This window comes from Acinetobacter sp. 778_lipA, from assembly GCF_058242985.1.
Genome location: NZ_JBZAYT010000001.1, coordinates 1 through 57671 on the forward strand (window position 1 = coordinate 1; position 57671 = coordinate 57671).

Consider the following 57671-nt stretch of genomic DNA (forward strand, 5'->3'; position numbering starts at 1 on the left):
CTCGCGCCTAGTATCGTCTAAAAAACACACCTAGTCGCAAACGTAGACGAATTGTCAACAGACCCTTCATTAAACAACGGCGAATATTTAACAAGTTAGAGAAATCTTATGAAACAACATCAATATCATGTGACTGTTCAACATCTTGCAGATGCGCAAGGTCATCCATCAACTTATGATGAAAATATCGAATTTAATGTGGGTAATCACGATGATATTTTCCAAATTGTAGAGCGCTTAAACGCTGCTGAGTTTTTTGATGAAGAAACCACCAAAGCGTTTGCTGTAGGACTAAAACTCTTTTTAGAAGTTATAATTACCCATCGCGATCATGTGCTATTTCAAGACTTTGAACCAGCAGTTAAACAATTTATGAAAAACTTAAAGCAGAACGTCAAGAAAAATGCGTGATTTAAAACCAGAAACCAAGATCGAGAATAGAGGCCATCAACATAAACCTGCCATGATTTTTGCTGGAATTCCTAAATTACCAGCAAAATATGCCGCGTGGATTATGCCATTCATACTTTCAGCTTTAATGAGTGCCACCATTTCCATGATTAACTTATGGAAGAATGTAGGTTGGTTTGATGGATTTTTTACAAAATGGTTTAGCGTCTGGCTATTTTCATGGATGATTGCCTTTCCCACAGTATTAATTTTTTTACCTCTGGTTCGCCGTTTCACAGGATTATTTGTGGATCTTAATCCACCACCTTCTGCTTAATTCGATCAAGACTTGAACATGTCATGGTGCGACTACGAGTCTATAAACATTCCAACGTGAATATTCAATTTGGTAAAGTATTGTTTCCAAATTTTGTGATCAGAAAATGCATAACAAAAACCAAACTATTATTGTCCTATTGATAGTATTCAGCGTATTAAGATAGCTATAGGCCAATGTATATAAAACCGATAAGCTAAATAAAATGAAATTGTAGAAGTTGAAATAACGTCCTGAGCTGATGGACAAATTTAGGATAACAACATGACCAATACCAACTATACCGAGATTTCTAACTCTGACGATTGTGAAAAATACGTGAATCAGTTTATTCAAGATTTTCCAATTCGTTCAGCAGAAATAGGCAAAGGCACCGTCATTAAACGTGCATTACCAAGCCGTCAAAAACGCATGATTGGCGCATGGTGCTTTTTAGATCACGCTGGCCCAGTGGTATTTCCTCAGGGAGATGGATTGGATGTCGGACCGCATCCACATATTGGATTACAGACTTTCACTTGGATGATCGAAGGGACGATGATGCATACAGACAGCATCGGCTCTAAACAATTGATTCGTCCTAAACAAGTGAATCTGATGACTGCGGGTTATGGAATTTCCCATACAGAAGTTGCTCCCGATACTGAAACCAGAATGCATGCTGCACAGCTTTGGATTGCATTGCCTGATGATAAGATCAATATGGCACCGCAGTTTGATCATTATCCAGAATTACCAGTTGTCGAGCAGGATCATATTGAATTTACAGTTTTAGTCGGTGAATTCATGAATATCAAATCTCCTGTCAAAGTGCATACAGAATTAGTGGGGATCGATTTTTTTGCAAAAGAATCAACCAAGACACGTATTCCACTGAATCCTCATTTTGAATATGGATTTATGGCATTAGAAGGTGAAGCAACCGTCAATGGTCATGATTTAAATAGTGACAATATGGTAGTGATTGAACCTGGAATTTCTCAGATTGAGGTTGAACTACCAAAAGGCTCGCGTTTACTGTTGATAGGTGGTGAACCTTTTGAGTCGCCTATTTTACTGTGGTGGAATCTTGTGGGCAGAACACAGGAAGAACTAAAAACAGCAACAGAACAATGGGCAAATCAGGATGCCCGTTTTGGAACGATCCCTGATTATGATGGTCCACGTTTAGAAGCACCAGCATTCCCAGACAAGATGCGAGCATCGAAGTGATGTGCTGCATTGTGCATTGTAATATGGATTCAAACTAAATAATTTGCGTTAAAGGTGTATTTGACCAGCCTTTAGCGCAAGTGTTGCGTTTACAAATTTTATTTAAACTGGCATTCACTAAAAATTTAAAGATTAAAGGAAAATAAAATGGCAATTATTGCAAATGCAAAGGTAAAAACCTATCCAGAACCATGGTCAGGTGAGGTGGTGAGTGGAAAACATCAACTGATTACCGACAAACCAGAATCATTCGGTGGGCAAGACAAGGGCTTAGCGCCTTATGATTTTATTTGTTCAGGTTTAATTTCTTGTACCATGATTACTTTGCGTATGTATGCTCAACACAAAGGGCTTGATTTGGGTGAGTTTACAGTTGAAGCTGATTTTAATGCCAATAAAGAGGGGAAAGAATGGGTCGAGCGTCGCTTGTCTTTTGCGACTCCGTTGTCTGAAGCGGTGCATCAAAAAGTGTTAGACATTTGCCAAAAAACCCCAGTGACCAAGACTTTATTGCGTAGTGTGGAAATCAATACCACGATTATCTAAAAAACGGCTATGTAAAAGATATTTTGTATAAAAACAAAATATCTTTTTTTCTATCAGTAAGATTATGCAATTTTTTATTGATTATTTACAGGTGTTTACATAAATCTTGTTATAGAATTTATTTTGATTCAACGCTTTAAACTCTAAGTCGTCAAAGGAATAAAAAGCTGCCCCCGTTTCACCATCATGGCTCAACGTAATGTCATCAAATTTTTTCACTAATGTGCTGTTTGAGGTTTTTCCTATAAAGTAATCAGCGCCCCGAATGGCGATAGTTTTTCCTGTGCAATCCACAATAAGTTGTTTAATAACAGATTGATATGTTACACCTTGCTCATCTTTTATAGGATGGGCATATTTTTCATAGATAACAGCTTGCTTAAACGAATCACGAATTTTTTGATGTGCATTTACATCAATAAAGGACTCTCCCTTATTCTCAAGAGCTCCCAGTAACATAAGCTTGGGTTGATATGCATATAGATTTGAACAAATAAAGAAGAAAATTAATGGGGTAAGTGACTTCATTTTTATTCTCAGAATAACCAATATTGAAGCTAGAGTATAAACAAAGTTGATAAAAAAATGATTTAAATACAGTAATAGAATTGTTGAAAAGTTGAGATCAATTTATAGTCGAAGAATAAAAACTGAGGCAATACAATGATTACATTACATCACCTTGATCAATCTCGTTCACTCCGTATTATTTGGGCTTTAGAGGAGCTAGGGCTTGAATATCAGATTAAGTACTATAAACGCTTACCTACTTTTGCTGCACCCCCTGAGTTAAAAGCAGTTCATCCGCTTGGAAAGTCACCTGTATTGACCGATGGTGACCTGACCATTGCAGAGTCTGCTGTGATTTTAGATTATCTTCAGGCGACCTATGATACAAAAAATCAGTTTAAGCCTCAGAATCCTAAAGACTTAATGCAATATAACTACTGGATGCATTATGCCGAAGGTTCTTTAATGCCTTATCTTGTTATGACATTGGTGATGACCAATATGCCAAAACATGTTCCTTTTTTAATTCGTCCTATTGCAAAGAAAATTTCAGAAGGTGTCCGTGGTGGCTTTAGCAATCCTCGTTTAAAAGAACATGCAGCCTTTTTGGAAGATTATTTTAGTCAACATGACTATGCCGCAGGTGAGTTTTCTTTTGCCGACATTCAAATGAGTTTTCCTGTGATTGCCATGCAACAACGAACCAAAAATAAAACTCCTCGACTGGCTGCGTATGCTGAACGAATTCAGCAGCGTCCTGCTTTTCAACGCGCTAAACTAAAGAGTGATGATTAAATTTTGTATATCAAGGGGATGGCTGAATGCATTTAATTTTTTTACCAGGCGCATCGGGAAGTACAGCGTTTTGGCAACCTGTTATACAGCAGCTTTCAGCCGAACATCAAAAAACAGTGATGGCCTATCCAAGTTTTGCTGGGTATCCAGAGCATCCGTATATTCATAGTTTTGACGATTTACAGGGTTATATTCTCGACCAAATTCAACAGCCCTGCATTGTGATTGCTCAATCTATGGGAGGTATTTTTGCAGTTCAAGCAGCATTACAAAAACCTGAATTGATCAACGCTTTGGTTTTGGTTGCAAGCTCTGGTGGAATTGATTTAAGCCCCTTTCAGGTTGCCGATTGGCGAGGGGATTATCAGCAAACATTTGCAGTGCCCAATTGGTTTGTCAATCATCAAGCCCATTTAGATGATTTATTATATAAAATAGCGTGCCCAGTCCTGTTGCTGTGGGGCGATGCAGATCCCATTAGCCCTGTGGGCGTGGGTAAATATTTGCATGAAAAAATCCAGCATTCCAGATTGCATATCATTGAACAAGGGGAACATGATTTGGCCAATGTACACGCAAATCAAGTGGCCAGATTAATTCACGATTTTATTTCTGATATAAAGTAAAAGATTTAAGCTGAAGTCGCACATGTCTTTTTCATTTATGTTTACCATAATGACAATTGTGCTTCATCTTGCTGATCTGTCAGTTGATACAAACCGACTCCGATTAAACGGAATTGGAAATGCTCAGGAATTTGCATTTCGCTTAATAATATTTGAATGACCTGAACCATTTCTTGTTGTGATTGAAGTGCGGTTTTAAAACTTTTACTGTGCTGTAAAACCTGAAAATTCTTGAGTTTTAACTTCACGGTGACACCGCGAGCCTGCATGTGTTTTTTTTCTAAACTGAGCCAAACACGTTCAATTAAATTGTCCCAATAGATTGAGCACTGTTCAAGGCTGAGATCATCATCAAATGTGGTTTCTTTGGAAATTTGCTGACGTTGTCGTTCAGCTTGTACTGGACGATCATCAATACCTTGGGCATATAAAAACAACTGTCTGCCATATTTGCCAAAATGATGGATCAGTATATTTTCTTCAATTTTTTGTAAATCCCCCAAAGTCTCTAAGTTTAAGCTTTTCAGTTTTTCCTGAGTGACTTTACCAACACCGGGAATTTTTTTCAGGGGTAAATCATGGATAAAATGTTGAACTTGGGTCGGTTTAATGATGCAAATGCCATTGGGTTTATTCCAGTCCGAGGCAATTTTGGCAAGAAATTTATTCGGTGCTACGCCAGCCGAAGCCGTAAGCCCTGTTTGTTGAAAAATATCAGCTCGAATTCGTTCCGCCACTTCAGTTGCACTGGGAATATTTTGTAAATTTTCAGTGACATCTAAATAAGCTTCATCTAAAGATAAAGGTTCGATCAGCGCAGTGTATTTCTGAAAAATTTCATGAATTTTTATAGAAACATCGCGATATTTTTCAAAGTTCGGTTCAATCACATAGACCTGAGGACAACGTTTTTTTGCCTGTGACATCGACATGGCAGAGCGTAACCCAAACTGACGCGCTGGGTAGGATGCAGCAGCAATCACAGCCCGAGGATGATGTGATGAAATCACTACAGGCAAGTGCTTTAATTCAGGACGGTCGAGTAGCTCTACAGATGCATAGAATGCATCCATGTCAATATGGATGATTTTTCTCATGAATTACACAGTGTTGAAACGCTGTGTGATTATTCTAACCGATCTTGATTTGTTTCTATTGATGAATTTAAATTTTGTAAAGAATATGCGACAGCTTATGTCATGAAAGATCTTGATTGCGCTTAATTCAACTTATTTTTCTGTAAAAACTGCTGCCATTGTTCTGCATCACCATAAAATACATTTAAATCGACATTTTTTTCGATGCCTTGAATTTTGCCTTGGTTGCTCTGTTGCCAAAATGTCCATGCACGTTGGTCTTTTAAATCAGGCTTATCTTTATATTCACGAATCCAAATCGGTGTATCTTTAAACTCACCTGTGAGTACCATGTTGTAAAAGATTTTAGAGGTATAAAAAATCGGTTGTTTACCGTAATGCTTTTGCAATTGATCATGCATACTTTTGATGTGTTTGATTAATTGTTCTTTGGTATAGGTGTTTATACAACTGCTGTCATATTCCAAGTCCATCACAGGGGGCAAGGCATTACTTTTATTTGGCACCGTTTTAATAAAATTCTGTGCTTGAATGTCACCATCACGACATAAACGAAAGAAGTGATAAGCCCCCACGCGCATACCACGTTCACGTGCTTCTAACCAATACTGCTGAAATTTATCATCTTGATAATCGCCACCTTCAGTGGCTTTGAGATAGACAAACTGATAGTGCTGGGGAGAGATTTTTTTCCAATCAATATCACCTTGATGATGTGATACATCGAAACCTTTAATCGGATAGGCTTCAGCCAAGGCAGTATTATTATGAACAAAAAACAAAGTCCCGAATATGACGCAGCAGAAAAGTGCGATCGCTAAAACTGAGCTATTGCGAGTGATTTTTTGCTGTTTGTGTTTTTTCGCAGCGTATTTTGACATGGTTTTTTTAAATATCCAGATGGATCAGTTTAACGTGCTTTGGTTCTAAAAAACGATGGCTGAATAAAAATTGCAACACTTAAATTTGCGCATCTTTGGGAATTTGAAAGAATATCAACGCCGTAATGATGTTAATCGCACCTAAGCAAATCAGAGTATAGTGAAATGCTTGTGTTATATGTGCTTCACTAAAATAGCCTGTAAATGCATTGAGTAAAGTACCTGCCAAAGCAATCCCAATACTCATTGATAACATCATAATCATCGATAAAAAGCTATTCCCACTACTGGCGTCCTGTTGTGGGAGATCTTTAAGCGTAAGGGTATTCATGGTCACAAACTGTAATGAGTTGAGTACACCAAAAATAAAGAAATGCACTACACCTAACCATGTCGGAGTATCTGCTGTATGTAAGGCAAAACTGGCAATACATGCACCGATCAATAAGGTATTAACCAGTAGAAATGGACGATAACCAGTACGTTGTAGAATCGGGCGAATGATGGGTTTAGAAAATAATGAACCAAGTACAATTGGGGTCATCATTACCCCAGTCATAAAAGGTTCCATTTTAAAGGCGACTTGAAGCATCAGTGGCAAAATAAAAGGAACCGCATTTCCACCAAAGCGCGCAAAGAAATTACCGAGTACACCGATGGTATAGATTTTATTTTTAAACAGTCGACTACGAAACAATGCATTTTTATGGGTATGGGCATGATAGGCATAGACCAATGCTGAGATTATCCCTGCGAAAAGTAAGCCTAAGCTCAGGCTTCTGGAGATTTCATTGCTAGCAATATTTTCAATCCCTAAAGCCATTCCCACCATTGCGATTGCCAATAGGATAAAGCCACTGAAATCAAAGGATTTTACCGATGCTTCATTTACATTGGGCATGGCTTTAAAGGTGACAAAAGTGCCTAAAATACCGATGGGTAAATTAATCAGAAAAATCCAGTGCCAAGACGCATATTCGACCAACCAACCGCCTAAGATCGGGCCCATTAATGGACCGAGTAAGCCTGCTAAGCTCATCAAACTCATTGCAGAAAGAAACTGCTCACGAGGGATGATTTTTAACATGGCGAGTCGCCCGACTGGAACCAGTAATGCGCCACCGATACCTTGAATAACTCGAAATACAATAAGCAGATTGAAGTCATTGGACAGTGCACAGCCCAATGAGGCAGCGGTAAAAATCACGATCGCTGCAAAAAAGATATTTCGTACCCCAAAGCGATCTGCCAACCAACCACTTAAAGGAATACATGCAGCAACTGCCAAGACATAGCTAATCACGATGCCATGCATTTTTAATGGATTTTCTTGCAGGCTTTCTGCCATCGCAGGCAAAGCGGTATTGATAATCGTGGTATCTAAGCCTTGCATGAAAAAGCCGATCGAAACTAAAAAAACCAATAAATAGAATTTAGGTTGGAGTTTACTGTGCGATGGCGTAGTCGTCATAGAACTTAAATAATCCCATTTTGTGAATATTTTAAAACAATCATCTGACTAAATCTGTATGAAATCGTTGCTTTATATTGAATCAGGCGCAATATCCAATTGAATGTTCAAGAAATTGCCATAAAACTGTAATCTGCTTGTCATGGAACTTACACCCGTGATGAATACATTAAGCCAAATTAAACAAAAAATGGGCTGTTTATGAACATAAAAGTTTCAGCATTGTGTTTAGCAATGCTTTCTGTGGGTTTAGTGGCATGTAATGATGATCATAAAACAACAGCGCCAACGGTTGAAGAAAGCACACCTGAAAGCATTAATTTAAGCTTACTGGGGCGTTATGAAACGGGTATTTTTGCTGAAAGTGCAGCAGAGATTCCCGCATATGATGCAACAACAAAACGGGTATTTGTGGTCAATGCCAAAAAGGGTTTGGTTGATGTGTTAGATGTGTCTAAACCAGAAACGCCTGTGCATATTGGTGAGCTTTCGGCTCGTGAAGCTTTAGCTGATTCTGAAGTAAATTCAGTTGCGATTAGAAATGGCATTGTGGCACTTGCTGTTCAAGCCAAACAAAAAACAGATAAAGGTATTGTGGCTTTTTTTAATGCCAAAGATTTGAAATTGATTAGTCAAGTCGAAGTTGGTGCTTTACCTGATATGCTGACATTTAGTCCAGATGGTAAAACTGTTTTGGTGGCAAATGAGGCGGAACCGAATGATGACTATAGTATCGATCCTGAAGGTTCAATCAGCATTATTGATATTAGCAATATTCAACGACCAACCGCTAGCCTTGCCGATTTTAAAGCGTTTAATGATAAAAAAGCCGATTTGATTAAATCGGGTGTACGCATTTTTGGTCCTAAAGCGACGGTGGCTCAAGATCTAGAGCCTGAATACATCACCATCAGCAATGATGGGAAAACCGCTTGGGTGACCTTACAAGAAAATAATGCCATTGCCAAAATTGATATCGTTGCTAAAAAAGTGACTGATATTTTTCCATTAGGTTATAAAGATCATGGGCTTGCTCACAATGCACTAGATGTCAGTGATAAAGATGGAAAAATTAACATCCAAACTTGGCCAGGTTTGGTGGGGATGTATCAACCTGATTCAATTGCCCATTATCAAGCCAATGGGGCGAGTTATTTAGTCACCGCCAATGAAGGTGATTCACGTGAATGGCTAAAAGACTCAAAAGCGTACTATGCAGGAGATCAAAGCCAAGGTTTTGTTGAAGCAATTCGAATGAAACACCTGTTTAATGTCAAAGGTTTCAATAACAAAGGTGATTATCCAGCACACTTAGTCAATCTTGCAACAGGTGTAAAAGGTGCCAAACTAGATGCAACGGTTTTTGCCTATTGTGGTGCAACAGCGACTGATCCAAGCATGTGCCGTGATGATACACAATTAGGACGTTTAAACATTGCTTGGAATATGGGTTATCAAACCAACACGGATGGCTCACCAAAATTGGATGCCAATGGATTATTGACCTATAGCAAACTTTATAGCTATGGCGCGCGTTCTTTCAGTATATGGGATGCACAAGGCAAGTTAGTTTGGGATTCAGGCAGTGAGTTTGAGCGTAAAGTTGCTGAGCTATTTCCAAATTATTTTAATAGTGATCATGAAGCGGTGGCTTTTGATGACCGAAGTGACAATAAAGGGCCTGAGCCTGAAGGTTTAGCGCTGGGTACGATTGGCAAAAAAACCTTTGCCTTTATCGGCTTAGAGCGCCAAAGTGGGATTATGGTTTATGATATTAGTAATCCACAAAAGCCTGTGTTTATACAGTATTTTAATAATCGTACCTTTAAACAGGATCAGGTTTATAAAGATGCCAAAGGTCAGCCAATCTTAAACAAGGATGGCAAACAGATTCTGATTGAGAAAAGTGATTTAGGTCCTGAAGGACTGACGTTTGTCTCTGCCAAAGATTCACCAAATGCAAAGCCTATGTTGATTGTAGGCAATGAAGTCAGTGGCAGTACAGCAATTTATCAGATTAACTTAAAATAGCGGTTTAATGTATCCTGTTGCGAGTGAAAGAGTGCTTTGGCACTCTTTTTTATTGAGGCTATCCCTCAGTTTTATAAGGGATAGTTGTAGATGTGATACATGAAGTAGATTAATTATTCACCTTATATACATCGGAAATTTTCAATAAAATTGTATTACTGATCTAAGCCTAACCATTGTCTTTGATGATAAGCGCTATCCCAGAACAACCATTCTAATTCAGCGCCTTTGGTATAGGCTTTATGCATTTTCTCAAGGGTATCTGCATCGCAATGTTCTGCAATACGGTCAATCGTTGCTAAAACATTTTTAACTGCTTGGTTAAACTCTTCACCCGAATAGGTATCGATCCATGCTTGATATGGATTATTGGCAATAGATTTACTCACAATATCTTTTCCAACTTCTGCATAAATCCAGAAGCAAGGCAGTAACGAAGCCAAAACCACAGGATAGCTTTCAGACCAAGCCGTCGCAGTTAAAAAAGTCGTGTAGTGATGGCAGGCAAGGGTAAGGGGGGTATTCTCAAAGTCAGCTTTGCTAATCCCAAAATCTTTCATAAATCCATCGTGTAGGCTACGTTCTACAACAATCGCTTCTTTCGCACCTTGGGTAAATTGGATGATATCGTCAGCATCAAATGCTTTTGCACCACAGACAGCCAATGCACGACCATATGCCACCAGATAATGCGCATCCTGAATCACATAATGACAAAAAGCTTCCTTGTTTAATGAGCCTGTCGCAAGTTCTTGGTTAAATGGAAGCGCTAAAGTTTTGTTATATAAAGCAAGATTACGTTGCCAAACGTCTTGAGAAAAAGACATGTCATTTTCCTATGCAATGATTCAAGTTATAAAATGATTTCAGTTTGCAAGACTATAACAACTCTATATTGCTTTAGGTATTTGAATGCAGAAAATTCGGCTGTATTTGCATAAAAATATGACAAAGAACTTTGGATAAATGTGAAAAAGTCGTCATAATGTGCACATTAAAAACGCGATTTTTATTTCAGTTTTCTGATTCAAAAACTATTCTCCGTAGGTCGAATTCCCATGATGAAACATTTTGGTTTCTCAATATTTTTTACGATCGTGTGTTTGGCAATCTCTGCATATTGGGGCTTTACCCATGGTCCAAATGCAGGCGTGCAAGCCATGCTCTCTGCACTGACCATTACGGCAATTCTTGCTGTTATGGAAGTGTCTCTGTCTTTTGACAATGCTGTTGTAAATGCATCTGTACTGCGTAATTGGGATCATTTCTGGAAAATGATCTTTTTAACCGTTGGTATTTTGATTGCTGTGTTTGGTATGCGACTGGTATTTCCGGTTGTGATTGTTGCAGTCACAGCGGATATGGGCATGTTTGATGTTGTGAAAATGGCATTAAATGATCCAATTCAATACTCAGAAAAATTATTGGCACATCATGCTGAAATCGCCGCTTTTGGTGGTTCATTCTTGTTGTTGGTATTTTTAAACTTTTTCTTGGATGAAGGTAAAGATACCCATTGGTTTAAATGGATTGAAAAGCGTTTAGCCAACTTAGCCAATGTACCCGCAATGTCGGTATTCCTTGCTCTAGTTGCATTGCTGATTATGGCTGCAAATGTAGATGAAGCGAAACGCCTTGTGGTCACAATGGCAGGTATTTGGGGCATCGTGATTTATATCGGTGTACAAGTACTCAGTCATCTACTAGGTGGTGAGCCAGAAGTAGATGAAGACGGCAATGCTGTGGGTCATGATGCCAATGGTGCACCTACAGGTGTCATCAAAGCTGGTATTGGTGGCTTTATTTACCTAGAAGTCTTAGATGCATCGTTTAGTTTTGACGGCGTAATCGGTGCATTTGCAATTACCTCTGATGTTGTCATTATTATGCTCGGTTTAGCTATTGGTGCGATGTTTGTTCGTTCAATGACAATCTACTTGGTCGATAAAGGTACACTTGATGCCTATATCTACCTTGAGCATGGTGCGCATTATGCCATTGGCGCTTTGGCATTTATCATGATTGCAAGTGGTACAGGTTTACATGTACCTGAAGTAGTCACTGGTTTGATTGGTGTTGCATTTATTGTTTGGGCAGTCATTGCATCAATTCAATATAACAAGCGAATTGAACAACAGAGTTAATCCTTTTTTAAGAAAAGAGATTACAATACAAGAGCACTTTAACAGTGCTCTTTTTTATGCTCAATGTTTCCACAAAGTTGCCACAATATGCGATGATGTGTTTGATAATTAGCTCGCCAGTTTTGATAAGCCAGTAGATATGATGAATCCTTTAGAACGCCGCTCGACCTTTGCATTAAGTAGTATTTTTGCTTTACGCATGTTGGGGTTGTTCATGATTATCCCTGTGTTTGCGGTGGTTGGTCAGTCCTATCAGTATGCAACACCTGCTTTGATCGGTTTAGCGGTCGGTGTCTATGGCCTCAGCCAAGCACTTCTGCAAATTCCTTTTAGCTTATGGGCAGATCGTTTTAGTCGTAAACCTTTGATTATTTTTGGCTTACTGCTGTTTGCTTTGGGTGGTGCTGTTGCGGCAATGTCTGAAACCATTTATGGGGTCATTATTGGCCGTGCGATTGCTGGAGCTGGCGCTGTATCTGCGGTTGTTATGGCTTTGCTGGCTGATGTCACCCGTGAAGAGAATCGAACCAAAGCCATGGCTGTGATGGGCATGAGTATCGGTTTGTCTTTTGTTGTGGCTTTTAGTTTAGGACCTTGGCTCACCAGTTTGGTGGGGATTTCAGGGCTATTCTGGGTAACAACAATTATGGGGTTATTGGCAATTCTCATGTTGTTTATGGTGCCTAAAACCACCCGTCATCATAAAAACTTTAAACAAGGTTATCTGCATCAGCTCAAACAAGTCTTAAAAATGGGCGATCTGAATCGTCTGCATGTTTCAGTTTTTGCGTTGCACTTATTGCTTACCGCAATGTTTGTTTATGTGCCTTCTCAATTGATCAATTTTGCTGGGATCCCTTTGGCGCAACATGGCATTGTTTACTTGCCTTTGTTGGTCATCAGTCTGTTCTTTGCATTTCCGAGCATTATTCTGGCTGAAAAATACCGTAAAATGCGCAGCATTTTTCTAACGGCAATTGCGGGAATTATAGCAGGATTAGTCATTCTGATCTTTGGTTATGAATCCAAATATGTCTTGTTGTTAGGCCTTGGATTGTTCTTTATTGCCTTTAATGTCATGGAAGCATTACTCCCATCATGGCTGTCTAAAGCAGCGCCGATTCAATCCAAAGCAACAGCGATGGGCGTCAATGCAAGTGCTCAATTTTTAGGGGCTTTTTTTGGTGGCACACTCGGTGGACAATTAATTTTGCTCAATAATACAACAATGGGTTGGAGTGTCTTATCAGCTATTGCTATACTTTGGTTGCTCATTAGTTTTGGGCTAGCTCAACCACGATATTTAACATCAATCGTATTACGATTGCCTGAGGATAAACAAACCGATAATTGGACTTCTCAGTTGTTGTCAATTCGTGGTATTGAGGAAGTTGTGGTTATGTCTGACCAGCAAGTTGCGTATATAAAAGTTGATAAACAGCAAATTGATGATGCTGCGCGACAACATTTAACGCAGTTGTTTGGGAAAGAGGTAGCCATTTAAACATAACTCTTATAAAGTAAAACATAGAATCGAATAGGAAGATAACATCTAATGCGTGGTGTAAATAAAGTTATTTTAGTTGGTACTTTAGGTCGTGATCCTGAGACTAAAACTTTCCCAAATGGGGGTTCTCTCACTCAATTTTCAATTGCGACAAGTGAATCTTGGACAGACAAAAATTCCGGTGAAAGAAAAGAACAAACGGAATGGCATCGTATTGTATTGCACAACCGTTTAGGTGAGATTGCACAGCAGTATTTACGTAAAGGTTCAAAAGTTTATATTGAAGGTTCTTTACGTACCCGTCAGTGGACGGATCAAAATGGTCAAGAGCGCTATACCACTGAAATTCGTGGCGAACAAATGCAGATGCTTGATAACAACCGTCAACAAGGTGAAGGCGCTGCTGCTGACAATGGTGGTTATAACCAACCACGTTTCAATAACAACCAGCAAGGTGGTTTTAACAACAACCAAGGCGGTGGCGGTTATGCGAATCAAGGTAATCAAGGCGGTGGTTACGGCAATGCCAATCCACAAGGTGGCTATGGCAATGGCGGAAACAATGTAAACCAAGGTTTTCAATCGCCTAAACCTGCAGCTGCACCATCAGCACCTACTGCTGCCCCTGCGGATTTAGATGATGACTTACCGTTTTAATTGATAAAAACGGTCAAGCTTGATCAAAAACCCTTTGTGAAAACAAAGGGTTTTTTATGAACTTCATGATTTGGTTTTAGACAATCACTTTTTTGCTGAAACCCACATGGTAATCACGGCTTTAAATACCAGATCATTGTGCGTGTCTTTAACCTCCACATTGACCAAATAATCACTGCCTTGATTCCACTGAAAATTGCTTTCAACAGGCGTGGCAATCGCAATTAAATCAGTTTCAGCCTTCTTTAAATATTCAACCGTCATCCCTTTGGGAATCCAACGATGCGTGGAAGGCACAGTTACGTCGGTCATGGTTCCGCCAGCAAGTTCAGCCATATTACACATGGCAATTGCATGGACTGTACCAATATGATTGAGTACAGCACGGTGTTTTTTGATTTTAATTTCAGCATAATTCGCTTCGAGTCGTTCAAAAACAGGTGAGATACTGCTGAAATAAGGCGCTTTTAAGCACAATAATTTTGAAAATGTCCATTTGCCAGCGGGCTTATTTTTAAATCTATTCCACAGTTTTAGGGTTTGGCTCATTGTTGTATTCCTTATTTAGTTTACAGAATATTATTCTAATACAGAATTAAATTCTGTTATTGGCTCGACAGACGATTTGAATCGCGTAAAATGTCATATAGAAAATGCTTAAATAAAACCAAAGGCTGTACATGAATAATCAAAGTTTGTTGGAACGTCGTTATAGTGGACGTCGTGCAGAATTAAAACGTGTGATTTTAACGGAAGCATTAGCCTGTTTTTTAGAATATGGGATTGAAACAACAACAATAGAAATGATCCGTGAACGTGCGCAAACCAGTGTGGGAGCGATTTATCACCATTTTAAAAATAAAGAAGGTTTAGTGGCAGCCCTGTATATTTTAGCCATAGAAGACCAAGCAGAACGCCGTGATCAAGCATTATTGTCTGCACAAAGTCTACAGCAGGGTATCCAAGTGATGACAGCAAGTTATATAGACTGGGTCATGGACTATCCTGATTTCGCCAGATTTTTATATACTGCCAATTTTAGTATTTCTAAAAGTTCTCAGCGGGATCAGCTAAAACAGCAGAATCATTTACGTAATCAGCACTTACTGGCTTGGATGAAACAGCAACCCGATTATGGGGTGATCAAGAACATTCCCCATGAATTATTATTGTCATTTATGGTTGGATCGACAGAAAGTTATTGTCGGGCATGGTTGTCAGGTAAAGTGAAAGCCACGCCAAAAGTTTACCAAGCAGCATTGGCACATGCGGCTTGGTGCAGTTTAGAAAGCGTATATCAGCAACAACAAGGCTGAATAATCAAGCTTGTTGAATTACGATGCTATGATTAAAAAATTCGTGAGCTTTGCATATAGTGCGCTGTGACTTGATCTAAGTGATTAAGAATTGTTGCACGATCTTGAGTCTGGATTGCTGTGTCGAGTTGCTGCATATAGCCTAGCAATTGGTTTTTTGCTTTTGCCGCAAATTCAGCAGTAATGGCTTGGTCTTCATAAAGTAAGACATAGTTTTTGGCAAAACCATAAATCATAAAAATCGCCGTTTTCTCAAAATCAGCCTCAGAATGAGCAATTTGAGATTCGCAGTTTATTTTCAGTTGTTTAAAAGCATCTGTACCAAAAGGAAGGTTTTGGAATTGCTCCAAAAGAATTGAGAACGTCATTTTTTAAAGTCCACTCAAAAAGAAAATCTATAGAGTAAAAGGCGAAAGGTCAAGCAAAGTTTGAAATAATATTTTCAATCAAACCAAGCCAACAGATTGGAAAAATAAATCTATAAAACCGATTATTTTTATTAAAAACTCCAGTTTTACCGATTTAATAATTTTTCGTATAGTGATTTCACAGATAAGCAATCCCTGAAACCTATTAAAGGAAGACCAAATGAGTTTGATCAATACTGAAGTTAAAGCATTTAACGCAACTGCATATAAAAATGGTGAATTTATCGAAGTGTCTGAAAAAGACTTCTTGGGTAAATGGTCTGTGGTATTTTTCTATCCTGCTGACTTTACTTTTGTCTGCCCAACAGAGTTAGGCGATCTTGCAGATAACTATGCTGAATTCCAAAAAATGGGCGTAGAAATTTATTCAGTGTCTACCGATACACACTTTACCCATAAAGCGTGGCATGACAACTCAGATGAAATCAAAAAGATCCAATATCCAATGGTGGGTGATCCAACTTGGGCTTTGGCAAAAAACTTTGAAGTGTTGATTGAAGCTGAAGGCCTTGCAGATCGTGGGACTTTCGTGATTGATCCTGAAGGTAAAATTCAAATTATTGAAATCAATGCCGGTGGTATTGGACGTGATGCACAAGAATTACTGCGTAAAGTGAAAGCGGCACAATATGTACACGCACACCCAGGTGAAGTATGTCCTGCAAAATGGAAAGAAGGCGATGCAACACTTGCACCTTCAATTGATTTGATCGGTAAAATCTAATCATTGCATAGAATTAAAATTGAAAAACCAGAAGTTAAACTTCTGGTTTTTTTATTATTCGATTGTTGGCTTTATAAAATATAACCATCGTGTTTAGGTGCGTAGGCACGAATACCATCGACTAAATCTTCAATCAATTTTTCCATGACTAAGCGTTGACCTTTGCGAGATGCATAAACCAACTGTACAACACCAATATTGGAACACCACTCTGGTAACAGATGGATTAAACGCCCTGAAGCAATGTCTCGTTCTACCGTTAAATAGGGAAGATCGGCAATACCTAAGCCATCGAGTACTGCATAATACGCACCCATTAAGTCATTACTTTTGACTCGAGGCTGTAATGGAATATCGATTTCTTCTCGTTGCTGAATATGATGTAAATGCCAATGATAGTGCTGTTTATCTGTACCTAATACAATGGTTGGAAATTCACAAAGTTCTGTAACATGTTGGATTTCACGATCGCCTAAAAGTTCAGGACTAATCACTAAACAGTGCGTGGTTTTAATCACATCTCTAACGATAATGCTGGAGTCTTCATTGCTTGAAAAGTTAGTACGAATGGCCAAATCAATATCATCATGCAGCACATCGATACGTCGACTGGTGAGTGCCAATTCAACCCGAACTTTGGGATATTTTTTTAAAAACTGATTTAGAATTGGTCGAATTTGATGTTCCATCATCACCGGTGGGCAACTAATTTTAATCAGTCCCTGTAATTCAATTTCTTGTTTTAATAAGACATTCTGAGCATTATCGGCTTGTTCAATAATCTTTGCACATTCCTCAAAAAACTCTTGTCCGAGTGGTGTGACTTTAAAATGTCGGGTTGAGCGTTGAATCAAGGTCACATTAAATTTAGCTTCTAAATCCAGAATACGTCGGCTCAGTTTAGACTTGGTGATATTACTGGCTTCACTGGCAGCACTAAATCCACCATGCTTTACCACCAGATAGAAATAATAGTAGTCATCAAAAGAGTGCACAGCTTCATCTCAAGTGTGTTGATGATTAAATAGTATCATTAATAGGAAAATATTTTAAAATTTGTACCAATAAAAGCAAGAAATAAAAGCGAGGAATGCAAAAGCTTACATTCCTAGCGACAACGATTGTCTTATTTTTGAGAAGTATTTTGAGTGTAGCTATTGATCAGGTTACGATAGTCAGGGATATGGTTACCAAATAGTGTACCTAAACCTTCAATATCATTACGCCAATCACGATGCAGCTCACAAGAGGCACCAAACCAAGTCATTAATTGTGCACCTGCATTGCTCATACGATCCCAAGCTGAGTCACGTGTCAGCGGGTTAAAAGTTCCAGAAGCATCGGTGATGACAAAGACCTCAAAATCTTCTTCTAGGGCAGAAAGTGCCGGAAATGCAACACAAACCTCGGTGACAACACCTGCGATAATCAGTTGTTTTTTGCCTGTTGCTTTTACTGCTTTGACAAAGTCTTCATTGTCCCAAGCATTGATTTGACCAGGGCGAGCGATATATGGTGCATCTGGAAAAAGTGCTTTTAACTCGGGTACCAGTGGACCATTGGGACCATCTTCAAAACTGGTGGTCAAAATGGTTGGAAGGTTAAAATATTGAGCTGCAGCAGCCAGTGCCAGAACATTATTTTTAAACTTATCTGGGTCAATGTCACGGACTAAAGAAAGTAATCCAGTTTGATGATCGACTAACAATACCGCAGCATCATCTTTGTTTAAACGAACGTAAGGTTTTCCCATTTTTTATATCCTTGAAGTCACTAAAATTTAAATTGTGCTTAAATACAAAACAAATTATTTTGCATGGATTTCATGTTACGTGGCTTAATCATGATAATTAAGCCTATAAACTGAGATTAATAATCTCATAAATAAGATTATTGATTAAAAACTACGCTGAGCCTTGGCTGTTGAATATCCTATATTTGGGATTCAGCGTATTGGTAGATTGCTGTATTGATCACTTTAAAAAACTTAAAATGGATTCATATTAAAGCCTAGAGATAGGAGTATTGAGATGAAAAGAATTATTGGTGTATACCGCAATCAAAATATGCATTGGGTCGGTGATGGCTTTCCTGTAAAAAACTTGTTTTCTTATGATCGTTTAGGTCAAGCGATTAGTCCTTTTTTATTATTGGATTATGCAGCACCTTATACATTTGCACCTAGCCATGAACAGCACGGTGTAGGTTCACATCCACATCGTGGCTTTGAAACGGTGACCATTGCCTACCAAGGTGAAGTTACCCATAAAGACTCACATGGTGGTGGTGGAACCATTAAAACAGGTGATGTGCAATGGATGACTGCAGGCGCAGGATTGGTTCATGAAGAATTCCATTCACATGAATTCACTGAAAAAGGTGGAATCTTTGAAATGGTTCAGCTTTGGGTGAATTTACCTGCGGCAGATAAAATGACCCAACCTAAGTATCAAGCAATTTCTGCGCAAGATATTCCTGTGATTCATTTTGATGATGATGCAGGCCACTTACGTGTGGTTGCTGGGAAATATGCTGAACAACAAGGTGCTGCTTCAACCTTTAGCCCTGTCAATGTTTGGGATGGTCAGCTTAAAGCAGGTCATGAGCAAATTATTCATGTGCCAGTTGACCACAATACTTTGGTGGTTGTACTAGAAGGTGAAATGCTGCTCAATGGTACACAAAAGGTGCTCGATAGCTCGATTGTCATGTTTGAAAAAGATGGTGATGCAGCAATTCAACTTGAAGCGGTGCAAGATGCTAAGTTTTTGGTGCTTACAGGTAAACCATTGAATGAGCCAATCCAAGGCTATGGTCCATTTGTAATGAATAGCAAAGAAGAAATCGTGCAAGCGTTTAACGATTTCAATAATGGCAAATTTGGTGAAATTGTAGCGGAAGCTTAGTTGGTACTGATGAACGGTATTTGTATAACGGATACCTTTCACGTTTCAAGTCTATAAGCTCAGCCATGTATGAAATATCGATAGAAGTCAAAAAGCGGATTTTAAAATCCGCTTTTTTTATATTTAAAATTTTTAGAACCAAAAGGTCAGAAATTTAAAAAAAGAAAAGAGCTTTGCTCTTATTGAACAGAAGCTCTCTTACGCTGTAGTTTTTTCTTTAGATGAGTATGTCTTGTTTTGATTAATTATTTTGTTATTTGTGCATCATAATTAATTAAAAATGTGAAGTAAAGCACAATATATTTCGTTTGGTTAATTTGTATCCACTGTACCTTGGCTTTTTTGAATGCAGCTATTTTACACGTCGTGCAAGTGATTTACTTAAAAAGCAAATTCAAAGTAAAAAAAAGGATCTCTATTCCACACTATAGAGATCCTTTTATGCTGTAGTTTCTTTTATTGTCTGTTGTCATAATTATTTGTTTTTATTGTAAATGTGAATTGTTTATCATTTTTATGGTGTAAATAATAATTAATAAATTGGTATTTGTAAATGTTTTTTTAATAAAAAGTTAAATTATCTATATGTTTTTAACAGTATTTTTTTATATATATAAATATCAATCAAGTATAAGCAGTGTATGGCAGAAAGTTCTGGCGTAAAACGACTAAAATTGAATAAACACGGTGGGCGGAGATTTTTCCTAAAAAATTTCCAACAAAAAAAGTTAAAACTGGAACTTTTTAATACCGCGATTTAATCGGCTATAGCTCATAATAAAAAAAATGGTTACGCACGGATAATAACTTTGGATATTGCAGTGATTGGTAGTGGTATGGCTGGCCTGGCCACCGCAAGAATTCTTAAAGATGCAGGTCATAACATTACCATCTTCGAAGCATTACCTGGTCGTGGTATGGATAGTCATAGCATTGAGTTTGAAGGTGGTTTAATTGATGCACCTTTGCGCGTGATGAATCAGCATTTATGGAAAAACACCCTGAGCCTTGCAACACACCTCGGCATAAAAACCTTTCCAGTGCGTACCTTTATGGCGTGTAGCTGGTTATTTGAAGATAAAACTGAAACTTGGTTAACCACATCACGTACCCGTATTGGTAATTTTCCCATTATCAATAACCGTAAAGGGCTTAAACAGTATGGTTGGCGTTTAGTGAAAGGGATGTTGCAGCTTAAAACAGCAATCTCTCAGTTTTTTAAATCTAAAAACCAAGACATTACCCTTGCTGATTTTATCAATCACCATGACATTGAAGAAGTATTTTGGCATGGTGCGGTGATGCCTGTGCTTTATACCATTTGTACTTGTGATCCTAAAACCATCGGTGAATGGCCTGCAAAACCACTCTTAATCTTTTTAAAGCAATTAACTGATGGTGATGCTTTATTGCGTTTACACGGTGGAACGCCTGCTTTTGTCGATAAATTGATTGAAGATATCGATATTCACAGTGGTTCTGAAATTACCAAAGTTGAGGAACAGGGTAACGTTGTTCTGGTTGAAAATGCACAAGGTGAGCAATTTCAATTTGACCGTGTGGTAGTAGCAACACCGACCAATAAATTAGAAAACTTTTTAAATAAACAACAATTTGCTAATGATATCGCTTTATTGCAAAAATTTAAGTTTGAACAAGGCGAGTTGGTTATGCATACCGATGCATCCGTGATGCCACCAAATCGTAAAGATTGGGCTGTATTGAGCTATATGATGGATCGCAAATTTACCAAACAACAATTCACAGTTTGGCTGAACTCGATTGAACCAAGTTTGGTGGGTAAATCTCCAGTGTTCCAAACCTGGCGTCCTGTGACCAGCATCGATCCGAAGAAAGTTATTTCTACAGTGACTTTAACCCGTGCTGTGGTGGATTCTGAAACAGTGGCTTTAAACATCGAGTTGCAAGCGCGTCATAAAGTCGCCAACCGCAAAGTATTCTATTGTGGTTCATGGTCATGTGATGGTTTGCCAATTCTTGAATCTGCGGTAACTTCTGCAATGCATATCGCAGAAATTTTTGGTGCACCATTGCCATTTGTAGGATTAAAACCTAAAGTTGAGGTGGCTCCCCAACTTGGCTATTAAAACCCAGTGAATTCATATAAAGTTTAATGAATTCATAACTGAATAAGTGAATGATTTAAAATGAAATGGCTTCAAGCGATTCAGCAAAAACTTCCAAAACATAAATATGCAATCGATGCAAAAATGCTAGGAGATGACGCTGAATGTGCTTGGACCAACTTAGGGTATTGGGATGAGGCTACATCCTCTTACCCTCAAGCCTGTCAGCAACTTGCTGAACGTCTTGCACAAGCGGTACAGCTTAAACAACATGATCGGGTACTAGACCTAGGTTGTGGTCAAGGTGCCAGTTTAAAATACTGGTTAGAACACTACCAAATTCAAGATTTAGAAGCGGTTGAGTTACAACAACAGTGTGTCGATAAAATTCAAAAACAACTCCCGCAGATTAGGGCGATTCACTGCCAATCTTTTTTAAATTTAAATGCGCTTTTATTGACGCCACCTTTTGATGTGGTGTTGTGTATTGATGCGGCTTACCACAGCGATTTAAACTTATTTTTAAATTCAGTTGTTCCAATTTTAAATTCAAAAGGTCGTTTGGGTTTTCATACGTTGATGCTTTCAGACACAGTTTTAAATTCAGAACAAAAAATGAAATACAGATGGTTACTTAAAGCCGCTGATGTTGATTTAAAATCACTGATGACCGCGACACAAATCAATCATGCCCTGCAACAGCATGATCTTGAACAAATCGCGCTTGAAGATATATCCACAGCAGTATTGGCTGGCTTTAGTCAATATATTGCGACAAGAGCGAAAACAGAGCAAGGAGGGTTAGATCAGCTCAAAATACAAATGACCGCAAAACTTTGTCAAAGGTTATTTGAAGAGGGAATCGTTCGATATATACAGCTCAGCGCGGTCAAAACATAATTTTTATTATTTGTGATGAGATCAAGCAGATCAAAAATTATAAGAAAATGCCTAAGCCAAAAACAACAAAGCCTCACTAAAAAAGCGAGGCTAAGTAAAAATGGTGCCGGCACACGGATTCGAACTGTGGACCTACTGATTACAAGTCAGTTGCTCTACCAACTGAGCTATGCCGGCAACGTGGCGAGAATTCTACAGAATATTTATAAGATTGCAAGCCAAAAAATAAACAATTGAATAATCTTTAATATTTATAGTCTTAGCGATCGGATATTGGTTTGAAGTTGATAATGCAGTGCGGTATGAATGCTTAGATTTTTAGAGAGAAACGGATTTTACCACTTTTAATTTGTAGACAGAAAAAATAACAAAACATGGACTCGAGCTAGCTATCTCTTTGACTTATTGAAAAACAATAATCTTGGCGGAGTCTTGCTGAGCTTTCATCTAATTTCTGGATCAGCCTGCGGCTCGCCCTACTTTTGTTTCGATATGAGGAGCTAAGCTCCGCAAGGGTAACCATCTTGCGCAGCTACATCGCTGCTCACCGCAAAACTCGTCGGCCACCAGCAACTTATTCAATGAATCGTAGAAACAACACTTTATAAATGGAGTCCTGCCTCAGACAGTTGCGGATGACGTTTCCGCGTATCATATTTCATCAAGAACTTTATATTGAACTCAGGTTAACAAAGATAACTAGAGCAACGATTAGTAATCGCTTTAATCTTTCGACTAAAAAGGCTTACGGAGGGGTAAGCCTTGAGTATTTGGGGTTAAATCAATAAATCTTTATCAGTTTTGAAATATAGACTTATTTTCTCCTTAAAATATGATCCAGATCTTGTGCGCATTCTTCTAGGGTGATTGCCATATCTATTTGCATTTGGGGTTTCAATTCGTTTGCGAGTTTTCTCCATTGCTCAATCAATTGGATAGCTTTCTGAATTTTATGCTTATTTACATCTTTGGCAATAGTTGGGGTGTATCCACCACGTTTAGCATTTTTGACTTGTCTTACATAATTGGCGCTGTTATTCATTGTCACTCCCGAATAGCAGTTTTATGCTTTTAACTTGTTTGAATCGCTAATAAGTACCGCATCATGATTATCTTAAGAGAACGTTACATCTATATGATTTTTATTTTGTATTTCACCTCCTTTGAATCGTGCTAGAAGTTCTTTTCACTTGATACTAATTCAAGAAAGTTGGAATTGAAATAGTCAATTGTCTTTTTAGTTGAGTGGATATGTATCTATTTGCTTCAAAAAATAGCTCAAATATCGTATAACTAAGCTAAGTAAAAACTAGAACAATTGAGAATGAAACGATTCAGTATTTTATTATTATTTTTTTCTGTCGCACATGCTGAAGCTCCTAAAGAATGTCAGTTACTTGAACAGACCTCCGAAATGTTAATGCAGTTACGTCAAAACGGTTTATCGTTGGATGATGTTGATTTTAATCCTGAAGCATTGTCTGCAAAAGAACAGGTATTGTTAAAAGGTATGATTGACGATGCAAAGGGTGTACCGATTTATCAGATACCTTTAACCCGACAAAAAGCGATTAATGATTTTAAAATTAAGTGGCAAGAGGTGTGTCAGTCTGCGGATGTTGTGATGCCAACCGAGACGAGATAAAGGATTGTTTTAAAAAACTATAATAAGTTAATGAGTTAGGGTGTTTTGAAAAATAAACTATTATTTAAACTACTGAGCATAGTTCAGATTATAATTGATTAGTTAGCTATAAATAACTTTATAAATATTTGGTTCGATAATTAATGAATGACCTAATAACAAGATTTTTAAATAATTTTAGTCAGTGGCATGAAGTGACTCTGACAACCATTAAAGCTATTATTGCGATAGGTATAATGTGCTTAGTCGCCTATCTTCTAAGCATTGGTTATATCCCATCGGAGATTAGCTTTGGTGATACACTTGTTTTTTTACTGATCTTTGTAGCATGTTCTATTGTCTATACTGGATTAAGCATGGTGTTATTTTTCTTTGGTATATCTTTAACACCACTGGTATATCTAATTTTCACTACAGTTGATAAATATTTACCACCTCATATAAGAATTGGAAAGAAACTTCCCTTTCCAAAGATCAGCATTTTAACATTAGGAGCATCTATATACCTTCTATATAGCCTTCGAAGTTTATTGTTATTGCATTGGAAAATTAGTCTTTATATCGCTGTTACATCTGCTTTTATTGCATTGTTTTATTATGCTTTTTACATTAATCGACAGAAGATCAAAGAATTCGGCAATAAATTTGAAAACCTAAAAGATATAATTGACGATCCTGATGCTAGTGATAATCTTAAAAAATTTGCAAAAACCAAATTAAAGAGATTAGAAACACATATTAAGGACAGTATACAAATAGCGCTTTTTCTTATTATGACCCCACTTTTACCTATGTTTTTTATCGGAGATATTGGTAAAGTGTTCTTAGAGTACACGATGCAAAAAACTGGTGTAAGTATAGAGAAAGCGACCCTATATATTAAAGCGCCTTATGCCAATTTGATTGATTTACCTAAAACGACAACTAAAGAGCTTAGTCAAAATCAAATATTTATTTTTAAAAAAGATGTAAAAGTGCTATTTCAAGGTATTGGTAAAAATACCCTAATCTCATATAAAGTTAAAAATATAGAGAAACAGATCGTAATTCCGAATGAATATATTACTGTAGAAAGGATTCAGAAAGAGGATAAATGATTTTAATAAGCTTAAACGGCTATAATTTAGGTGTTAATCAGTACGTTTAAGGTGTGGTTAAAATATTTGGGGGTAAATATGAAAATTGATGCACAAGTAAAATCGATTGAAAAATTAAAGGACTATTTCTTCCTCGTACCTGACTATCAACGTGAATACGTATGGAAAGCAGATGATCAAGTCGAGCAGTTTTTAACAGATATAGATAATGAATACGATGAAAATGCTGAACAACAAGAAAGCTATTTCATTGGTTCCATTATCATTGTTAAAAACAAAAATAAGTATGATGTAATTGATGGCCAGCAACGTCTGACCACCATTACACTCACCTTGTGTGCAATCAGAGATTTACTTTCAAATCAAGATTTGACCGAACTACAAAAGAATCATTTAAGTACGGTAAATAACTTACTGTATAGCTTTGATTTGGATACTGAAAAATACCTACTTCGTCTTGAACTTCAATACGAAGAAAGCAAGAATTTTCTAGATACGCTCATTCTGAAAGAAAAATACGAGGGTGAAAATACAGCATCCATTCAGAAAATGCGTGCTGCTTACAATCAAATTTATAATTATCTTGAAAATATTTTGCAAAAAGGCGTACCTGCCTTAACCAAATTTGCACGTTACTTCATGAGTAAAATTGATTTGGTGCTCATTGAATCTGAAGATATAGGTAGTGCACTTAAGATTTTTGAAACCATCAACCAGCGTGGTGCAAGTCTAAATGCCATGGATTTGGTCAAAAATCTGCTATTTAGACAAGCCAGTGAAAGTCAGTTTAATACCATTAAGGAGACATGGAAAAAAATTAATGAGGCTTTACTGCGCTGTGGAGAAGATGAAAATCCACTACGTTTCCTGCGTTACTTTATGATGGCACGTTATCACAACGGTATTTTGCGTGAAGATGATATCTACAATTGGATTATCACAAAATCAGGTAAGGCTATTCTGAAGTACGAGACACATCCAATTGAATTAGTCAAAGAAATTGAATTTATGGCACAACGCTATGCAGATTTAGTGAATGCGACTAAACGCTTAAGTGATGGTAGTGAATATCCACATGTGACCCATATTGGTTTTATTAACAAATATAAAGCTCGACAACATTTGGTTATGCTCTTGGCTTTATCAAAAAAAGCGGATAAAGCAGCCATTGATTATTTAGCTAAGCAAATTGAAAGCTTTTATTTTGTTACCAATACAGTGGGGATTCTAGGTAAAAGTAATGAATACTCATTCGCCAATTGGGTGGTCTCATTCCGTGGAAAAACAACGATAGATGAGATTCAACAATCTGTAGAAAAAACAATAGTACCTTATGTGCTAGAACGCTTAGATAATTTAAAATTCAAATTTTTAAATATCCGTCACGATGGTTATAACCCACAATATCGTCAGCGTTTTATTTTAGGTCAGTTAGAAAATCAGGCACGTACTCAAGCAGGTCTAACTGATTTTAATTTTAAACAAATCAGTCAATTAGAAATTGAGCACATTTTCCCTCAAACACCAAAAGACAATGTGTTATCAGAAGAGTTTTTGGATAAAACTGAATATAACAATACTATCTATAAGTTAGGCAACGTTACTTTACTTGAAAGTGTGATTAACCAAGCTATCAACAAAATGAATGACCTAACAACTAATAATTGGTTTGAGCAGAAGCAGCAAGAATATGCAAAATCTAATCTATTAACCGTGAACTTGCTGGATCACCAATTTAACATAGGCAAAAATACTGCAATTAATCGCTTTAAAGATCATAAAAATTACATTTTCGAAAAATGGTCAAAACAAGCCATCATTGACCGTCAAAAAATTATGTTAGATCTAGCCTTAGACGTATGGTGTTTCAACAATCAACGACTTGATCAATATCAATTTTTAGTAGAACACAAAGATACAGTAGATGCATAAATATTAAAGTTTAAGAAGATAAGGGTAATAAGTGAAGTCGGCAATCTGAATGGATTACACTTGCCCCTATTGCTTATCTACTTAAAAAAATGATTCAGGTTAAACATCATGAATGCGTTCACAGGTCAAACTTTTCAAATGAATCAAATTATTAACATTAAAGAGGTTATTCAATTCACAAGCATCAGTCGTGCAAAAATCTATGAAATGATCAATGCAAATTCAAAATATTATGATCCAACATTTCCTAAACCAGTTCGCTTGAGTGAATCATGTATTGGTTGGGTGGCTTTGGAAATCCATCAATGGATTGAAGATAAGATACAAATTTGATAAAGGTAGGGAGCGAAAGCTCCCTTATTTTTAGTAGATTATATACATCATCAATTACCTATCTAAATTTCGGATTAAATGTAATCCGAAATATTAATTTTTTCAGACTTTAAATACTTTTCCATTATATCGTTAGGGTCTAAATATAAGCATTCAATAGGAATAAAATTTTCCGTTAGTTTTTCTAATTTTTCTTCTTCTTTAGACTCTTCACGATAAGCCAATTTAATGCTAGATAGAAGATTGGTTATTCCAGGAAAAATGAAAATATTTTTAACTTCTTCTAGCTCAGGATAAATGAGTTTAACTGCCTTAACGTAGAAAAATTGTTTAACTAAATCAGTCCATCCTGGAGCATCGTGTGCTCCAGTAGCGGTATAATATTTACTATCTATGACCCAACAACAGTTATTATTCTTAATAAATATATCTAAGCGCATACCCTTTTGATTTGAGGTTTCACTAAACTTTGTAGGACCTGAAAATAGATATTGGGGTACTGGCAATAAAGAATTAATTTTTAGATCAACATTATGGAAAATGTTTTTAAGTAAGAATTCCCAAACGTAATGAAATTTTCGAATACCAATTACAACATCGTTCGAACCAATTTTGTGGATTTTTTCTAAATATCTAATCAATAATTGCAGCGTTCTAATTTCAAGTGACACAAAAGTTGAATGTAATCTTCGGTTTAACAAAATGATTTTTTGATATATGCCCAATTCATTAAATATAATTTTCTCTTCTAACTGATTCATTGAGACAAAGTTAAATCTTTCATCTAACCAGTGAAACTTATTAAAAATATCCAAAATAATTTCACTGTGAATGCTTGAGATTAAATCATCTTGGTAAATAGAGATTGGATATTTGTGAAGATCTAAATAGATTGGGACAGTCTCACTGGTAAAAACTGGAAATTCTCTATTCACTGTTTTAGACCAATTCGTTCGTCCCTTCTCACTATGGCTATGTGATTTAGATTTTAAGATACCTACACTAAAATATAGATCAATAATTTCAAAAATATCAGTTAAAGAAATCTCTTCAATAACTTTTCCTTGTTTATCCTCATCAAATGCTAATAAACTGGAATCAACAGAATTTTTATAAAAATGAATAACTTTTATTAAGGTTGCTATAGATTCAGTGTTTTTAGATGACGATTTTGCAGGAGAAAAGCAGTACGTACAGCCATCACAAATGATGATCCCACAAAATGAAATCTTCATTCCCTGATTAACTGAGTCAATACCGTCAAGTGACCTTAATTTATCAATCACAAAATCAGGAATTTTTTTTAAATCGACAAATTGTTTGTCTTCAAAATATTGATATTTCATTACTCTGATTCTGTCGAAACACGTTCATCAGCATCTTGCTGGGCTTTTAACATATCTATAAATTTTTCAGAGAAAATAGCTTCTCCATTGGAATAGATTTGATGTAACTGGCCGTAACTATGAATATCTCGCTTAAAAATTTCATCATTATGGCTTTTATATTTAAGAGCATCATCCCATAGATATGAGCAAATTTTACCAATTAAAGTATCCTTCACTGTATCTATTGTAAGATCACTATCTTTAATAAACCAAGGACCAATAAGTTTATCTTCTTGAACTTTTAGTTGAACTAAAACTGTATTTATTGCCTGTGCTAAAATTTTCCACTCAACCTTCGGAAGATTGGTATGATAGATAGGAATTTCTCCGCTAGCACAATTCATAAAATCTATTGGTAAATATTTAAAAATCCAACGTCGTTTGAATGCTGTATCTAAAGGAAAAACAGCCTGATCACTACTATTCATAGTTGCAATAATTGACAAATTACTAGGTATGATTAGTTGACGCTTTGATATAAATTCATTGCTTTCAAGACCAGTTACACTCATTAAAGCATCATATAAATCCTCATCTTGGATAAGGATTGGATATTCACTTTTTCCATCCTTATCTCTATCTAGTAACTGAAAAACTTCTCCAAATACGGCAGCAGTGTTTGCTCTGTTCAGTTCTTCAATAACTAGAAAGTAGTTTGTATTTGGATCAAGTAGAGCTTTTACTAAAATTTGAATAAATGGCCCTTTTCGAAAACTATAAGTAATACTTCCGCTACCGTTGTCCTTATGAGGTTTTAAGCAACCAATAAAATCAGAATACTGAGTCTCTGGATGAAAGACTGTACGAATATAATTTTCACCAACTATTTCACTAACAGATGCACTTTTTCCTGCTCCTGGTGCGCCGTAAATAATTTTGTTGTAACCCTTTCCAATTATTGTTTCTTCTTCAACTAGTTTACTAGGTTTAGTAAAGTCAACATCTAATGTAAATAAAAAATTATTTGGATTTTCTTTTTCGATGGTTAGTATTGAAATAAGCGGTAAAGAAATTCTACGTACTAAATCATTAAAAATATCTCCTGATGCTGACCTTATGTAAAAGCGCCGTTCATCATTAAAAGATGTTAAGTGAAAGGAGATTTCTTCAGGACAAGCTAAAACCTCCTGATACACAGAGTCCCAATACTCTAGAGATACTTCTTTATATTGATTAATGAATTGGTAACAGAATTCAAATTTTTCTTTTAGTAAAAATTCTAGTAAGTTTTGCTTCTTAAAATAGTAAGTATTTTGAGCCGAGAATTGGTTAAAGAAATTATTATACTCATCTATTTTATCAGTCGAGCCTATATAAAATTTAGCTTCGCCAGCACCATTAGTTTTTAATAGTTTAACTGGACGTTTAACAAAACTATCAGCCAATGGTTTAGAGATACTTAAAGAGTCGTTCATACTATCTTAGGCGTAGGGAATTTTTATTCTATCCTACACCTAACTTAAAAAAAACTAAATGAGTTCTAGTTGATTTCTTTCTACTTTTTTAGACCAATCAATCGTTAAATTAATTTGCTTAACAATGCTCATAAGAACATCTACTACAATAGAGTTACCAGCTTGTCTATAAGCTTGTGTATCTGAAACAACGATTTTAAAACTGTCACAGAACCCCATTAACCTTAAACATTCTCTAGGAGTTAATTTACGGATCCTACCTTGTGTAGTCACGTAATTATCAACGCCAGCTCTATGCATCTTTGTCATTGTTGCTAAAAGTGGTCGAGCTATTTCTAGATCAATTTGTGGTCGAGTATAGAAGCCTTTTGTCCCTGTCGCCATCACATAATTCACAAGCTTTTCTGAAAGAAAATACTTCTCTTCAATTGGTTTAGGTAGCTCTTCAAAAATGAAATCACCATGCCAATTAAATTGTTGATTAGCCTTTTGGCATAAACCGATTGAACCATTGATTTGAGTATATTGTTTATTTAGGTTCTTAGTGCTTGTAACGAAATCAATGCCTTTATCACCTAGGTAATACTTTTCAGGTGTATTTTCCAAAAGAAAATCTTGCATTTTTTTTGTCAAAACCTGAGGGGTTGGAAACTCAAACTCGGCCGCTTGGTCTAAGAATCCGATAACAAATAATCGTTCACGATTTTGAGGGATACCATAATTTTTAGAGTTTAGAACTTGGGAATACCACTTATAGCCTAAATCACTGAAAACATTTTGCATGATTGTCCAAGTATTTCCACCATCATGGCTTAATACACCTTTAACATTTTCATAGATAAAGACTTTAGGTCTAATTTCGTTAACTAAACGAGCAAATTCATAAAAAAGTGTTCCTCTAGTATCTTCAAACCCACCACGTTTACCTACCATAGAAAATGATTGGCAAGGACTTCCACCTACAAACAAATCAATATTATTTCTATATTGGTATCCATCCAAAAACCGAACATCATAATGAAAATGTTCCTGTGGGATGTTGTAATTAGATTGATAGCTTTCTTCAACAAAGTTTTTCTTTTTTTTCTTAGAATAAAGCCCATCAATATATGCTTTTTTTTCTTTAAAACTATGTAAATTTGCTAGATTTTTTTCAATTTCATCTTGTTTAATATCAATTTCGATATTTCCGTTATCACATGCAAATGCAATGTCATGAGGGATAGATAGCCGTTCTAGAGCATGTTCAATTGCTCCTATACCGCTAAACACTGTACCTAATTTCAGCATAACATCAACTTCAATTCAAATTTTAAAAATACTATATACCAGACCCAGATATATGTGTCTAGGTGTTAATTCAATTGAACGACATATTTTGTCGGTTAAATGAATGTTTACCTAAAACCTTTTAGACCTATTGAGATTAGAATTATCAAAGATGTTACGCAGCAAACCGACTTTTAGGACTAGATAGCACTATATTTTGTGTTTTATTTTTAATTGGAACACGAGATATAGTGTGCACACAAAAATCAATTATCAATATTTATTTAATAAAATAATTGAGGAATTTTGTGCTTAAGAAAAGGCATCATTTTATTTCTTAAGCTATCAATAAAATCAGCCCATTCCTGCATCATCTTTGTTAGGCACTCTAAATGCTGTGCATGGTTATATGCCTGAGACACAGTATTACCAACCCTATGCGCTAACTGAATTTCAATTGCATCGTGCATATAACCTTGCTCATGTAAGGTTATGGAAGCAAGCCCACAGAAACCATGTCCCGTCATTTTACCGTTATAACCCATTGTGCGGATAACGCAGAGTAAAGCATTACTACTCATCGGCTTTGCTGTGATTATAGAAAACGTATTGCTTGTTGCCAGTAAGTGGACGTAAGCCTTCAATTAGTTCAATTGCCTGCTTGGATAATGGAATGATGTGAGGCTGTGCCATTTTCATTTTTTCAGCAGGTATACGCCATAAATGAATTATGCCCCCAACCATATCGAGATTCTGATTATTAGAAAGACAACAAAAAAAGGCCTAAACCCTTAAGATCTAAGCCTTTCTCTACTGCATCGGCATGCAGTTTTTCAATTCTGGCGGTGAAAGAGGGATTCGAACCCTCGATACGCTATAAACGTATACACACTTTCCAGGCGTGCTCCTTAAGCCACTCGGACACTTCACCAAGGCGTGGGATAATAACCAAAAAAAAGATTTCTGCCAAGCAACAATTGATTTAGAGCAAAAAAAATTTCACAGTGATATGATTGCGCAAAAATAGTGTCTAAATTTTTGAAGACGAATCTATGCAAAGTACTGCAAAAAAAGCCGCGTTACCTGCGATCACACTCGCAGCATTAGGGGTGGTATTTGGAGACATCGGAACCAGTCCCTTGTACGCCCTACGCCAATGTTTTCTGACTGCACACATTGCCATCACCGAAGCGACCGTGCTTGGGATCTTGTCACTGATTTTCTGGTGCATGATGCTCACCATCAGCTTTAAATACGTCACCATTATCATGCGAGCAGATAACAATGGTGAGGGTGGTATCATGTCCTTGCTGGCGCTGAACTTACGCTCTAATCGTATCGCAGATAATCGCAAAATCTATTTAATCGCCTTGGGATTTATTGGTGCATCGCTGTTTTTTGGTGATGGCATTATTACCCCAGCAATTTCAGTACTTTCAGCCATTGAAGGGCTGAGTATTGCAACACCTATGTTTAATAAATGGTTGATGCCTTTAGCAATCGGCATTCTTACCGCACTGTTTCTTGTACAAAGACATGGTACGGGAACCATGGGGAAGTTTTTTGGTCCAATCACCTTAACTTGGTTTGCCTCTATCGGTCTAATCGGTATTCATAGTATTAGCCAAACTCCTTATGTTTTAAGCATGCTCAGTCCACATTGGGCACTGAACTTTATTTTTCACCAACCCTTTGTGGCCTTTTTAACTATGGGTGCGGTGATTTTGACGGTTACGGGGGGGGAAGCACTCTATGCAGATATGGGGCATTTTGGACGGCTACCGATTCGTTTAGGCTGGTTTATCATTGTCTTACCTTGTCTGTTATTAAATTATGCAGGGCAAGGTGCATTATTATTACGTAATCCAAGTGCGATTGAAAACCCATTCTATTTGCTTGTACCTGAATGGGGCTTATACCCCATGATTGCCCTAGCCACAGCGGCAGCGGTGATTGCCTCACAAGCGGTGATTACTGGTGTGTTTTCAATGGCAAACCAAGCCATTCAGCTACGCTATTTGCCAAGATTAACCGTGCATCACACTTCTGATGTAGAACAAGGTCAGATTTATTTGCCCTTTATCAACTGGATACTCTACGTTTCGATTCTTTTATTGATTGTGATTTTCCAAAACAGTGCCAATCTTGCCAATGCTTATGGTGTAGCGGTCACCATGACTATGCTATGCGATACGATTTTGATTTCAATCTTAGCCTATGGTTTTTGGCGTTGGCCAAAGTGGAAAGTGGCATTGTTTGCTATCCCATTTTTAGTGATTGATAGTATTTTTATTGGGTCAACTTCATTAAAAATCATTTCAGGCGGATGGGTCCCGATCCTGATCGGTGCAATCGTATTTACTATTCTGATGACGTGGAAAACCGGGCGAGAAATTGTCTTTAACCGTTTGGAAAAAGATGCCTTGCCACTGGATCTATTTATTAAAAGTGTCAGTTTGAGTGATGAAACACAGTTTGTACCCGGTCAAGCGGTATTTTTAACCGGTAATCCAAATATTGTTCCTCATGCGATGTTGCACAATATCAAGCACAATAAAGTCCTGCATGAACGCAATATTATGGTGACGGTGATTACCCGTGATGTTCCGTATGTGCCAGACCAAGAAAGAATCCGTGTTGAAGTCTTAGATAAGCGCTTCCAACGGGTTTTTGTTTACTATGGCTTTAAGGATCAACCTGATATTCCAAACGCGCTAGAGTTGGCTTATAAGCAGCTTGAAGTTGAATTTGACATGATGCATATCAGTTTCTTCATCTCACGTGATCGTTTGATTCATACCGTGGGTGATGGAATGGCACCATGGCGTGAAAAACTGTTTATTTCAATGCAACGTAATACCAGTCCAGTGAGTGATTTCTATCAAATCCCGCCAAACCGTGTGGTGGAAATGGGTAGCCAGATCGAAATCTAAATTCATATCAATCAAAAGCCAGAAGTCATTCTGGCTTTTTTTTGCCCATGGGTTTTATGGGCTGATGTATTACATTGATTCACTTCATCTTTAGTAAGGATTTTTCTCTAAATCCTGAAAATACGAATTCTTATCCTCTGTGTTCTTGATCCTGCAAAAGTAGATGGGCTGATATTACACTGACACAGTATCAAACCCTTTAGAATGCTCAGTTTGAATGCTTTTATCATTCAATTCTCCCCAGCAAATCATGAGACATCCGCATAAAACGATCCTATACGACAAATTGTGTCGCAAGGCTGTCGAACAACACTGCGCAACATGACATAATCATGATCACAAGTGCGATAAAGCATCTGTAAGATATTTGATTTTCTAGCATTTTTTATGAAATAAACAATAAATTGTTACATGGAATGTTGTTTAGTTAAGCATAAATCGTAGAAGCTTTACTCGGTTGAAGGTCGACACAATATCTTTCAGTTTATTGACTTGTTAAGCTATTTAAATTCAAAAACTTAATTTGTATCAGTTTTGAGTGGATTGTTTATTTAACCTTGTTTAGGAAGCCTTTGTTGAAAAATTCAGTAGTTAAAATGGTGTTGGGTGTTGTTGCTACTGGAAGTTTTGCGATTGCGTTTGGCCAAGAGAAAATTTTTCAGTTACTGCCGTTTACCCAAAGTAGTACCAATAACTCTGTGTGTTTAAATCAGTTCTATCGAGAGCAACCACCTGTTCTAATCAAAGAAAGTTTAAAGAAAAACAGTTATCCCTTATGTTTTAATGGGTTTAATGTGATGTATTCGGGGATTTCAAAAACGCCGTTATGGACAGCAGAATATTTATCTCCACAGCGCTTAAGTCAAAAGATTAAACGTGAAGATAATTTCCACGAAGAGCCACGTGTAAACGCTGCACATCGTGCATTATTATCGGATTATCGTGGTTCAGGCTATGACCGTGGTCATATGTCACCCAATGCCGATATGCCCAATAAAGAATCACAGTTCGACAGCTTTTCTTTAGCCAATATGGTCCCGCAAGCTGCTAAAAATAACCAACAAGTTTGGCGTGAGTTAGAAGAAGCAACTCGTGCAATTGTGACCAAGCAAAAGAAAGATGTGTATGTGGTTACTGGCCCAGTCTTTTCAGGAAAAAAACTAAAAACCATTGGAAAGGGGGTGATTGTTCCAACCGCAATCTACAAAGCGATTTACTTGCCTAAACATGGGATCATTGGTGCGTACTATGCGCCAAATAATGATTCACTTCAGGTTAAAGTGGTCAGCGTATGCTATTTAGAAGAGCAGTTGGGAATGAATTTATTTCCACAACTGACCGAAGAACAAAAGCGCAATACGTATAAATTGCCTTTGAACGCAAAGCAGGTCAAGGCCAATAAAGAAATAGAGTACTCACATTGGGATGCGGAAAGCCAATGTGCAGAAGAGGTCAGTCAGGATAGAATCACTGCACTGCAAAAGCAGTTCCAACCCAAAAGTGGTTCAACAGCTACATCGGATATGCAATTGCCGAAAGTAGATCCTGAAACCAAAGATGCCTTGGTGAAACAATTGGTTGAAGCGTTGTTGCAATATATTTTACAAATTTTGAAATAATTCAGCGCAGATGGTGCAGTATCTTTTGAGAATCTATTTATACTGTGAATAAGATCGAAAAAAATTGAGAAAATTAAAAATGTTTAAACCGTTTGAGAATGGCACAGAATCACATTCAATTCATGATTTAACCTTAGAAAATCAAACTGACTGTGTCAGTATTTATGGCAACTTACAGATCACCAAAGATCAAGCAGGCTTAAAAGCGGCTAAGCTTTTACAAAGCTATCTCAATGATGTGGTGGCAAGTTTAGAGAAGCAAAGTGACCTACCAGAACAGCTCGCGCGTCAAAGTGAAGGCGAAATAGAAAATCCATTTCTTTAAAGACTATCCTTATTTTTAAATGATTTTCTAATCAATTGCTTTCTAAGTCATTCGCTTATAAGTAAAAAAACCTGCCGAAGCAGGATTTTTTTACATTGAAAATCTATTTAGGATTGAGGCTCATTACCCACAACCTTATAAATCAGTGCCCCAATGATTGCACCGACAATTGGTGCTACCCAGAATAACCATAATTGACTCAGTGCTGCTGTTTCAGCAAATAAAGCCACAGCGGTACTACGGGCTGGATTAACTGAAGTATTGGTGACAGGGATACTAATTAAGTGAATCAAAGTAAGTGCTAAACCGATGGCAATCGGAGCAAAGCCAGCAGGTGCACGTTTGTCTGTTGAACCGAGAATAACAATTAAGAAAAAGGCGGTTAATACGATTTCAATCAATAAAGCAGAGACTAAAGAATATTTTCCAGGGGATAAATCACCAAAACCATTGCTGGCGAATCCGCCAGTTCCCGTGAATCCCGCCTGACCTTGTACGATTAAATACAAAACAAATGCGGCCAAAATACCACCGATGACTTGAGCAATAATATAAGGCGCTAAGTCTTTAGCATTAAAACGACCACCTACCCATAAACCCACACTTACCGCAGGGTTAAAATGCCCGCCTGAGATATGCCCTAAAGAAAAGCGCCTGTGAGTACGGTTAAACCGAATGCCAGTGCGACACCAGCAAAACCGATGCCCAGTTCTGGAAAAGCAGCGGCAAATATTGCGCTACCACATCCTCCAAACACCAGCCAAAAGGTTCCGATAAATTCTGCGAGATATTTATTCATATTGATTCCTAAATTATTTTTTTGAACGGAATGGGTTATGTGGCTATTTTAAAATAGTTGATAACCTTGGAGTGGGTACAACTTTTATTTTCTGTATAAAGATAATAGTCTAAAAATATGAAAATAAAATCACAAATAAAAAATATTCATATCAATATCGGTTAATGTTCTGATTTTTATTTTAAAAAATTATATTTTACAGAATCTTAACTTTAAGAGGCTAATCGTGGGAATGGAGGAATATGCTGTTTTTAGCTATAAATTTAATACACAATTACTTAAATTCTCGGTGCTGAATCCGCCATTGTTGTGGTGTTAAGCCTGTCCATTGTTTAAAAGCACGTTGGAAGGCACTTTGTTCTGAGTAGCTGAGAAGCAGGGCGATTTCATGTAGACCTAAATGTGGATCTTGTAAATACTGAAAGGCTAATAATTGACGGACATCCTGAACACGTTGTTGGTAGGTGGTGTTTTGACTTTGTAGATGACGCTGTAACTGACGTATCGACATATTCAGTTGTTTAGCAATGGTTTCAATCTGATAATTATTTTTTTGTAATCCCAATAAAATACTTTGTTGTAAGCGCTCATCTAGTTGGGTGGCATTGGGTAAGCTTGCAAGTAAAGCTTGCGCTTGCTGCATCAGTAGTTTTTGCAGAGTTTGATCACTGCGTTTAAAGGAAATCGCGAGTGCGCTAATGGGAAAGATCAATTCGACCTTTTCTTGTTGAAAGAGCACAGGACACTTAAAGAACGCTTGATACACCATTCCGTTTTTAGGTTGATGATGAATAAACTTAACCTGATAGAGACTGATGTCATCTGATATAAATTGTCTTAAAAACTGAATCAATACAGCCATCGCAATTTCATCAGTAATTTGAGTGGTTAAATGCGTAGGTAGATTTTCCCAGCGGACTGAGATGTGCTGTTCATCATAATATTCAACCTTGAGTGGGCTTCCATCATAAATCAATCGATGAAAATCATGATAACGGGTAAGTGCCTCCCCGAGCGTGTCACAAGATTGTGCAATATAGGCAATGATGCCAATATGTTTAGGTTGTACATGTTTAGAGATGTCTAGACCCAAAGCTGGGCTTTGTACTTGCGCTTGTATGTCATCCAAAATCTCACGCCAAACGGTATATTCAAAGCGTTCAACATTTTGAACCTGTTGTAATTTGGATGAAATCTTTAGACCTTTAGCTTCACTAAAAGTATAGAGTAATTGTCCAAGCCCCCCATATACGGAGCCAGCATAGTCCTTTAATTGCATCATTTACACGTCTTGTTATTGTGTGATCTACGTCAGCTGTAGTTTAAGCATCATACTATTTTAATCGAGTTTAAATAAGACAAACAAGCGCCGCTGAGTGGATTCAAGTGGATTTGTCGATACTATTTTAATTTGTCGTAATTTGTCAATGAAAACACTTTTTGATGTCAATACCTATTTCCCAGCATGTTTTATATTCACAATAAGCAAGAGGGATTAAATATGTTAAAAGGTTTTTTAGTTGGATTGGTCGTCGCAAATGGTTTTGAATGGGTTGCGCATAACTATATTTTACATGGTCAACATCGCCCAGGAAAACCACGTTTTAGTCCAGTGCCACGCAGTATGAAATCACATTGGGAACACCATCGTGAAGTTCGTAAACAGGATTTTCATGATGATGGCTATGTAGAAGGGATTTCAAATTGGCGAACCAAGAATGAAATCGTTTCTTTGGCGGTCGTCGCTGGTGCGGCAAGTTTGATTTTCTACCCAATTTCGAAAGGAATGGTTGCGGCATCTATTTATAGTGCATGTAATTATTATTATATCCATCGCCGTGCACATTTAGAGCCTGAGTGGGCGATGAAGAAAATTCCTTGGCATTATGATCACCACATGAACTCGAATCAAGATGCGAACTGGTGTGTCACCAAGCCTTGGTTTGATTACCTGATGGGGACACGGGTGATTTCTTCTGCGGATTTGCAAGAACAGAATCCTTTAGGTGTGAAATTGCCTCAGCCAATCGCAAACTGGTTATCATCCAGCATAGAAAAATATTTTCCAGCCAAATGGGTAGAGAAAAAACCATTATTGGTTGAAGAAAATACAGATAAGCTGAACGATTCTGTAGCTTAGTTTGGATGTTGTTTGGTGAGCGACATTGTGTTTTCTGATCAGTTTGAAAATTGAGTTAAACGAACGGGATGTGTGCAGTAAAAATTATAATTTGTCGTGATTGGTCAGTATTTTCGGTATCTTTGGTCAATATTACGCAATAACATCTCTGTATATTGATTGCACAGCATGTACCCACTGAAGTATTTAAAGTTTATAGGAGTCTCCAAGACTCCTTTTTTTATGCATGGAGATATACCAACAATACATAACCTGAGTTCGATATAAAACTCTTGATGAAATATGATACTCGGAAACGTCATTCGCAACTGTCTGAGGCAGGACTTCATTGATAAAGAGTTGTTTCTGCGATTCATTGAATGAGTTGCTGGTGGTCGACGAGTTTTGCGGTGAGCAGCGATGTAGCTGCGCAAGATGGTTACCCTTGCGGAGCTTAACTCCTCATATCGAAACAAAAGTAGGGCGAGCCGCAGGCTGATCCAGAAATTGGATGAAAGCTTAGCAAGCCTCCGGCAAGATTATTTTTTTCAATAAGTTAAAGGTGTAATAAGGTCGAGCCCACGTTACATACGATTAAATTTATAAGCTCATGTGATCGCGTCATCTTGTACGATGAAGCAATAAAAAAATCCCCTGACGGGGATTTTTTAGATGGGCATAAGATGCACATCACTTTAGGATTTTTGCCTTGTGAGGCTTTGGTTATTACTCAGGCTTTAAGCCTTCCGCCATTTCCAGTGATTGATCATTATCCAAAAATTTTTCACGCTGTTCTTCTAAAAACTTTTTTGCATCTGGTTCAAACACGTTTAAACGTTTTTCATTGATTAACGTGGTTTGGTGTTTTAACCATTCTTGCCAAGCTTGTTTAGAAACTGTGTCAAATAACACTTGACCCTTTGGACCTGGAAAGGGTGCAAAGTCTAAACCTTCTAACTCTTTTTGATATTTACGGCAAAATACTTGTCGAGTCATATCAAAACTCCTTATGCATAAAGTTTTTCTAAACGGATATAAGCGCGTTCAATTGCAGTAGCAACCTGTGCTGGCGCAGTACCACCAATATGATTACGCGCATTGACAGATGCTTCAAGGGTTAATGCTTTTTCAAACACATCTGCTTGAATTAAATCTGAGAATTGTTGTAATTGCTCAAGGCTTAACTCAGAAAGATCTTTCGATTCTTGCACACCTAACGCCACGGCTTTACCTACGATTTCATGTGCATCACGGAAAGCAACGCCATTTTTTACAAGGTAATCAGCCAAGTCTGTTGCAGTAGAGAAACCACGTAAAGCCGCTTCACGCATGATTTCAATATTCGGTACAAGTGCAGGAATCATATCTGCAAAAGCCATCAATGAACCACGCACTGTATCAATGGCATCAAACAAAGGCTCTTTGTCTTCTTGGTTGTCTTTGTTATAGGCCAAAGGTTGACCTTTCATGAGGGTGAGCAGACTCATTAAGTCGCCATAGACACGGCCAGTTTTACCACGAATCAGTTCAGGAACATCTGGGTTTTTCTTTTGTGGCATGATAGATGAGCCAGTACAGAAGCGGTCAGGAATATTCACAAACTTAAATTGTGCAGAAGTCCAAAGAATCATTTCTTCTGACATACGTGATAAATGCATCATGATTAAAGATGCAGCAGCATTGAATTCAATCGCAAAGTCACGATCAGATACCGCATCTAAAGAATTTTCAGCAACGGCTTCAAAGTTTAACAATTCCGCAGTATAAGCACGATCAATAGGATACGTTGTTCCAGCAAGCGCAGCTGAACCTAAAGGCATACGGTTGACACGTTTACGGCAGTCAATTAAACGCTCAGAGTCACGCACCAACATTTCAAACCACGCCATCAAATGATGACCAAAAGTCACAGGTTGTGCAGTCTGTAAATGGGTAAAGCCAGGCATGATGGTGTCAGTATTCTTCGCTGCTAAGCCCAAGATGCCTTTTTGTAATTTTTCCAGTAAAGTTAAAATCGCATCAATTTCGTCACGAACATATAAACGGATGTCTGTAGCAACTTGGTCATTACGGCTACGACCAGTATGCAATTTTTTACCTGCAATCCCGATACGTTGAGTTAAACGAGATTCGATATTCATGTGCACATCTTCTAAATCAATGCGCCATTCAAATTGACCTGCTTCAATTTCAGTTTTAATTGTGTTTAAACCATTGATAATGTCATCACGTTCTTGTTCTGTAAGGACACCAACTTTTGCTAACATAGTCGCATGTGCGATAGATCCAGCAATATCTTGTTTATAAAAACGTTGGTCAAATTGAACCGATGCAGTAAATTCAGCAACAAAAGCATCAGTAGCTTCAGAGAAACGACCGCCCCACATGCCTGAAGTTTGGGCTTGTGACGGATTAGAGGAATTAGAAGATGTGGTCATATCGGCTCAGTAGGAAAAAAAGCAGTAGAACTAAACGCAGTATAACAAATTCAGCCTCACTTGCCGAAGTAAAGCGCAATCATTCGTCAATAAAATCTGGGCGTGGTTTTTATCAGTCTTATTTTTTTAGCAAAATGGGCCATCGTAAGTATTTATTCGAATTGTTTATCTCTAGTAATGTGTTGGCTTTTTTATTAGCCCTGGCAGAAGCACAATCATGGGGCAATTTAAACCTTTGGCATGTTTTAGAATATATTTTATATATTAATTGGGTATTATTGGCTTTTGCGGCTTTTCAGGATGTATTTGAAAAAAGGCTATCGCAGTATACCTATTTATCTATTTCAATATTCAGTTTTATACTTTTACAGGTGATCGTGCTGTGCACAACGCTGGTTTTAAATATTATTCATTATTGGGGAACGCATTTTTCTTTACAAAATATTTCCATAACTGACATTTCACATAATCTTATTTTGCATGTCAGTTATGGGGTATTGCTGGGCGCATTTTGTTTACGTTACCTGTATATACGCGAACAAGCTGTATTACAGCAAAATAGTGAACTCAATGCGCGTATTCAGGCCATGCAAGCCCGAATTCATCCCCATTTTTTATTCAATAGTTTAAATAGTGTGGTGAGTTTAATTGCAATTGATCCTGATAAAGCTGAACAAATGCTGATAGATTTATCTAAATTGTTTAGAGCAAGTTTTCAAGAGTTAAAGTTGGTCAGCCTAAAAGAAGAAATACAATTATCTCAACAATACATTGCAATAGAGCAGATTCGTTTAGGTGATCGTTTAAATGTGGAATGGAATATCCAACAACCTTTGTTATTAGATCAGGTCAAAATTCCCTTATTAACCTTACAGCCTTTAATTGAAAATAGTATTTTTCACGGGGTAGAGAAAAAGATTATCGATGCCAAGATCGGGATACTGGTTGAAATATTGCAAAATCAAGTCAACATAGTCATTACCAACCCATTTTTACAAGATAGAATAAAAGTGCGAGAAGGGCATGGAATTGCTTTAGAAAATGTAAAACAGCGTTTAAAAGCACATTTTGGCGATTCTGTTTATTTTCGAAATTATGCAGGGAATGGATTATTTACAATGGTAATTCAATATCAGTATAAAAATAGATGATTGTGAAATTCATTAAAATAAATATGATGTATTTTGGTAAGGAGGAGCAATGGACATCCTGATTTGTGATGATGAACCGCTTGCAGTGGACCGCTTATCACGATTGGTGTCGCAACTTGGGCATCAAGTTATTGCAACAGCGCAACATGGTAAACAGGCATTAGAAATGGTTCAGCAGTTTGAGCCAGATGTTGTGTTGCTCGATATTCAGATGCCAGAAATGGATGGTTTAAGCTGTGCGCAGCATTTAGCACACTTTAATCCTATGCCTGCAATTGTATTTTGTACGGCATTTGATGAACATGCTTTGCAAGCCATTCAATCTCAAGCCCAAGGATATTTATTAAAACCCATTGCCAAGGACGAATTGGAAACGGTTTTGGAGGGTGTTACTAAACTGACCCAAGCTCAATTAACTAACTTAGAAAAAAAAGAACTCATGGACGAAAAAGTGCAAAGGCAGCAAATTGCTGCAAAAACCTATCGGGGTTTGGAGCTCATTCCTGTTGAAAATATTTACTATTTTTTAGCAGATCAAAAATATGTCACTGTACGTCACAAAAATGGCAGTGTACTTATTGATGAAACGCTTAAAGATTTAGAAACAGAGTTTGCAGACCGATTTATTCGTATTCATCGTAATGCTCTAATTTCACTAGATTATTTAGACGGATTGGAGATGGTGTCCTCTGGCCAGTACCAAGCACGATGCCGTGAATTAGAAGAACGTTTGGCCGTCAGCCGTCGACACTTACCTTTGCTACGAGAACGAATGCAGAATTTATAGTTGGATACGAACATTAAATCATTTTGATAATTCGCTTGCATTTTTGAGATTGCAGGGTAAGTTTAGAGTGTTTAAAAGTTTGGCAAAACTGAAATGATGAAAACCTTGAAAATAGCAACGCGCCAGAGCCCACTTGCAATGTGGCAGGCTGAGCATATTCGTGATCGTTTAGAGCAATTACACGCACATGTAAAAGTAGAGTTGGTGACGTTTGTAACCCAAGGTGACAAAATTTTGGATACACCTTTAGCCAAAATAGGGGGGAAAGGGTTATTTGTCAAAGAATTAGAAGCAGCTTTAATGGATGGTCGTGCAGATTTAGCCGTTCATTCAATGAAAGATGTACCCATGCAATTACCTGAAGGTTTAGTGCTTGCAGTAATTTGTGAGCGTGAAGATCCTTTTGATGCTTTTGTTTCCAATCATTATGAAAAGTTTGAATATTTACCACAAGGCGCAACACTTGGCACATCGAGCTTACGCCGTAAATGTCAGCTTTTAAAACAGCGTCCTGATTTAAATGTGATTGATTTACGCGGCAATGTTGGAACACGCTTATCCAAGCTGGATGCGGGTCAATATGATGCAATTATCCTTGCGAGTGCTGGTTTGAAACGATTAGCGCTCTCAGATCGTATTCGTCACACACTTGCACCAGAGATTAGTTTACCTGCTGTGGGTCAAGGTGCACTGGGCTTAGAGTGTCGCTCAGATGATCAAGAAATTTTGGATTTAATCATGCCTTTAATGCATGGTGAAACCAATGCATGTGTACGTGCTGAACGGGCTTTTAATGCCTATCTCGAAGGCGGTTGCCAAGTGCCTATCGCAGGCTTTGCTACGTTAAACGATCAATTGTTGTCCTTAGAAGGTCGGGTTGGTAGTGCTGACGGCAAAACATTGTTATGTAGTCAAGTCAGGGGCACACCAGATCAAGCAGAGCAGTTAGGTGTGCAACTTGCACAAAACCTACTTGAACAAGGTGCTGGAGAAATACTCAAAGCACTTTATCAAGCTTAGTTTCTAGGCTTTAATGTTGTTTATTAATACTCGCCCAGTTGATCGTGCTCAGCCATTAACTGAATGTCTGCGCCAATCAGGTTTTGACGTGGTTGATCTTCCATTATTGGAATTGACCCCACGTCCCTATAACAACATATTACAACAACTTTATTTACAACTTTTATCAACTCAAATTATTGTTGTAGTCAGTCCAACTGCTGTTCAAGTGGGTATGCAATATCTTCAGCAATCGGGCCTATCTCTTTTACAGATCCAACATATTCAGTGGATTGCTGTGGGCAAAAAAACTGCGCAACGACTTTCAGACTACGGTGTAGAAAGTCATGTCCCTATGGTGGAAACATCTGAAGGAATGTTGAACTTGCCCCTATTCAATACCTTAAAAGATCTAAAGAAAATAGCTTTTTGGCGTGGTGAAGGCGGTCGGCAGTTTATGATGCAACAATGTCAAGACCGTCATATTGATGTTTTAAACTTTGTCTTATATGACCGAGCATGTCCTCCAGAAACACATCAGCGATTTTTAGATTTTGTGGCTAGGGTTGACCAGTTTGAACCACCCTATTGGAGTTGTATTAGCAGTGAAGCCAGTTGGAACAATTGGCTTGTTTTAACCCGTGATCATCAAGAGATCGTGAGTGCTTGTCATTATTTGGTTCTGGGTGAGCGTTTGTATCAATTATTAAGACATGATAAAAATGCAACCCAGGCGTGTTTGAACAGCACTAAAATTTTAAATTTAGAGCCAGAAACCATTCTACAAACCATAGTGCAGTTGCAAAGGAAGTTATGAAGAAGTTTATTTATGTCTTATTGTTGATCGCTTTAGGATGGCTCATTAAATTGAGTTATAACTTCTATCATGTTTCACAACAGCTCAATGATATTCAACAAACGCTACATAAAAGTGAACAAAAGAATGCCAGTTTGAATGATCAACTGGTGGCGGTAAAACGACAAACAGATGAACCCACTCAAGAGGTAGCAAATAAAACCACCTCTGTAAAAACTTCAATTTCTGGTATTCATCCAAGTGTGGTGGTTAAACAACAGTTAGACTTGGTGCAATTTGCGATGCAACAACAACAGTTTGTTTACGCGCTTGAGCATCTTACTCAATTAAATCAGTCCTTAGATCAGTATGCGTTGGCGGATGCGGTAAAACAAAGCTTACATCAAACCATTGTGCAAGATATACAAAGCATTCAACATTTTGTGATTGAACGAAATGCCCAGCGAGATCAACTAGAGACTTTACTTAAACAAGTTGATCAAGCATTAATATCCGAGCTAAGAAATAATCAATTGAAACCAGAGCAAGATCAGTCGCAATATTTTTGGGAAAAATGGTTTCAAATTGATATTGTTGAAACAAATTCTCCAGTATTGGCAAACCGTAAATTTATTTTAAAAGAAGTTAAATTGAGATTATTGCTTGCTCAGCAGTTGTTAGTGAAAGGGCAAATTGCTGAATACCAAGAGATGCTGAATCAAATGATTCAACAATTGGATATTTTACCTGACGCTGCTAGTCAGAAGCTTAAGCAAAAAATATTAAAAATTAAGCAGACCTCGCAACCCCCGATCCCTAAACTCAATAGCTTGGCTGTCTTGGGGTAGATGGATGAAACATATTTTCCTGATCTATGCCTTTATTAGTCTCATTATTCTAGCTGTTTTAAGTGTGTTGAGTTATACCGCAGGGGCGGGTTATGTTTATGTGTTATGGCACAATATTCAAATACAAACCAATTTATGGTTCTTGACATTTGTTGGTGTTGGTATCAGTTTTTTGATGCATGTGGTGTGGTATTTCCTCAACCGTTATATCCGTAGAGAAAAGAGAAAATTAGAACAAGTACTAAATTTTACTACATTGCATCCATTTGAACAGTTTGGTGTATTGTGGTTGTTGGATGGTGAGGATGAGCAGGAGCAAGTTATACAAACTATTTTTGATCAATCTGGTTTATTAAAGCCCATTGTTCAATCTCGACTATTATTCAAACAACTTCACTATAGTGAAGCCCTGAAAGCTTTAGAAAATAGCTCTCCGTCCGCTTTTGAGTTGGCGGAAATTTTACGTATCGAAATTTATTTAGCGCAAGAAGACAGTCAACAAGCTTTAACACATCTAGAGTTTTTAAATCGACATGAACTTTCGCCATGGCTAAATCAGCTTTCAGAAAGTTATAAATTATGTGTGCAAAAATTATGGGGACAGTTTGCCATACAATATCCTTGGCAATATTTACATTCGACTCAATTTGGGCAATTAGAAACTGCAACTAAACAGCAATGGTTAATACAGCTTTTAGGTTGTTATGACCAAGCAAGTTTTGAAGATATTGAACTATTACAACAACAGTTTTTAGAGATAGAGTCACAACTTGATCAAATGCCTTATGACACAAAAGTGCTTTGGTTGAAAATTATTACTCGATTACCTGAACTTGCTCAGCAACAACAGCAGTTAGTGATTCAAATACTTAATGAAAAATTTGACCAAGATGTCTTTCATTTATGGTTTCAACAACAGTTGTTGAGACAAAATCCAGATTATGAGTATTTAGAGCAACAGATTATAAATCTTGAATCTAAGTATATGAACATTCCTGTTTTTTGCTTTGCTAAATGGCATATATATATTGCGACGCATCGTGAATACGAAGCTGATCAGCTTTTGTTATTATATCCAAATGATATTCTAATGAATTATTTACGAATCAAATCTACTTTAAATGGAAATGATGAATTAATTCAACAATTGAATTCAATTTTTGAAAAAGACAGCAATTATATTCAATTTAAAATTTGAGAATCTACAATGAATCCACTGATAAAATTCCCTATCGTTTATGAACAAAAGGTTGCATGGGGGGATATGGATGCTTTTGGTCATGTAAATAATGTGCTGTATTATCGCTATATTGAAAGTGCACGTATCGAATATTTCGATCGTTTGAATGTATTTGACCAAGATGTTTTAACTGTTGTTGCTTCAAGTCAATGTAAATATTTAAAACCAGTATTTTATCCCGATGTGCTACATATTGGTGCGCGGGTAGAAGAAATGAGAAATAGTGCAATACGCATGCATTATGTATTATTCAGTGAGCAACAACAGCAGATTGTTGCTGACGGAGAGGCAGTTATTGTTTTTGTCGATAAAGTAGAAATGAAAAAAGCACTAATTCCTCAACAGTTGCGAAAAGTTATAATTGATTTAGAAGCGACTGTGCATAATGATTTTGCAAACACATAAAAATGTCTCAATTATCATCATTATATTTAAAACATAAGAAAACATATTCTTTCTTATCAGGTTTATTTTACTATTAGAAATAAGCCTTTTGATGTAATTATAATAATGTTTTTGTTGTTTTATGTGTTTATTGAGGAATATATGTATTGCTTATTGGAATAAATGAAAATACTATTGCCATGAAGTTATTTTAAATAAGTATTAAGAAATTTACGTGGAGAGTTAATGATGCCTGATATTAGTAATTTATCGGTAGAAGAGTTAAGAAAGCTAACAGCTGAAGCAGAAGCTTTAATTGAAACTAAAAAAGATCAAGCCGTTGAAGACGCTTATAATAAAATTATTGAAATTGCGCAATCTGCTGGTTTAACTTTAGAGCAGTTTATTGAATACGGCGCACAAAAGCGCAAAAAGACAACGCGTAAAGCGGTTGAGCCGCGTTATCGCAATAAAAAAGACACTTCTGAAACTTGGACTGGACGTGGTAAACAGCCACGCTGGTTGGTTGCAGAAATTGAAAAAGGTGCAAAATTAGAAGATTTCTTGATCTAATCTTCATCTAAGTGTCATTCAAAGGCCTTAAACTTAAAGAACCAAGCAAATCTGCTTGGTTTTTTTATACGAGTGAATTGGCGTTATGCAAAAATTATGCATAATGTACAAACAAGAGGGCATCATCTTGCATGGAAGAATAAATGAATGATGGTAAAGATGAATGAATAAAAAATCAAAACAGATCACGTGGTGGATTACTGGAGTGGTCGCTTTTTTAATTTTTGTACTTTTACAAGTCCCTGCAACATGGCTGATTTCTAAATTTTATAAGAACAATCAAACCTTACAAAATGTGAGTGGAAATATTTGGCAAGGACAAGCAGATTGGCATAAAGGTAATTTACGGGGTTCCGTTTCGTGGAGGACACGCCCGTGGGATCTGATATTATTACGTGTGGGTGCAAATATTGAAGTACACAGTGGGCAGACCCAACTGAATGGGATAGTGGGCTATGGTATTGGTAAAAAAATAATAATTAATCAGATGCAAGGTCAGATTGCACCAGAAACTTTAAAGAATATTGCAAATTGGCAGTGGCCTGCAAATGCAATTCAAATTTCAGATACAAGCCTGCGTTTTAAAAAAGATACTGGATTTAGTGATGTTGACGGACAAATGCATTGGGGAGGGGGTGAGCTTCGGTATACTTTTGGACAACGTCAAGATCAAATGAATATCCCATCTTTAAAAGCGCAATTTAAAGATGAGGCGGGTAAACTGATTTTTGATATACAAGATCAACGTAGTCAGAAAATGGCCAATATCAGTTTAGATCCAACCATGATGTTAGATGTGCAGTTAACACAACGGATGTTGCTCAATGTGCCTTCCTACGATGGAAAGGCAGGTTTGGATAGTTTTGTAATTAGTTCAAGACAACCGCTCATTCAAGGTGGTTTCTGATGAATATAAAAGAACAGTTTGAAAATATTTCTTGGAAAAAAACAGAGCATCTTGCACCTGTTGTTTTATTTCTTTTAATTTTAGCATTGTGTTGGAAACTGGCCTCGATTTTTTGGTGGGTGGTTGCGCCACCACAAGTCATGCAACCCGAGCAAGTGAATCTAGGTTCACAACAAGTTCAAGTTCCAAATATTTCAAGCTTTTCATTATTTGAGGAAGTTGGATCTAGTACGACAGCGGATGACAGTATTCCGATGGTCTTACAAGGTGTAGTCGTCAGTTATCCAGCACGGTTTTCATCCGCAGTAATTAAAGTTAAAGAAACAGCAGATCGTTATGCGGTCGGTGACACAATCGAGGGTACTAGTTACCAGTTATCCGAAGTATATTGGGATCATATTGTTTTAACTCAAAGTGGAAATAACAGTAAAGAGTTGCGTTTTACAGGGCTGGATAGTTTGTATCAGCCTATGCCAGGGCAATCTACAGATCAAAATACTAGTCCGCCAGCAAGTACTCCTGCACCATCGCAACCACAAAACTCAAGCCAAAATGCTTTGGGGCAAGCGATTGATAGGATGAATGAAAATCGGGACGAATACCTAAAGAACATGGGGGTTAACGCAAGTGGCGGTCAAGGCTATGAAGTGACAGATCAAACCCCCGCAGCGCTCCGAAATAAACTGGGATTAAGATCTGGAGATCGCATTCTTTCGCTCAATGGACAATCAGTTGGTCAAGGACAGAGTGATGTTCAGCTGCTAGAACAAGCAAAGCGGGATGGCAAAGTAAAAATTGAAATTAAGCGTGGTGATCAGGTGATGACCATTCAGCAAAGTTTGTAAGTGGCTAGGACTACAAATAAAATTAGGAAAGATAATAAGTTATGGCTTTTTTGAATCACAATCGACCACTTTGGGCTTTAGTTGCAGCGGCACCAATGCTGGTTGCAGTTAGTACAGCTACACATGCACAGACGTGGAAAATTAACTTACGCGATGCTGATCTCACTGCTTTTATCAATGAAGTTGCAGATATTACGGGCAAAAATTTTGCGGTCGATCCCCGTGTACGTGGCAATGTCACGGTTATTTCAAATAAACCTCTAAATAAAAATGAAGTTTATGACCTATTTTTAGGGGTGCTGAATGTCAATGGTGTAGTGGCTATTCCATCGGGGAATACCATTCGTTTGGTACCAGACAGTAATGTCAAAAATTCTGGTGTACCTTATGATCCACGGAATAATGCACGTGGAGATCAGGTTGTGACACGTGTGATTTGGTTGGAAAATACCAACCCCAATGATTTGATCCCAGCATTACGTCCATTAATGCCACAATTTGCGCATTTGGCAGCAATACAGGGCACCAATGCGTTAATTGTGTCAGATCGTGCAGCAAATATTTATCAACTTGAAACCATTGTTCGGAACTTGGATGGTACTGGGCAAAATGATATTGAAGCTGTTCCTTTACAACAGAGTCAAGCTGAAGAAATCATTAAGCAATTGGATGCAATGAGTTCGACAGGTGCATCCAAAGATTTTGCTGGGGCTCGGGTTCGTATTATCGCTGATGCGCGAACCAACCGTATTTTGATTAAAGGGGATACAGGTACACGTAAACGTATCCGCAACATGATTGAAATGTTGGATGTCCCGTCTGCTGATCGTTTAGGTGGGCTTAAAGTCTTTAAATTAAAGTATGCTAGTGCAAAGAATTTATCTGAGATTTTGCAAGGTTTGGTGACTGGTCAGGCAGTCAATTCTAGTTCAAATAATTCTTCTAATAGTAGTTCTAACAACAGCAATAGCAACAGTTTTAACAATAATAACAATTCATCATCGAATACCGGCTCAAGCACTGGAAGTAGTATTTCAACACCAGCAATTAATTTAAACAGCAACTCAAATAACAATAATCAAAATAACATCACCAGTTTTAATGCCAATGGTGTGAGCATTATTGCAGATGGCGCTCAAAATGCGCTGGTGGTTAAAGCTGAGCCACAACTGATGCGCGAAATAGAGGCTGCCATCCAACAGCTTGATGTACGTCGTCAACAAGTTTTGATTGAAGCGACGATTATTGAAATACAAGGCAATGATGCAGATCAGCTTGGTGTGCAATGGGCAATGGGTGATTTAAGTAGTGGTGTGGGTTTAATTAATTTTGATAATTTGGGTACGAGTTTATCAAAATTGGCTGCAGGTTATTTAACAGGTGGTGCTTCTAGTTTAGGTGCACTCGGTGCAGGAACTTCACTTATTGTTGGGGATTATAAAGAAGGTGCAGACGGTTCACGCAGATTATATGGTGCGATGATTCAGGCTTTAAAAGAGCGTACAAAATCCAACCTCTTATCTACACCATCTATTCTTACCATGGACAATGAAGAAGCATATATTGTCGTCGGTGAAAATGTTCCATTTGTTACTGGCTCAGTCAGTACTGGGACAGGTGGCACCGTCAATCCATATACCTCAATTGAGCGTAAGGATGTGGGGGTGACGTTAAAGGTAATTCCGCATATTGGTGAGGGCGGTTCGATTCGTTTAGAAGTTGAACAAGAAGTCTCAGGCGTTAAGTCAAGTAAAGGGCAAGCTCAAGATTTAGTGACCAGCAAGCGTTCAATCAAAACTACTGTAACCGCAGATCATGGGCAAACCGTGGTGTTAGGTGGCTTGATTTCTGATGATACTGTTCTTGGTCGTCAGTCTGTGCCATTGTTAGGTGATATCCCAGGCTTAGGCCGGTTATTTAGATCGGATGCAAAGTCGAACATAAAGCGGAATTTACTGGTGTTTATCCATCCAACCATCGTGGGTGGGGGTGCCGATATACGCCGTATATCTCAACAACGTTATGATCAGCTGTATAGCCTGCAATTGGCGATGGATAAAGATGGTAATTTTGCTAAGCTCCCTGCCAATGTTGATGATGTTTTTCAGCAACGATTGCCGTTTAGCTCGACACCAAGTTCGCAACCTAAGCTGGTACAACCGCAACCGACAGCACAACCTTCAAGTCAGTATCAAAAGGTGCCTACAGGAGCCAAGACAAGTGCAGTACAAGGTAATGCTGTGACTACACCCGTTGCAGAAGAACCAAATGATATCCGTAAGCAGTAGCATTGTGGGCTTCGCGTAACAAGTGCTTCTAATCACTTGCTTTATTTGATATTTAAAATAGTTTGTTAAAGTATTGTGGTGTGTTCTGTTGTGGCATGAACAAAATAAAGCTTGGTTTTGCGCTGATTTAGTACTGTAGAAATGTCATGCTAAGATAGACTTGAATTAGAATGGGAAGATAATCATGACTTGGAAATTACAAGCAATTACAGGTGAGTTAGAAGGGCAGGAAGTCACGATCGATCGTGATATGCTAGTTGGTCGCCATCAAGATGCAGACCTGTTATTACAAGCTGCGGAAATTTCACGTCGCCATGCTGCATTCTTATTAAAAGAAGATGCGCTTTGGGTTCAAGATCTAAAGTCATCTAATGGTACATTTGTGAATGATATCCGTATCGATCAAGATAAATTGTTGATGGACGGTGATATTGTTCAATTTGCCAGTGTTAAATTTAATGTGCTTGCGCCAGTAAAACCTGTTGTTCTGCAAACTGAACATACAGCGTCTGAGGATGAAGTTCAACCCGTTGTAGCTTCACTAGAAACGCCAGTTCAACAACCAGCAGAGGCTGTGGCGACTGCTGAAATCAAACCAGCTACCCCCGTAGAACGTACAGTGGCAGATCAGATGAATGAACAGGGTATGCCTGAGCTTTCAGAACGAGATAGCAGTGTTCAAATCAACCGTGAAGGTATGCCCTCTGGTGTAGCAATCCCTAAACCTGCCCCAATTCCAGAAAATGTGGATATTCATGCGGCTACACAGCTCAAAGTAGAGCAGGTTAAAGCACCTGAATTTGTGGCAGACGAACATGTTGAAACCCAGAAAAATGCAAAGTTAGGTTTGGCAACACTGGTGATTTTGATCATTTTGGCAATTATTGCATGGCTATTGTTCAAATAATTAGCAAATGCGCTACACTCAAGGCATGCAATCGCATGCCTTTGTTTTTTGTATTTTCGTTTTTAAATTTAAAACTCGATTTAGGTGTAAATCATGAATGTGGCAAAGCTAGACCAACGCGAACTGATTTTATTTGATTTGGATGGGACATTGGTTGATTCAGCATTTGATTTATATCGTGCCATGAATTTAAGTCTAGCGCGTTTGAACTTACCCCACGTCACTGAACAACAGGTTCGGGTTTGGATTGGTAAAGGCACTTCATTATTTTGTGAAAGTACATTGAAGTATTTAAAAGGTGAAGTGGATCCTGTACTGCATCAACAGCTTTTAGATACATTCTTGGAAATTTACAATGCAGAGCCTTGTGTCGATACCAAGCCATTCTCTGGAATTTTAGAATTTTTAGAATGGGCAATTAAAAACAATAAGAAATTGATTTGTGTGACCAATAAACCAGAACAACCCGCACGAAAAATTCTAGAAGACTTGCAAATGGATCACTATTTTGTCGATGTAATAGGTGGTGATCGTTTTGAAGTGCGTAAACCACATCCAAAACCATTATTGTATTGTGTTGAAACTTATCAGTCATCAACTGACAAAACCTTGATGATCGGCGATTCAAGTAATGATGTGGAGGCTGCACGCCGTGCAGAGGTTGATTGTATTGTGGTCAGCTATGGTTATAATCACGGTGAAGATATTCAACTCTGTCAGCCACAACAAGTAGTGGATGATTTAACAGAGCTTTTGGCTTAATACCTGTATATTTAAATTGTTGCGAAAAAAAGGGAAGAGGAATGAATAGCAAACGCACTTTTCGATGGCGTCACTAAGTGAAAGGCAGAGACATCCATACTTAGTATTATCGAAAATAGAGAGAATTCCTGATGACAACCTTAGCGCAGTTTGAACAATTAAAATCAGCGGGTTATAACCTTATCCCCGTATATCGCCAACGCTTAGCCGATACTGATACGCCATTATCTGTATTTGCACGTTTAAAACAGCATCAACAAGCTTATCTTTTTGAATCTGTTGAAGGTGGCGAAAACTGGGCAAGATATTCAATTATTGGACTGGGTGAGTCAATCGTATTTTCCTGTAATGCAGGACAGCTCACGATAAAATCGGTAGATGGCTCGATAGATACCCAGCCATGCGCAGATCCATTTCAATATATCCGCGATTTTCAAGCGCAGTTTAAAGTACCCACACAACAAGATTTACCTGCACTGCCTAATTTTACCGGCGGCTTGGTGGGTTATTTTGGTTATGATGCAGTACGCTATATTGAGCCACGGTTAAAGAATGTGCCTGAGGCAGATCCAGTTGGACTACCTGATTTATGGATGATGTTATCTAAAACCGTCATTGTGTTTGATAACTTAAAAGATACTTTGTTTTTAATTGTGCATGCAGATGTTAATGATACAGAGGCTTATGCTAAGGCTCAGCAACAGCTGGATGAGATTGAGGCATTATTGGCTATGCCAATTAGCTTGGTTGCCAAAAAACATAGCGCTCCACATTTTGAGTCACTGACTGGACACGACAAATTCCTTGAGTCGATCGAGAAAGTTAAAGAATACATTCGTGCTGGTGATGTAATGCAGGTTGTCCCTGGGCATCGTATGGTGTCGGATTTTGATGGTGAGCCCTTACAGGTTTATCGTGCATTACGACATCTCAATCCATCACCGTATTTATTTTTGGTACAAGGGCAGACCCTTTTAGATCAAAAGCCGTTCCATATCGTCGGATCTTCACCGGAAATTCTTTCTCGACTGGAAAATGGGATCGCGACTGTACGTCCGCTTGCAGGTACACGTCCACGAGGAAAAACCAAAGAAGAAGATTTGGCACTTGAAAAAGATTTACTTTCCGATGAAAAAGAGATTGCGGAACATTTAATGCTGATTGATTTAGGTCGTAATGATGTGGGGCGTGTCTCGAAAATCGGTAAAGTGCAAGTGACTGATCAAATGGTGATCGAACGTTATTCACATGTCATGCATATTGTTTCCAATGTACAAGGTGAAGTGCTGGATGATGTCGATGCTTTGGATGTTTTTAAGGCAACTTTTCCAGCAGGGACGCTTTCAGGTGCGCCAAAAATTCGTGCAATGGAAATTATTGACGAAGTTGAGCCAGTAAAACGTGGAATTTTTGGTGGTGCAGTGGGTTATTTGGGTTGGCATGGTGAAATGGACATGTCGATTGCGATCAGAACTTGTGTTATTCGTGAAAATAAGGTCTATGTACAGGCTGGCGCAGGCTTGGTTGTCGATTCAAATCCTGAATCAGAGTGGAATGAAACCCAAATAAAAGCTCGCGCAGTGATCAAAGCGGTTGAATTATCGTCAAACGGATTGATTTTATGAGTTTTTGAGGTTTTTTTTGCAAAAAACACTTGCAAGGATTCTGAGTTTTGCTAAACTGCACACCGTTCCGATACGAAACGTACGAAACACTAAGAAACGCCGGCATAGCTCAGTTGGTAGAGCAACTGACTTGTAATCAGTAGGTCCACAGTTCGAATCCGTGTGCCGGCACCATCTTAAGGTTTTGTGTTATAATGTTGAAGAACGACACTGAAAGTAAGTGTAAAGGTGAGATTCCCGAGCGGTCAAAGGGAGCAGACTGTAACTCTGCCACGAAAGTTTCGAAGGTTCGAATCCTTCTCTCACCACCATTACTTCGATAAGTGGTTAATTACCAACATTAAGCGGGAGTAGCTCAGTTGGTAGAGCGGTAGCCTTCCAAGCTACATGTCGCGAGTTCGACCCTCGTCTCCCGCTCCATCGAAGATGATGCTCTTATAGCTCAGTGGTAGAGCACTCCCTTGGTAAGGGAGAGGTCTCGAGTTCAAATCTCGATAAGAGCTCCAGATACAATTTGGTAGATTATTCTACACCAGTTTCTCAAAAGCAGGCTTATTAGTCTGCTTTTCAAGTATTAGGTGTCTAGTTTTTTAGACGATTGTCGATGCTGAGTTGTTTAACTCGTGTTCGACATAAACGAGGAAGGGCAAATGGCTAAGGCTAAGTTTGAACGTAATAAGCCACACGTAAACGTGGGTACAATTGGTCACGTCGACCATGGTAAAACAACTTTAACTGCTGCAATTGCAACAATTTGTGCAAAAACTTACGGCGGTGAAGCTAAAGACTACGCAGCAATCGATTCTGCACCAGAAGAAAAAGCACGTGGTATTACAATTAATACTTCACATGTAGAATACGATTCTCCAATTCGTCACTACGCTCACGTAGACTGCCCAGGTCACGCCGATTATGTTAAAAACATGATCACTGGTGCTGCTCAGATGGATGGTGCGATCCTTGTATGTGCTGCGACTGATGGTCCAATGCCACAAACACGTGAACACATCCTTCTTTCTCGCCAAGTAGGTGTACCTTATATTCTTGTATTCCTTAACAAGTGTGACCTTGTTGATGATGAAGAATTACTTGAATTGGTAGAAATGGAAGTTCGTGAACTTCTATCTACTTATGACTTCCCAGGTGATGACACGCCTATCATCCGTGGTTCAGCACTTGCTGCACTTAATGGTGATGCTGGTCAATATGGCGAATCAGCTGTACTTTCACTTGTTGAAGCGCTTGACTCTTATATCCCAGAACCAGAACGTGCTATCGATAAAGCATTCTTGATGCCAATCGAAGATGTATTCTCTATTTCTGGTCGTGGTACAGTGGTAACAGGTCGTGTAGAGTCTGGTATCGTTAAAGTCGGCGAAGAAGTTGAAATCGTTGGTATTAAAGATACAGTTAAAACAACTGTAACTGGCGTAGAAATGTTCCGTAAACTTCTTGACGAAGGTCGTGCGGGCGAGAACTGTGGTGTTCTTTTACGTGGTACTAAGCGTGAAGACGTACAACGTGGTCAAGTACTTGCTAAACCAGGTACAATCAAGCCGCACACTAAATTCGATGCAGAAGTATATGTGCTTTCTAAAGAAGAAGGTGGTCGTCATACTCCGTTCCTTAACGGTTACCGTCCACAGTTCTACTTCCGTACAACTGATGTAACTGGTGCAATC

The 57671-nt window shown here is 37.9% G+C and carries 54 protein-coding genes, 6 tRNA genes and 2 pseudogenes (1 of these 62 running past the window's edge); 42 read left to right on the top strand and 20 right to left on the bottom strand.

Annotated elements, in window-relative coordinates; all coding sequences use genetic code 11:
• Nucleotides 1-108: 108 nt before the first annotated feature.
• The 4 genes from AC4CUY_RS00005 to AC4CUY_RS00020 all read left to right on the top strand — a co-directional run bounded on the left by AC4CUY_RS00005 (nt 109) and on the right by AC4CUY_RS00020 (nt 2485).
• Complete coding sequence (locus AC4CUY_RS00005; protein WP_490773531.1) at nt 109-411, top strand: DUF3861 domain-containing protein; 303 nt, start codon at nt 109-111, stop codon at nt 409-411.
• A complete protein-coding gene (locus AC4CUY_RS00010) occupies nt 404-727 on the top strand; it encodes a DUF2798 domain-containing protein (RefSeq protein WP_419326949.1) in 324 nt (107 codons plus the stop codon). Before AC4CUY_RS00005 ends, AC4CUY_RS00010 begins: the two co-directional genes overlap by 8 nt.
• A 264-nt stretch (nt 728-991) precedes the next feature.
• Nucleotides 992-1939 (top strand): pirin family protein, encoded by a 948-nt coding sequence (locus AC4CUY_RS00015; RefSeq protein ID WP_419360839.1) that lies wholly within the window; start codon nt 992-994, stop codon nt 1937-1939.
• Between the two features lie 147 nt (nt 1940-2086).
• Nucleotides 2087-2485, top strand: a complete 399-nt coding sequence (locus tag AC4CUY_RS00020) for an OsmC family protein (protein WP_336952428.1) — start codon at nt 2087-2089, stop codon at nt 2483-2485.
• A gap of 81 nt (nt 2486-2566) precedes the next feature.
• On the opposite strand, the gene AC4CUY_RS00025 is transcribed toward AC4CUY_RS00020, so the two are convergent.
• A complete protein-coding gene (locus AC4CUY_RS00025) occupies nt 2567-3013 on the bottom strand; it encodes a surface-adhesin E family protein (RefSeq protein ID WP_336952426.1) in 447 nt (148 codons plus the stop codon).
• Between the two features lie 135 nt (nt 3014-3148).
• Between AC4CUY_RS00025 and AC4CUY_RS00030 the strand changes: the two genes are divergently transcribed.
• Nucleotides 3149-3790, top strand: a complete 642-nt coding sequence (locus tag AC4CUY_RS00030; protein ID WP_419360841.1) for a glutathione S-transferase family protein — start codon at nt 3149-3151, stop codon at nt 3788-3790.
• Nucleotides 3791-3816: 26 nt separating this feature from the next.
• A complete protein-coding gene (locus tag AC4CUY_RS00035) occupies nt 3817-4416 on the top strand; it encodes an alpha/beta fold hydrolase (RefSeq protein ID WP_336952421.1) in 600 nt (199 codons plus the stop codon).
• A gap of 41 nt (nt 4417-4457) precedes the next feature.
• Here AC4CUY_RS00035 and dinB read toward each other — a convergent pair whose 3' ends face one another.
• The 3 genes from dinB to mdtD form a co-directional block, all read right to left on the bottom strand.
• Entirely contained in the window at nt 4458-5513 is a 1056-nt protein-coding gene (gene dinB, locus AC4CUY_RS00040) for a DNA polymerase IV (RefSeq protein ID WP_336952419.1), read from the bottom strand.
• A 122-nt stretch (nt 5514-5635) separates the two neighbouring features.
• Nucleotides 5636-6394, bottom strand: coding sequence for a glycoside hydrolase family 25 protein (locus AC4CUY_RS00045; protein ID WP_336952417.1), 759 nt, complete (start codon nt 6392-6394; stop codon nt 5636-5638).
• A 79-nt stretch (nt 6395-6473) separates the two neighbouring features.
• Nucleotides 6474-7865, bottom strand: a complete 1392-nt coding sequence (gene mdtD / locus AC4CUY_RS00050; protein WP_336952415.1) for a multidrug transporter subunit MdtD — start codon at nt 7863-7865, stop codon at nt 6474-6476.
• 201 nt (nt 7866-8066) lie between these two features.
• Here mdtD and AC4CUY_RS00055 point away from each other — a divergent pair, with 201 nt between their 5' ends.
• The gene (locus AC4CUY_RS00055; RefSeq protein WP_490773532.1) at nt 8067-9896 is read left to right on the top strand and encodes a choice-of-anchor I family protein; all 1830 of its coding nucleotides are present in this window, start codon (nt 8067-8069) and stop codon (nt 9894-9896) included.
• 155 nt (nt 9897-10051) lie between these two features.
• On the opposite strand, the gene tenA is transcribed toward AC4CUY_RS00055, so the two are convergent.
• The gene (gene tenA, locus AC4CUY_RS00060) at nt 10052-10723 is read right to left on the bottom strand and encodes a thiaminase II (protein WP_490773533.1); all 672 of its coding nucleotides are present in this window, start codon (nt 10721-10723) and stop codon (nt 10052-10054) included.
• A 234-nt stretch (nt 10724-10957) separates the two neighbouring features.
• Here tenA and AC4CUY_RS00065 point away from each other — a divergent pair, with 234 nt between their 5' ends.
• The 3 genes from AC4CUY_RS00065 to ssb all read left to right on the top strand — a co-directional run bounded on the left by AC4CUY_RS00065 (nt 10958) and on the right by ssb (nt 14204).
• Complete coding sequence (locus AC4CUY_RS00065; protein ID WP_171066888.1) at nt 10958-12040, top strand: DUF475 domain-containing protein; 1083 nt, start codon at nt 10958-10960, stop codon at nt 12038-12040.
• 139 nt (nt 12041-12179) lie between these two features.
• Nucleotides 12180-13544, top strand: coding sequence for an MFS transporter (locus tag AC4CUY_RS00070; RefSeq protein ID WP_336952412.1), 1365 nt, complete (start codon nt 12180-12182; stop codon nt 13542-13544).
• Between the two features lie 51 nt (nt 13545-13595).
• Nucleotides 13596-14204 (top strand): single-stranded DNA-binding protein, encoded by a 609-nt coding sequence (gene ssb / locus AC4CUY_RS00075; protein ID WP_004718569.1) that lies wholly within the window; start codon nt 13596-13598, stop codon nt 14202-14204.
• Between the two features lie 84 nt (nt 14205-14288).
• Here the strand turns inward: ssb and AC4CUY_RS00080 are convergent, their stop codons facing one another.
• Entirely contained in the window at nt 14289-14753 is a 465-nt protein-coding gene (locus tag AC4CUY_RS00080; RefSeq protein ID WP_490773534.1) for a hotdog fold domain-containing protein, read from the bottom strand.
• 131 nt (nt 14754-14884) lie between these two features.
• On the opposite strand from AC4CUY_RS00080, the gene AC4CUY_RS00085 reads away from it, so the two are divergent.
• A complete protein-coding gene (locus tag AC4CUY_RS00085; RefSeq protein ID WP_315079569.1) occupies nt 14885-15520 on the top strand; it encodes a TetR/AcrR family transcriptional regulator in 636 nt (211 codons plus the stop codon).
• A 32-nt stretch (nt 15521-15552) separates the two neighbouring features.
• Here the strand turns inward: AC4CUY_RS00085 and AC4CUY_RS00090 are convergent, their stop codons facing one another.
• A complete protein-coding gene (locus tag AC4CUY_RS00090; RefSeq protein ID WP_034611310.1) occupies nt 15553-15888 on the bottom strand; it encodes a hypothetical protein in 336 nt (111 codons plus the stop codon).
• Nucleotides 15889-16108: 220 nt separating this feature from the next.
• Between AC4CUY_RS00090 and ahpC the strand changes: the two genes are divergently transcribed.
• Entirely contained in the window at nt 16109-16672 is a 564-nt protein-coding gene (gene ahpC / locus AC4CUY_RS00095) for an alkyl hydroperoxide reductase subunit C (protein ID WP_004718560.1), read from the top strand.
• 71 nt (nt 16673-16743) lie between these two features.
• Here the strand turns inward: ahpC and AC4CUY_RS00100 are convergent, their stop codons facing one another.
• The gene (locus tag AC4CUY_RS00100; RefSeq protein ID WP_004718559.1) at nt 16744-17667 is read right to left on the bottom strand and encodes a LysR substrate-binding domain-containing protein; all 924 of its coding nucleotides are present in this window, start codon (nt 17665-17667) and stop codon (nt 16744-16746) included.
• A 131-nt stretch (nt 17668-17798) separates the two neighbouring features.
• Nucleotides 17799-18425 (bottom strand): isochorismate family cysteine hydrolase YcaC, encoded by a 627-nt coding sequence (ycaC, locus tag AC4CUY_RS00105; RefSeq protein ID WP_004818434.1) that lies wholly within the window; start codon nt 18423-18425, stop codon nt 17799-17801.
• Between the two features lie 277 nt (nt 18426-18702).
• Here ycaC and AC4CUY_RS00110 point away from each other — a divergent pair, with 277 nt between their 5' ends.
• The 3 genes from AC4CUY_RS00110 to AC4CUY_RS00120 all read left to right on the top strand — a co-directional run bounded on the left by AC4CUY_RS00110 (nt 18703) and on the right by AC4CUY_RS00120 (nt 22565).
• Entirely contained in the window at nt 18703-19578 is an 876-nt protein-coding gene (locus AC4CUY_RS00110; RefSeq protein WP_105713878.1) for a pirin family protein, read from the top strand.
• Nucleotides 19579-20387: 809 nt separating this feature from the next.
• Nucleotides 20388-21686, top strand: a complete 1299-nt coding sequence (locus AC4CUY_RS00115; protein ID WP_490773535.1) for an FAD-dependent oxidoreductase — start codon at nt 20388-20390, stop codon at nt 21684-21686.
• Between the two features lie 60 nt (nt 21687-21746).
• Nucleotides 21747-22565 (top strand): SAM-dependent methyltransferase, encoded by an 819-nt coding sequence (locus tag AC4CUY_RS00120; protein ID WP_490773536.1) that lies wholly within the window; start codon nt 21747-21749, stop codon nt 22563-22565.
• A gap of 101 nt (nt 22566-22666) precedes the next feature.
• Here AC4CUY_RS00120 and AC4CUY_RS00125 read toward each other — a convergent pair.
• Nucleotides 22667-22742, bottom strand: a tRNA-Thr gene (locus tag AC4CUY_RS00125).
• Nucleotides 22743-23379: 637 nt separating this feature from the next.
• Nucleotides 23380-23607 carry a hypothetical protein gene (locus AC4CUY_RS00130; RefSeq protein WP_004718547.1) on the bottom strand — a complete coding sequence of 76 codons (228 nt, stop codon included), beginning with the start codon at nt 23605-23607 and terminating at the stop codon, nt 23380-23382.
• A gap of 282 nt (nt 23608-23889) precedes the next feature.
• Here AC4CUY_RS00130 and AC4CUY_RS00135 point away from each other — a divergent pair, with 282 nt between their 5' ends.
• From AC4CUY_RS00135 to AC4CUY_RS00150, 4 genes are all read left to right on the top strand, one after another.
• Entirely contained in the window at nt 23890-24210 is a 321-nt protein-coding gene (locus AC4CUY_RS00135) for a hypothetical protein (protein ID WP_336952404.1), read from the top strand.
• A gap of 143 nt (nt 24211-24353) precedes the next feature.
• Entirely contained in the window at nt 24354-25307 is a 954-nt protein-coding gene (locus tag AC4CUY_RS00140; protein WP_490773537.1) for a hypothetical protein, read from the top strand.
• Nucleotides 25308-25385: 78 nt separating this feature from the next.
• Nucleotides 25386-27239 carry a DUF262 domain-containing protein gene (locus AC4CUY_RS00145; protein ID WP_336952400.1) on the top strand — a complete coding sequence of 618 codons (1854 nt, stop codon included), beginning with the start codon at nt 25386-25388 and terminating at the stop codon, nt 27237-27239.
• Nucleotides 27240-27347: 108 nt separating this feature from the next.
• Nucleotides 27348-27572 carry a helix-turn-helix transcriptional regulator gene (locus AC4CUY_RS00150; protein ID WP_336952399.1) on the top strand — a complete coding sequence of 75 codons (225 nt, stop codon included), beginning with the start codon at nt 27348-27350 and terminating at the stop codon, nt 27570-27572.
• A gap of 74 nt (nt 27573-27646) precedes the next feature.
• Here AC4CUY_RS00150 and AC4CUY_RS00155 read toward each other — a convergent pair whose 3' ends face one another.
• The 5 genes and pseudogenes from AC4CUY_RS00155 to AC4CUY_RS00175 form a co-directional block, all read right to left on the bottom strand.
• Nucleotides 27647-28918, bottom strand: a complete 1272-nt coding sequence (locus AC4CUY_RS00155) for an LlaJI family restriction endonuclease (RefSeq protein ID WP_336952398.1) — start codon at nt 28916-28918, stop codon at nt 27647-27649.
• Complete coding sequence (locus AC4CUY_RS00160) at nt 28918-30375, bottom strand: McrB family protein (protein WP_336952397.1); 1458 nt, start codon at nt 30373-30375, stop codon at nt 28918-28920. The genes AC4CUY_RS00155 and AC4CUY_RS00160 overlap by 1 nt, the downstream gene beginning before the upstream one ends.
• Nucleotides 30376-30429: 54 nt before the next feature.
• The gene (locus tag AC4CUY_RS00165; RefSeq protein ID WP_336952396.1) at nt 30430-31665 is read right to left on the bottom strand and encodes a DNA cytosine methyltransferase; all 1236 of its coding nucleotides are present in this window, start codon (nt 31663-31665) and stop codon (nt 30430-30432) included.
• A 263-nt stretch (nt 31666-31928) separates the two neighbouring features.
• A pseudogene (locus tag AC4CUY_RS00170) lies at nt 31929-32367 on the bottom strand (tyrosine-type recombinase/integrase); the annotation flags it as partial.
• A gap of 117 nt (nt 32368-32484) precedes the next feature.
• A tRNA-Ser gene (locus AC4CUY_RS00175) sits at nt 32485-32575 on the bottom strand.
• A 121-nt stretch (nt 32576-32696) separates the two neighbouring features.
• Here AC4CUY_RS00175 and AC4CUY_RS00180 point away from each other — a divergent pair.
• The 3 genes from AC4CUY_RS00180 to AC4CUY_RS00190 all read left to right on the top strand — a co-directional run bounded on the left by AC4CUY_RS00180 (nt 32697) and on the right by AC4CUY_RS00190 (nt 36521).
• Nucleotides 32697-34577 carry a potassium transporter Kup gene (locus AC4CUY_RS00180; protein ID WP_004718533.1) on the top strand — a complete coding sequence of 627 codons (1881 nt, stop codon included), beginning with the start codon at nt 32697-32699 and terminating at the stop codon, nt 34575-34577.
• A 596-nt stretch (nt 34578-35173) separates the two neighbouring features.
• The gene (locus AC4CUY_RS00185) at nt 35174-36196 is read left to right on the top strand and encodes a DNA/RNA non-specific endonuclease (protein WP_490774649.1); all 1023 of its coding nucleotides are present in this window, start codon (nt 35174-35176) and stop codon (nt 36194-36196) included.
• Between the two features lie 79 nt (nt 36197-36275).
• The gene (locus AC4CUY_RS00190) at nt 36276-36521 is read left to right on the top strand and encodes a hypothetical protein (RefSeq protein WP_151802451.1); all 246 of its coding nucleotides are present in this window, start codon (nt 36276-36278) and stop codon (nt 36519-36521) included.
• A gap of 107 nt (nt 36522-36628) precedes the next feature.
• Here the strand turns inward: AC4CUY_RS00190 and aqpZ are convergent.
• A pseudogene (aqpZ, locus tag AC4CUY_RS00195) lies at nt 36629-37320 on the bottom strand (aquaporin Z).
• Nucleotides 37321-37594: 274 nt separating this feature from the next.
• The gene (locus tag AC4CUY_RS00200; protein WP_490773538.1) at nt 37595-38602 is read right to left on the bottom strand and encodes an AraC family transcriptional regulator; all 1008 of its coding nucleotides are present in this window, start codon (nt 38600-38602) and stop codon (nt 37595-37597) included.
• Nucleotides 38603-38821: 219 nt separating this feature from the next.
• Between AC4CUY_RS00200 and AC4CUY_RS00205 the strand changes: the two genes are divergently transcribed.
• Complete coding sequence (locus AC4CUY_RS00205; RefSeq protein ID WP_336952394.1) at nt 38822-39460, top strand: sterol desaturase family protein; 639 nt, start codon at nt 38822-38824, stop codon at nt 39458-39460.
• Between the two features lie 705 nt (nt 39461-40165).
• Here AC4CUY_RS00205 and AC4CUY_RS00210 read toward each other — a convergent pair.
• Nucleotides 40166-40435 (bottom strand): oxidative damage protection protein, encoded by a 270-nt coding sequence (locus AC4CUY_RS00210; RefSeq protein WP_004818487.1) that lies wholly within the window; start codon nt 40433-40435, stop codon nt 40166-40168.
• Nucleotides 40436-40446: 11 nt separating this feature from the next.
• Nucleotides 40447-41877 carry an argininosuccinate lyase gene (gene argH, locus AC4CUY_RS00215; protein ID WP_419326977.1) on the bottom strand — a complete coding sequence of 477 codons (1431 nt, stop codon included), beginning with the start codon at nt 41875-41877 and terminating at the stop codon, nt 40447-40449.
• Between argH and AC4CUY_RS00220 the strand changes: the two genes are divergently transcribed.
• The 19 genes from AC4CUY_RS00220 to tuf form a co-directional block, all read left to right on the top strand.
• Nucleotides 41868-43028 carry a sensor histidine kinase gene (locus AC4CUY_RS00220; protein WP_419326978.1) on the top strand — a complete coding sequence of 387 codons (1161 nt, stop codon included), beginning with the start codon at nt 41868-41870 and terminating at the stop codon, nt 43026-43028. The genes argH and AC4CUY_RS00220 overlap by 10 nt on opposite strands.
• A 49-nt stretch (nt 43029-43077) precedes the next feature.
• Nucleotides 43078-43815 (top strand): LytR/AlgR family response regulator transcription factor, encoded by a 738-nt coding sequence (locus AC4CUY_RS00225; protein ID WP_336952391.1) that lies wholly within the window; start codon nt 43078-43080, stop codon nt 43813-43815.
• A 96-nt stretch (nt 43816-43911) separates the two neighbouring features.
• Nucleotides 43912-44835 (top strand): hydroxymethylbilane synthase, encoded by a 924-nt coding sequence (gene hemC, locus AC4CUY_RS00230; protein ID WP_490774650.1) that lies wholly within the window; start codon nt 43912-43914, stop codon nt 44833-44835.
• Nucleotides 44836-44848: 13 nt separating this feature from the next.
• On the top strand, nt 44849-45631 hold the full coding sequence (locus AC4CUY_RS00235) for a uroporphyrinogen-III synthase (protein ID WP_490773539.1): 783 nt from the start codon (nt 44849-44851) through the stop codon (nt 45629-45631).
• On the top strand, nt 45628-46458 hold the full coding sequence (locus AC4CUY_RS00240; protein ID WP_490773540.1) for a hypothetical protein: 831 nt from the start codon (nt 45628-45630) through the stop codon (nt 46456-46458). Before AC4CUY_RS00235 ends, AC4CUY_RS00240 begins: the two co-directional genes overlap by 4 nt.
• Before the next feature lie 4 nt (nt 46459-46462).
• On the top strand, nt 46463-47656 hold the full coding sequence (locus tag AC4CUY_RS00245; protein WP_490773541.1) for a heme biosynthesis protein HemY: 1194 nt from the start codon (nt 46463-46465) through the stop codon (nt 47654-47656).
• Nucleotides 47657-47665: 9 nt separating this feature from the next.
• Complete coding sequence (locus AC4CUY_RS00250) at nt 47666-48103, top strand: acyl-CoA thioesterase (protein ID WP_419326981.1); 438 nt, start codon at nt 47666-47668, stop codon at nt 48101-48103.
• 225 nt (nt 48104-48328) lie between these two features.
• On the top strand, nt 48329-48655 hold the full coding sequence (locus AC4CUY_RS00255) for an H-NS histone family protein (RefSeq protein WP_336952386.1): 327 nt from the start codon (nt 48329-48331) through the stop codon (nt 48653-48655).
• Between the two features lie 163 nt (nt 48656-48818).
• Nucleotides 48819-49562 carry a type II secretion system protein N gene (gspN, locus tag AC4CUY_RS00260; protein ID WP_490773542.1) on the top strand — a complete coding sequence of 248 codons (744 nt, stop codon included), beginning with the start codon at nt 48819-48821 and terminating at the stop codon, nt 49560-49562.
• Nucleotides 49562-50407: a type II secretion system protein N gene (locus AC4CUY_RS00265; RefSeq protein WP_490773543.1), complete on the top strand. Its 846-nt coding sequence runs from the start codon at nt 49562-49564 to the stop codon at nt 50405-50407. Before gspN ends, AC4CUY_RS00265 begins: the two co-directional genes overlap by 1 nt.
• Nucleotides 50408-50448: 41 nt before the next feature.
• The gene (gspD, locus tag AC4CUY_RS00270; RefSeq protein WP_336952383.1) at nt 50449-52695 is read left to right on the top strand and encodes a type II secretion system secretin GspD; all 2247 of its coding nucleotides are present in this window, start codon (nt 50449-50451) and stop codon (nt 52693-52695) included.
• Between the two features lie 184 nt (nt 52696-52879).
• Entirely contained in the window at nt 52880-53602 is a 723-nt protein-coding gene (locus AC4CUY_RS00275) for an FHA domain-containing protein (protein WP_490773544.1), read from the top strand.
• A gap of 93 nt (nt 53603-53695) precedes the next feature.
• Complete coding sequence (locus tag AC4CUY_RS00280; protein ID WP_490773545.1) at nt 53696-54364, top strand: HAD-IA family hydrolase; 669 nt, start codon at nt 53696-53698, stop codon at nt 54362-54364.
• A gap of 131 nt (nt 54365-54495) precedes the next feature.
• Entirely contained in the window at nt 54496-55989 is a 1494-nt protein-coding gene (trpE, locus tag AC4CUY_RS00285) for an anthranilate synthase component I (protein WP_336952379.1), read from the top strand.
• A gap of 98 nt (nt 55990-56087) precedes the next feature.
• Nucleotides 56088-56163: transfer RNA gene (locus AC4CUY_RS00290), tRNA-Thr, on the top strand.
• A 53-nt stretch (nt 56164-56216) separates the two neighbouring features.
• Nucleotides 56217-56300, top strand: a tRNA-Tyr gene (locus AC4CUY_RS00295).
• 33 nt (nt 56301-56333) lie between these two features.
• Nucleotides 56334-56409: transfer RNA gene (locus AC4CUY_RS00300), tRNA-Gly, on the top strand.
• A gap of 11 nt (nt 56410-56420) precedes the next feature.
• Nucleotides 56421-56495 (top strand) — tRNA-Thr (locus tag AC4CUY_RS00305).
• A 144-nt stretch (nt 56496-56639) separates the two neighbouring features.
• Nucleotides 56640-57671, top strand: partial view of an elongation factor Tu gene (tuf, locus tag AC4CUY_RS00310; protein WP_004723653.1) — the 5' portion only. It continues 159 nt past the right edge of the window; the window shows 1032 of its 1191 coding nt (coding positions 1-1032); its start codon is at nt 56640-56642; its stop codon lies off the right edge, out of view.

Coding starts and splice junctions, on each gene's coding strand:
- AC4CUY_RS00005 (WP_490773531.1), top strand. CDS start 109: ATGAAACAACATCAATATCATGTGACTGTTCAACATCTTGCAGATGCG.
- AC4CUY_RS00010 (WP_419326949.1), top strand. CDS start 404: ATGCGTGATTTAAAACCAGAAACCAAGATCGAGAATAGAGGCCATCAA.
- AC4CUY_RS00015 (WP_419360839.1), top strand. CDS start 992: ATGACCAATACCAACTATACCGAGATTTCTAACTCTGACGATTGTGAA.
- AC4CUY_RS00020 (WP_336952428.1), top strand. CDS start 2,087: ATGGCAATTATTGCAAATGCAAAGGTAAAAACCTATCCAGAACCATGG.
- AC4CUY_RS00025 (WP_336952426.1), bottom strand. CDS start 3,013: ATGAAGTCACTTACCCCATTAATTTTCTTCTTTATTTGTTCAAATCTA.
- AC4CUY_RS00030 (WP_419360841.1), top strand. CDS start 3,149: ATGATTACATTACATCACCTTGATCAATCTCGTTCACTCCGTATTATT.
- AC4CUY_RS00035 (WP_336952421.1), top strand. CDS start 3,817: ATGCATTTAATTTTTTTACCAGGCGCATCGGGAAGTACAGCGTTTTGG.
- dinB (WP_336952419.1), bottom strand. CDS start 5,513: ATGAGAAAAATCATCCATATTGACATGGATGCATTCTATGCATCTGTA.
- AC4CUY_RS00045 (WP_336952417.1), bottom strand. CDS start 6,394: ATGTCAAAATACGCTGCGAAAAAACACAAACAGCAAAAAATCACTCGC.
- mdtD (WP_336952415.1), bottom strand. CDS start 7,865: ATGACGACTACGCCATCGCACAGTAAACTCCAACCTAAATTCTATTTA.
- AC4CUY_RS00055 (WP_490773532.1), top strand. CDS start 8,067: ATGAACATAAAAGTTTCAGCATTGTGTTTAGCAATGCTTTCTGTGGGT.
- tenA (WP_490773533.1), bottom strand. CDS start 10,723: ATGTCTTTTTCTCAAGACGTTTGGCAACGTAATCTTGCTTTATATAAC.
- AC4CUY_RS00065 (WP_171066888.1), top strand. CDS start 10,958: ATGAAACATTTTGGTTTCTCAATATTTTTTACGATCGTGTGTTTGGCA.
- AC4CUY_RS00070 (WP_336952412.1), top strand. CDS start 12,180: ATGATGAATCCTTTAGAACGCCGCTCGACCTTTGCATTAAGTAGTATT.
- ssb (WP_004718569.1), top strand. CDS start 13,596: ATGCGTGGTGTAAATAAAGTTATTTTAGTTGGTACTTTAGGTCGTGAT.
- AC4CUY_RS00080 (WP_490773534.1), bottom strand. CDS start 14,753: ATGAGCCAAACCCTAAAACTGTGGAATAGATTTAAAAATAAGCCCGCT.
- AC4CUY_RS00085 (WP_315079569.1), top strand. CDS start 14,885: ATGAATAATCAAAGTTTGTTGGAACGTCGTTATAGTGGACGTCGTGCA.
- AC4CUY_RS00090 (WP_034611310.1), bottom strand. CDS start 15,888: ATGACGTTCTCAATTCTTTTGGAGCAATTCCAAAACCTTCCTTTTGGT.
- ahpC (WP_004718560.1), top strand. CDS start 16,109: ATGAGTTTGATCAATACTGAAGTTAAAGCATTTAACGCAACTGCATAT.
- ycaC (WP_004818434.1), bottom strand. CDS start 18,425: ATGGGAAAACCTTACGTTCGTTTAAACAAAGATGATGCTGCGGTATTG.
- AC4CUY_RS00110 (WP_105713878.1), top strand. CDS start 18,703: ATGAAAAGAATTATTGGTGTATACCGCAATCAAAATATGCATTGGGTC.
- AC4CUY_RS00120 (WP_490773536.1), top strand. CDS start 21,747: ATGAAATGGCTTCAAGCGATTCAGCAAAAACTTCCAAAACATAAATAT.
- AC4CUY_RS00130 (WP_004718547.1), bottom strand. CDS start 23,607: ATGAATAACAGCGCCAATTATGTAAGACAAGTCAAAAATGCTAAACGT.
- AC4CUY_RS00135 (WP_336952404.1), top strand. CDS start 23,890: ATGAAACGATTCAGTATTTTATTATTATTTTTTTCTGTCGCACATGCT.
- AC4CUY_RS00140 (WP_490773537.1), top strand. CDS start 24,354: ATGAATGACCTAATAACAAGATTTTTAAATAATTTTAGTCAGTGGCAT.
- AC4CUY_RS00145 (WP_336952400.1), top strand. CDS start 25,386: ATGAAAATTGATGCACAAGTAAAATCGATTGAAAAATTAAAGGACTAT.
- AC4CUY_RS00150 (WP_336952399.1), top strand. CDS start 27,348: ATGAATGCGTTCACAGGTCAAACTTTTCAAATGAATCAAATTATTAAC.
- AC4CUY_RS00155 (WP_336952398.1), bottom strand. CDS start 28,918: ATGAAATATCAATATTTTGAAGACAAACAATTTGTCGATTTAAAAAAA.
- AC4CUY_RS00160 (WP_336952397.1), bottom strand. CDS start 30,375: ATGAACGACTCTTTAAGTATCTCTAAACCATTGGCTGATAGTTTTGTT.
- AC4CUY_RS00165 (WP_336952396.1), bottom strand. CDS start 31,665: ATGCTGAAATTAGGTACAGTGTTTAGCGGTATAGGAGCAATTGAACAT.
- AC4CUY_RS00180 (WP_004718533.1), top strand. CDS start 32,697: ATGCAAAGTACTGCAAAAAAAGCCGCGTTACCTGCGATCACACTCGCA.
- AC4CUY_RS00185 (WP_490774649.1), top strand. CDS start 35,174: ATGGTGTTGGGTGTTGTTGCTACTGGAAGTTTTGCGATTGCGTTTGGC.
- AC4CUY_RS00190 (WP_151802451.1), top strand. CDS start 36,276: ATGTTTAAACCGTTTGAGAATGGCACAGAATCACATTCAATTCATGAT.
- AC4CUY_RS00200 (WP_490773538.1), bottom strand. CDS start 38,602: ATGATGCAATTAAAGGACTATGCTGGCTCCGTATATGGGGGGCTTGGA.
- AC4CUY_RS00205 (WP_336952394.1), top strand. CDS start 38,822: ATGTTAAAAGGTTTTTTAGTTGGATTGGTCGTCGCAAATGGTTTTGAA.
- AC4CUY_RS00210 (WP_004818487.1), bottom strand. CDS start 40,435: ATGACTCGACAAGTATTTTGCCGTAAATATCAAAAAGAGTTAGAAGGT.
- AC4CUY_RS00220 (WP_419326978.1), top strand. CDS start 41,868: ATGTGGTCATATCGGCTCAGTAGGAAAAAAAGCAGTAGAACTAAACGC.
- argH (WP_419326977.1), bottom strand. CDS start 41,877: ATGACCACATCTTCTAATTCCTCTAATCCGTCACAAGCCCAAACTTCA.
- AC4CUY_RS00225 (WP_336952391.1), top strand. CDS start 43,078: ATGGACATCCTGATTTGTGATGATGAACCGCTTGCAGTGGACCGCTTA.
- hemC (WP_490774650.1), top strand. CDS start 43,912: ATGAAAACCTTGAAAATAGCAACGCGCCAGAGCCCACTTGCAATGTGG.
- AC4CUY_RS00235 (WP_490773539.1), top strand. CDS start 44,849: ATGTTGTTTATTAATACTCGCCCAGTTGATCGTGCTCAGCCATTAACT.
- AC4CUY_RS00240 (WP_490773540.1), top strand. CDS start 45,628: ATGAAGAAGTTTATTTATGTCTTATTGTTGATCGCTTTAGGATGGCTC.
- AC4CUY_RS00245 (WP_490773541.1), top strand. CDS start 46,463: ATGAAACATATTTTCCTGATCTATGCCTTTATTAGTCTCATTATTCTA.
- AC4CUY_RS00250 (WP_419326981.1), top strand. CDS start 47,666: ATGAATCCACTGATAAAATTCCCTATCGTTTATGAACAAAAGGTTGCA.
- AC4CUY_RS00255 (WP_336952386.1), top strand. CDS start 48,329: ATGATGCCTGATATTAGTAATTTATCGGTAGAAGAGTTAAGAAAGCTA.
- gspN (WP_490773542.1), top strand. CDS start 48,819: ATGAATAAAAAATCAAAACAGATCACGTGGTGGATTACTGGAGTGGTC.
- AC4CUY_RS00265 (WP_490773543.1), top strand. CDS start 49,562: ATGAATATAAAAGAACAGTTTGAAAATATTTCTTGGAAAAAAACAGAG.
- gspD (WP_336952383.1), top strand. CDS start 50,449: ATGGCTTTTTTGAATCACAATCGACCACTTTGGGCTTTAGTTGCAGCG.
- AC4CUY_RS00275 (WP_490773544.1), top strand. CDS start 52,880: ATGACTTGGAAATTACAAGCAATTACAGGTGAGTTAGAAGGGCAGGAA.
- AC4CUY_RS00280 (WP_490773545.1), top strand. CDS start 53,696: ATGAATGTGGCAAAGCTAGACCAACGCGAACTGATTTTATTTGATTTG.
- trpE (WP_336952379.1), top strand. CDS start 54,496: ATGACAACCTTAGCGCAGTTTGAACAATTAAAATCAGCGGGTTATAAC.